Source organism: Streptomyces sp. AM25, from assembly GCF_058146165.1.
The window spans coordinates 1-54,091 of the sequence record NZ_JBKIWN010000140.1 but is presented as its reverse complement, the minus strand read 5'-3'; the positions used below and the strand labels follow the sequence as shown (position 1 = coordinate 54,091).

The 54,091-nt window shown below is 71.9% G+C and carries 55 protein-coding genes, 1 tRNA gene and 1 pseudogene (1 of these 57 cut by a window edge); 28 read left to right on the top strand and 29 right to left on the bottom strand.

Annotated elements, in window-relative coordinates; all coding sequences use genetic code 11:
• On the bottom strand, positions 1-649 hold the 5' portion of the coding sequence (locus tag ACLHRZ_RS41335) for a GntR family transcriptional regulator (RefSeq protein ID WP_490423779.1). Its footprint begins 110 nt before the window's first position; 649 of the gene's 759 nt are visible here — the first part of the coding sequence; its start codon is at positions 647-649; its stop codon lies beyond the left edge, outside the window.
• A 334-nt stretch (positions 650-983) separates the two neighbouring features.
• On the opposite strand from ACLHRZ_RS41335, the gene ACLHRZ_RS41330 reads away from it, so the two are divergent.
• The 6 genes from ACLHRZ_RS41330 to ACLHRZ_RS41305 are packed head-to-tail and all read left to right on the top strand — an operon-like array spanning position 984 to position 7,110.
• Positions 984-2,090 carry an ABC transporter substrate-binding protein gene (locus ACLHRZ_RS41330; protein ID WP_490423837.1) on the top strand — a complete coding sequence of 369 codons (1,107 nt, stop codon included), beginning with the start codon at positions 984-986 and terminating at the stop codon, positions 2,088-2,090.
• Positions 2,091-2,098: 8 nt separating this feature from the next.
• On the top strand, positions 2,099-3,010 hold the full coding sequence (locus ACLHRZ_RS41325) for an ABC transporter permease (RefSeq protein WP_490423778.1): 912 nt from the start codon (positions 2,099-2,101) through the stop codon (positions 3,008-3,010).
• Positions 2,998-3,855, top strand: a complete 858-nt coding sequence (locus tag ACLHRZ_RS41320; protein ID WP_490423777.1) for an ABC transporter permease — start codon at positions 2,998-3,000, stop codon at positions 3,853-3,855. Before ACLHRZ_RS41325 ends, ACLHRZ_RS41320 begins: the two co-directional genes overlap by 13 nt.
• Positions 3,855-4,958: an ABC transporter ATP-binding protein gene (locus tag ACLHRZ_RS41315; protein WP_490423776.1), complete on the top strand. Its 1,104-nt coding sequence runs from the start codon at positions 3,855-3,857 to the stop codon at positions 4,956-4,958. Before ACLHRZ_RS41320 ends, ACLHRZ_RS41315 begins: the two co-directional genes overlap by 1 nt.
• Before the next feature lie 29 nt (positions 4,959-4,987).
• The gene (locus tag ACLHRZ_RS41310; RefSeq protein WP_490423775.1) at positions 4,988-6,787 is read left to right on the top strand and encodes an HAD-IA family hydrolase; all 1,800 of its coding nucleotides are present in this window, start codon (positions 4,988-4,990) and stop codon (positions 6,785-6,787) included.
• Complete coding sequence (locus tag ACLHRZ_RS41305) at positions 6,787-7,110, top strand: DMT family transporter (RefSeq protein ID WP_490423774.1); 324 nt, start codon at positions 6,787-6,789, stop codon at positions 7,108-7,110. The genes ACLHRZ_RS41310 and ACLHRZ_RS41305 overlap by 1 nt, the downstream gene beginning before the upstream one ends.
• A gap of 32 nt (positions 7,111-7,142) precedes the next feature.
• Here ACLHRZ_RS41305 and ACLHRZ_RS41300 read toward each other — a convergent pair whose 3' ends face one another.
• Together ACLHRZ_RS41300 and ACLHRZ_RS41295 are read right to left on the bottom strand one after the other, a co-directional pair.
• Positions 7,143-7,478 (bottom strand): hypothetical protein, encoded by a 336-nt coding sequence (locus ACLHRZ_RS41300; RefSeq protein ID WP_490423773.1) that lies wholly within the window; start codon positions 7,476-7,478, stop codon positions 7,143-7,145.
• 71 nt (positions 7,479-7,549) lie between these two features.
• Positions 7,550-8,380, bottom strand: coding sequence for a peptidoglycan recognition protein family protein (locus ACLHRZ_RS41295; RefSeq protein WP_490423772.1), 831 nt, complete (start codon positions 8,378-8,380; stop codon positions 7,550-7,552).
• A gap of 258 nt (positions 8,381-8,638) precedes the next feature.
• Between ACLHRZ_RS41295 and ACLHRZ_RS41290 the strand changes: the two genes are divergently transcribed.
• Positions 8,639-10,237, top strand: coding sequence for an AMP-binding protein (locus ACLHRZ_RS41290; RefSeq protein ID WP_490423771.1), 1,599 nt, complete (start codon positions 8,639-8,641; stop codon positions 10,235-10,237).
• On the opposite strand, the gene ACLHRZ_RS41285 is transcribed toward ACLHRZ_RS41290, so the two are convergent.
• From ACLHRZ_RS41285 to ACLHRZ_RS41275, 3 genes are all read right to left on the bottom strand, one after another.
• Positions 10,234-11,523: a hypothetical protein gene (locus ACLHRZ_RS41285; protein WP_490423770.1), complete on the bottom strand. Its 1,290-nt coding sequence runs from the start codon at positions 11,521-11,523 to the stop codon at positions 10,234-10,236. The two genes, ACLHRZ_RS41290 and ACLHRZ_RS41285, sit on opposite strands and share 4 nt — an antisense overlap.
• Positions 11,520-12,656, bottom strand: coding sequence for a VIT1/CCC1 transporter family protein (locus ACLHRZ_RS41280; RefSeq protein ID WP_490423769.1), 1,137 nt, complete (start codon positions 12,654-12,656; stop codon positions 11,520-11,522). Before ACLHRZ_RS41280 ends, ACLHRZ_RS41285 begins: the two co-directional genes overlap by 4 nt.
• An 84-nt stretch (positions 12,657-12,740) precedes the next feature.
• A complete protein-coding gene (locus ACLHRZ_RS41275) occupies positions 12,741-13,655 on the bottom strand; it encodes a LysR family transcriptional regulator (protein WP_490423768.1) in 915 nt (304 codons plus the stop codon).
• A 61-nt stretch (positions 13,656-13,716) separates the two neighbouring features.
• Here ACLHRZ_RS41275 and ACLHRZ_RS41270 point away from each other — a divergent pair, with 61 nt between their 5' ends.
• Positions 13,717-14,067 (top strand): DoxX family protein, encoded by a 351-nt coding sequence (locus ACLHRZ_RS41270; RefSeq protein WP_490423767.1) that lies wholly within the window; start codon positions 13,717-13,719, stop codon positions 14,065-14,067.
• A gap of 62 nt (positions 14,068-14,129) precedes the next feature.
• On the opposite strand, the gene ACLHRZ_RS41265 is transcribed toward ACLHRZ_RS41270, so the two are convergent.
• From ACLHRZ_RS41265 to ACLHRZ_RS41255, 3 genes are all read right to left on the bottom strand, one after another.
• Positions 14,130-14,202: transfer RNA gene (locus ACLHRZ_RS41265), tRNA-Ala, on the bottom strand.
• An 82-nt stretch (positions 14,203-14,284) separates the two neighbouring features.
• Positions 14,285-15,121, bottom strand: coding sequence for a helix-turn-helix domain-containing protein (locus ACLHRZ_RS41260; protein WP_490423766.1), 837 nt, complete (start codon positions 15,119-15,121; stop codon positions 14,285-14,287).
• Positions 15,118-15,879: a helix-turn-helix domain-containing protein gene (locus ACLHRZ_RS41255; protein WP_490423765.1), complete on the bottom strand. Its 762-nt coding sequence runs from the start codon at positions 15,877-15,879 to the stop codon at positions 15,118-15,120. The genes ACLHRZ_RS41260 and ACLHRZ_RS41255 overlap by 4 nt, the downstream gene beginning before the upstream one ends.
• A gap of 481 nt (positions 15,880-16,360) precedes the next feature.
• Between ACLHRZ_RS41255 and ACLHRZ_RS41250 the strand changes: the two genes are divergently transcribed.
• Both ACLHRZ_RS41250 and ACLHRZ_RS41245 read left to right on the top strand, forming a co-directional pair.
• The gene (locus tag ACLHRZ_RS41250; protein ID WP_490423764.1) at positions 16,361-16,900 is read left to right on the top strand and encodes a hypothetical protein; all 540 of its coding nucleotides are present in this window, start codon (positions 16,361-16,363) and stop codon (positions 16,898-16,900) included.
• Between the two features lie 59 nt (positions 16,901-16,959).
• Positions 16,960-17,361, top strand: coding sequence for a VOC family protein (locus ACLHRZ_RS41245; RefSeq protein WP_490423836.1), 402 nt, complete (start codon positions 16,960-16,962; stop codon positions 17,359-17,361).
• Between the two features lie 109 nt (positions 17,362-17,470).
• Here ACLHRZ_RS41245 and ACLHRZ_RS41240 read toward each other — a convergent pair whose 3' ends face one another.
• Together ACLHRZ_RS41240 and ACLHRZ_RS41235 are read right to left on the bottom strand one after the other, a co-directional pair.
• The gene (locus ACLHRZ_RS41240) at positions 17,471-18,145 is read right to left on the bottom strand and encodes a response regulator transcription factor (RefSeq protein WP_490423763.1); all 675 of its coding nucleotides are present in this window, start codon (positions 18,143-18,145) and stop codon (positions 17,471-17,473) included.
• A complete protein-coding gene (locus tag ACLHRZ_RS41235) occupies positions 18,142-19,422 on the bottom strand; it encodes a sensor histidine kinase (protein ID WP_490423762.1) in 1,281 nt (426 codons plus the stop codon). The genes ACLHRZ_RS41240 and ACLHRZ_RS41235 overlap by 4 nt, the downstream gene beginning before the upstream one ends.
• 112 nt (positions 19,423-19,534) lie before the next feature.
• On the opposite strand from ACLHRZ_RS41235, the gene ACLHRZ_RS41230 reads away from it, so the two are divergent.
• Together ACLHRZ_RS41230 and ACLHRZ_RS41225 are read left to right on the top strand one after the other, a co-directional pair.
• Positions 19,535-20,434 (top strand): CPBP family intramembrane glutamic endopeptidase, encoded by a 900-nt coding sequence (locus ACLHRZ_RS41230; RefSeq protein ID WP_490423761.1) that lies wholly within the window; start codon positions 19,535-19,537, stop codon positions 20,432-20,434.
• Positions 20,435-20,535: 101 nt separating this feature from the next.
• Positions 20,536-21,285, top strand: coding sequence for an SDR family NAD(P)-dependent oxidoreductase (locus ACLHRZ_RS41225; RefSeq protein ID WP_490423760.1), 750 nt, complete (start codon positions 20,536-20,538; stop codon positions 21,283-21,285).
• Positions 21,286-21,308: 23 nt separating this feature from the next.
• Here ACLHRZ_RS41225 and ACLHRZ_RS41220 read toward each other — a convergent pair whose 3' ends face one another.
• Genes ACLHRZ_RS41220 through ACLHRZ_RS41210 form a run of 3 tightly spaced genes read right to left on the bottom strand, consistent with a single transcriptional unit; the run spans position 21,309 to position 22,247 of the window.
• Entirely contained in the window at positions 21,309-21,704 is a 396-nt protein-coding gene (locus ACLHRZ_RS41220) for a VOC family protein (protein WP_490423759.1), read from the bottom strand.
• A 21-nt stretch (positions 21,705-21,725) separates the two neighbouring features.
• Positions 21,726-21,938, bottom strand: coding sequence for a hypothetical protein (locus ACLHRZ_RS41215; RefSeq protein WP_490423758.1), 213 nt, complete (start codon positions 21,936-21,938; stop codon positions 21,726-21,728).
• A 51-nt stretch (positions 21,939-21,989) separates the two neighbouring features.
• Positions 21,990-22,247 carry a hypothetical protein gene (locus ACLHRZ_RS41210; RefSeq protein WP_490423757.1) on the bottom strand — a complete coding sequence of 86 codons (258 nt, stop codon included), beginning with the start codon at positions 22,245-22,247 and terminating at the stop codon, positions 21,990-21,992.
• 442 nt (positions 22,248-22,689) lie between these two features.
• Here ACLHRZ_RS41210 and ACLHRZ_RS41205 point away from each other — a divergent pair, with 442 nt between their 5' ends.
• Entirely contained in the window at positions 22,690-23,703 is a 1,014-nt protein-coding gene (locus tag ACLHRZ_RS41205) for an NAD(P)H-dependent flavin oxidoreductase (RefSeq protein ID WP_490423756.1), read from the top strand.
• 277 nt (positions 23,704-23,980) lie between these two features.
• On the opposite strand, the gene ACLHRZ_RS41200 is transcribed toward ACLHRZ_RS41205, so the two are convergent.
• A complete protein-coding gene (locus ACLHRZ_RS41200) occupies positions 23,981-24,772 on the bottom strand; it encodes an NAD(P)H-dependent oxidoreductase (RefSeq protein WP_490423755.1) in 792 nt (263 codons plus the stop codon).
• Positions 24,773-24,871: 99 nt separating this feature from the next.
• On the opposite strand from ACLHRZ_RS41200, the gene ACLHRZ_RS41195 reads away from it, so the two are divergent.
• Complete coding sequence (locus tag ACLHRZ_RS41195) at positions 24,872-25,774, top strand: helix-turn-helix transcriptional regulator (protein ID WP_490423754.1); 903 nt, start codon at positions 24,872-24,874, stop codon at positions 25,772-25,774.
• Positions 25,775-25,880: 106 nt separating this feature from the next.
• On the opposite strand, the gene ACLHRZ_RS41190 is transcribed toward ACLHRZ_RS41195, so the two are convergent.
• The 4 genes from ACLHRZ_RS41190 to ACLHRZ_RS41175 all read right to left on the bottom strand — a co-directional run bounded on the left by ACLHRZ_RS41190 (position 25,881) and on the right by ACLHRZ_RS41175 (position 29,074).
• Positions 25,881-26,213 (bottom strand): histone-like nucleoid-structuring protein Lsr2, encoded by a 333-nt coding sequence (locus ACLHRZ_RS41190; protein ID WP_490423753.1) that lies wholly within the window; start codon positions 26,211-26,213, stop codon positions 25,881-25,883.
• Positions 26,214-26,359: 146 nt separating this feature from the next.
• Complete coding sequence (locus ACLHRZ_RS41185) at positions 26,360-27,544, bottom strand: D-alanyl-D-alanine carboxypeptidase family protein (protein WP_490423752.1); 1,185 nt, start codon at positions 27,542-27,544, stop codon at positions 26,360-26,362.
• 448 nt (positions 27,545-27,992) lie between these two features.
• Entirely contained in the window at positions 27,993-28,385 is a 393-nt protein-coding gene (locus ACLHRZ_RS41180; protein WP_490423751.1) for a tautomerase family protein, read from the bottom strand.
• 131 nt (positions 28,386-28,516) lie between these two features.
• Positions 28,517-29,074 carry a TetR family transcriptional regulator gene (locus ACLHRZ_RS41175; protein WP_490423750.1) on the bottom strand — a complete coding sequence of 186 codons (558 nt, stop codon included), beginning with the start codon at positions 29,072-29,074 and terminating at the stop codon, positions 28,517-28,519.
• Between the two features lie 101 nt (positions 29,075-29,175).
• Between ACLHRZ_RS41175 and ACLHRZ_RS41170 the strand changes: the two are divergent.
• Both ACLHRZ_RS41170 and ACLHRZ_RS41165 read left to right on the top strand, forming a co-directional pair.
• A pseudogene (locus ACLHRZ_RS41170) lies at positions 29,176-29,755 on the top strand (DUF2867 domain-containing protein).
• Entirely contained in the window at positions 29,752-30,306 is a 555-nt protein-coding gene (locus ACLHRZ_RS41165; RefSeq protein WP_490423749.1) for a GNAT family N-acetyltransferase, read from the top strand. The pseudogene ACLHRZ_RS41170 and the gene ACLHRZ_RS41165 overlap by 4 nt, the downstream one beginning before the upstream one ends.
• On the opposite strand, the gene ACLHRZ_RS41160 is transcribed toward ACLHRZ_RS41165, so the two are convergent.
• Positions 30,275-31,153 carry an alpha/beta fold hydrolase gene (locus tag ACLHRZ_RS41160; protein WP_490423748.1) on the bottom strand — a complete coding sequence of 293 codons (879 nt, stop codon included), beginning with the start codon at positions 31,151-31,153 and terminating at the stop codon, positions 30,275-30,277. The genes ACLHRZ_RS41165 and ACLHRZ_RS41160 overlap by 32 nt on opposite strands.
• 204 nt (positions 31,154-31,357) lie before the next feature.
• Between ACLHRZ_RS41160 and ACLHRZ_RS41155 the strand changes: the two genes are divergently transcribed.
• Genes ACLHRZ_RS41155 through ACLHRZ_RS41135 form a run of 5 tightly spaced genes read left to right on the top strand, consistent with a single transcriptional unit; the run spans position 31,358 to position 35,441 of the window.
• Complete coding sequence (locus ACLHRZ_RS41155; RefSeq protein ID WP_490423747.1) at positions 31,358-32,335, top strand: metal ABC transporter solute-binding protein, Zn/Mn family; 978 nt, start codon at positions 31,358-31,360, stop codon at positions 32,333-32,335.
• Between the two features lie 8 nt (positions 32,336-32,343).
• Positions 32,344-33,210: a metal ABC transporter ATP-binding protein gene (locus tag ACLHRZ_RS41150; protein WP_490423746.1), complete on the top strand. Its 867-nt coding sequence runs from the start codon at positions 32,344-32,346 to the stop codon at positions 33,208-33,210.
• A complete protein-coding gene (locus tag ACLHRZ_RS41145; protein WP_490423745.1) occupies positions 33,200-34,114 on the top strand; it encodes a metal ABC transporter permease in 915 nt (304 codons plus the stop codon). The genes ACLHRZ_RS41150 and ACLHRZ_RS41145 overlap by 11 nt, the downstream gene beginning before the upstream one ends.
• Positions 34,111-34,992: a metal ABC transporter permease gene (locus ACLHRZ_RS41140; protein WP_490423744.1), complete on the top strand. Its 882-nt coding sequence runs from the start codon at positions 34,111-34,113 to the stop codon at positions 34,990-34,992. Before ACLHRZ_RS41145 ends, ACLHRZ_RS41140 begins: the two co-directional genes overlap by 4 nt.
• A gap of 14 nt (positions 34,993-35,006) precedes the next feature.
• The gene (locus ACLHRZ_RS41135) at positions 35,007-35,441 is read left to right on the top strand and encodes a Fur family transcriptional regulator (protein WP_490423743.1); all 435 of its coding nucleotides are present in this window, start codon (positions 35,007-35,009) and stop codon (positions 35,439-35,441) included.
• A 28-nt stretch (positions 35,442-35,469) separates the two neighbouring features.
• Here ACLHRZ_RS41135 and ACLHRZ_RS41130 read toward each other — a convergent pair whose 3' ends face one another.
• The 3 genes from ACLHRZ_RS41130 to ACLHRZ_RS41120 form a co-directional block, all read right to left on the bottom strand.
• The gene (locus ACLHRZ_RS41130) at positions 35,470-35,769 is read right to left on the bottom strand and encodes a hypothetical protein (protein ID WP_490423742.1); all 300 of its coding nucleotides are present in this window, start codon (positions 35,767-35,769) and stop codon (positions 35,470-35,472) included.
• Between the two features lie 224 nt (positions 35,770-35,993).
• Positions 35,994-37,319: a tetratricopeptide repeat protein gene (locus tag ACLHRZ_RS41125; RefSeq protein ID WP_490423741.1), complete on the bottom strand. Its 1,326-nt coding sequence runs from the start codon at positions 37,317-37,319 to the stop codon at positions 35,994-35,996.
• A gap of 86 nt (positions 37,320-37,405) precedes the next feature.
• Positions 37,406-38,320, bottom strand: coding sequence for a helix-turn-helix domain-containing protein (locus ACLHRZ_RS41120; protein ID WP_490423740.1), 915 nt, complete (start codon positions 38,318-38,320; stop codon positions 37,406-37,408).
• 219 nt (positions 38,321-38,539) lie between these two features.
• On the opposite strand from ACLHRZ_RS41120, the gene ACLHRZ_RS41115 reads away from it, so the two are divergent.
• Positions 38,540-42,664, top strand: a complete 4,125-nt coding sequence (locus ACLHRZ_RS41115; RefSeq protein WP_490423739.1) for an RICIN domain-containing protein — start codon at positions 38,540-38,542, stop codon at positions 42,662-42,664.
• Between the two features lie 83 nt (positions 42,665-42,747).
• Here the strand turns inward: ACLHRZ_RS41115 and ACLHRZ_RS41110 are convergent, their stop codons facing one another.
• Positions 42,748-43,662: a LysR family transcriptional regulator gene (locus ACLHRZ_RS41110; RefSeq protein WP_490423738.1), complete on the bottom strand. Its 915-nt coding sequence runs from the start codon at positions 43,660-43,662 to the stop codon at positions 42,748-42,750.
• 108 nt (positions 43,663-43,770) lie between these two features.
• Between ACLHRZ_RS41110 and tdh the strand changes: the two genes are divergently transcribed.
• From tdh to ACLHRZ_RS41095, 3 genes are all read left to right on the top strand, one after another.
• Positions 43,771-44,811 (top strand): L-threonine 3-dehydrogenase, encoded by a 1,041-nt coding sequence (gene tdh / locus ACLHRZ_RS41105; RefSeq protein ID WP_490423737.1) that lies wholly within the window; start codon positions 43,771-43,773, stop codon positions 44,809-44,811.
• A 41-nt stretch (positions 44,812-44,852) separates the two neighbouring features.
• Positions 44,853-46,040, top strand: coding sequence for a glycine C-acetyltransferase (locus tag ACLHRZ_RS41100; RefSeq protein ID WP_490423736.1), 1,188 nt, complete (start codon positions 44,853-44,855; stop codon positions 46,038-46,040).
• Between the two features lie 87 nt (positions 46,041-46,127).
• Complete coding sequence (locus tag ACLHRZ_RS41095; protein ID WP_490423735.1) at positions 46,128-46,544, top strand: PPOX class F420-dependent oxidoreductase; 417 nt, start codon at positions 46,128-46,130, stop codon at positions 46,542-46,544.
• Here the strand turns inward: ACLHRZ_RS41095 and ACLHRZ_RS41090 are convergent.
• Both ACLHRZ_RS41090 and ACLHRZ_RS41085 read right to left on the bottom strand, forming a co-directional pair.
• Complete coding sequence (locus tag ACLHRZ_RS41090) at positions 46,523-46,834, bottom strand: DUF3759 domain-containing protein (RefSeq protein WP_490423734.1); 312 nt, start codon at positions 46,832-46,834, stop codon at positions 46,523-46,525. The genes ACLHRZ_RS41095 and ACLHRZ_RS41090 overlap by 22 nt on opposite strands.
• A gap of 119 nt (positions 46,835-46,953) precedes the next feature.
• Positions 46,954-47,943: a PI-PLC domain-containing protein gene (locus ACLHRZ_RS41085; protein ID WP_490423733.1), complete on the bottom strand. Its 990-nt coding sequence runs from the start codon at positions 47,941-47,943 to the stop codon at positions 46,954-46,956.
• Between the two features lie 277 nt (positions 47,944-48,220).
• Between ACLHRZ_RS41085 and ACLHRZ_RS41080 the strand changes: the two genes are divergently transcribed.
• From ACLHRZ_RS41080 to ACLHRZ_RS41070, 3 genes are read left to right on the top strand one after another with little or no spacing between them, the layout of a single operon-like run.
• Positions 48,221-49,714, top strand: a complete 1,494-nt coding sequence (locus ACLHRZ_RS41080) for an alpha/beta hydrolase (protein WP_490423732.1) — start codon at positions 48,221-48,223, stop codon at positions 49,712-49,714.
• A 53-nt stretch (positions 49,715-49,767) separates the two neighbouring features.
• Positions 49,768-50,343, top strand: a complete 576-nt coding sequence (locus tag ACLHRZ_RS41075) for a GNAT family N-acetyltransferase (RefSeq protein WP_490423731.1) — start codon at positions 49,768-49,770, stop codon at positions 50,341-50,343.
• Positions 50,344-50,646, top strand: coding sequence for a hypothetical protein (locus tag ACLHRZ_RS41070; RefSeq protein WP_490423730.1), 303 nt, complete (start codon positions 50,344-50,346; stop codon positions 50,644-50,646).
• 18 nt (positions 50,647-50,664) lie between these two features.
• On the opposite strand, the gene ACLHRZ_RS41065 is transcribed toward ACLHRZ_RS41070, so the two are convergent.
• From ACLHRZ_RS41065 to ACLHRZ_RS41055, 3 genes are all read right to left on the bottom strand, one after another.
• Positions 50,665-52,110 carry an alkaline phosphatase family protein gene (locus ACLHRZ_RS41065; protein WP_490423729.1) on the bottom strand — a complete coding sequence of 482 codons (1,446 nt, stop codon included), beginning with the start codon at positions 52,108-52,110 and terminating at the stop codon, positions 50,665-50,667.
• A gap of 170 nt (positions 52,111-52,280) precedes the next feature.
• Entirely contained in the window at positions 52,281-53,009 is a 729-nt protein-coding gene (locus ACLHRZ_RS41060) for an SDR family NAD(P)-dependent oxidoreductase (protein WP_490423728.1), read from the bottom strand.
• 45 nt (positions 53,010-53,054) lie between these two features.
• Positions 53,055-54,026 (bottom strand): zinc-binding dehydrogenase, encoded by a 972-nt coding sequence (locus ACLHRZ_RS41055; RefSeq protein WP_490423727.1) that lies wholly within the window; start codon positions 54,024-54,026, stop codon positions 53,055-53,057.
• Between the last annotated feature and the right edge of the window lie 65 nt (positions 54,027-54,091).

Sequence of the window (54,091 nt, the reverse complement as noted above, 5' to 3'; positions counted from 1 at the left end):
ATTCGACGGGGCGGCCGGTGTTGGTGGTGGTGACGCGCCGGACGCGCAGCAGGGGGCTGCCGCGGCGGACACCGAGGTGTGCGGCGTCGGCGGTGCCGGCGGCCACGGCGTCGATGAGGTGCTCCCCGTAGCTGAAGACGAGGCCGGTGGTCTCGTAGAGCCGCTGGGTGACGGACTCGCAGCCGGGGTCGAGGCGTTCGACGTCCGGGGCGATCCAGTCGGCGTAGACGGTGCGTTCGAGGAGGACGCGTTCGCCGTCGAGGCTGCGGACGCGCAGGACGTGCAGGACGCCGGCGCCCTCCGCGAGATGCAGGCGGTCGGCGTCCTCCGCGGTGGCGGGCCGGCGCGTGCTGGAGAGCACGAGGCCGGTCGCGGTGTGGCCCATGGAGCGTGCCCACTGGGCGAAGCTGCGCAGTTCGGTGAAGCTCTGGCTGCGCCGGCCGGCCAGGACGACGCGGCGGGCCCCCTGCCGGGAGCCGATCATGCCCTCGGAGGTGAGGGTGGCGACCGCCTGCCGGACGGTGCCGCGCGAGACCCCGTAGCGGGCTGCGAGCTCGGATTCCGAGGGCAGGCGCGCCCCGACGGGGTACTCCTCGGCGTCGATGGCGCGCCGGAGCCCGTCGGCGATCTCCTCGTACCGTGCCCTCACGGTTCCCCTCCGTTCATCGGCGCTGCGCGTGTGCGCAGCTTCCTGTGGTGCGGCTCAGCCTAGCCGGGTCCGGTGCAAACCGGCCGTCCGGATTTCCGATCAGTCGGTTCCGTGCCACATCCCTGGTCAGCGTGGTGCTGATAGCCGCCTTCCGGGGTGACAGGGTTGGTCTCCCGTTCACTTTCCGGTCACGGACGCCGTGCCTACTGAGGCCAACTTGTCCAGACAAGTTTTCAGACAAGTTCTCAAGGTTCTTCGAGGAGACACTGTGATCACGATCCGGAACAGAGCGGCCGCCAAGGCGTTCCCCAAGGCGGTCGCCGTCACCTGCGGCCTGTCCACCGCCGCGCTCGTGCTGAGCGCATGCGGTGCGGCACCCTCCGGACAGTCGGCCGACGGCAAGAGCGCGGCGACCGCCGCCTCGGCCAAGGACCTCGGCGGGATGGACGCCCTCGTGGCGGCGGCCAAGAAGGAGGGCACGCTCAACGCGATCGCCCTGCCGCGCGACTGGGCCAACTACGGTGCCATTCTCGACGGGTTCACCGCCAAGTACGGCATCAAGGTGAACGTCGACAACCCGACCGGCTCCAGCCAGGACGAGATCAGCGCCATCACCTCCCGCAAGGGCCAGGACCGGGCCCCGGACGTGGTGGACCTCGGCCAGTCGTTCGCCCTCAGCGCCGCCCAGCAGGGTCTGCTGGCCCCGTACCGGGTCGCCTCCTTCGACGGCATCCCGCAGGCCGAGAAGGACCCCCAGGCCCGCTGGTACAACGACTACGGCGGCTACATCTCCATCGGCTGCGACGCCAAGCGCGTGAAGGAGTGCCCGAAGACCTTCGCCGACCTCCGCAAGCCCGAGTACCGGGGCCAGGTCGCCCTCAACGGCAACCCCACCAAGGCCGGAGCCGCCTTCGCGGCCGTCTACGCCGCCGCCCTCGCCGGCGGGGGGTCCTTCGACAACATCAAGCCGGGCGTGGACTACTTCGCCGAGCTGAAGCAGAACGGCAACTTCACGCCCGTGGAGGCCACTCCGGCCACCATCGAGAAGGGCGAGACGCCGATCACCGTCGACTGGGACTACCTCAACTCCGGCTACGCCGAGCAGTTCAAGGACAAGGGCGTGGACTGGCAGGTCTCCGTCCCCGAGGACGGCAAGTTCTCCCTGTACTACTCGCAGGCGATCAACAAGGACGCCCCGCACCCGGCCGCGGCCCGGCTGTGGCAGGAGTACCTCTACAGCGCCGAGGGACAGAACCTCTACCTCAAGGGTTACGCCCGCCCCGCGCTGATGGACGCCATGACCAAGGACGGCACCCTGGACAAGGCCGCCGCGGCCAAGCTGCCGCCGGTCAGCGGCACCCCGACGTTCCCGAGCGAGGCCCAGCAGGCCACGGCCAAGCAGACGCTCGGCCAGACCTGGGGCACGGCAGTCTCCGGGTGACGACCTCCATGACCTCCGCCGTCCTCTCCTCAGAGGCCGAATCCCCCGCACCCGCCCGAGTCCCCGCTCCTGTACGGCGCAAGCGCTCCCGCGCCTGGCTCGCCGCAGTGCCGCTGCTGGTCTTCGCGGCCGTGGGCTTCGGGGCCCCGGCCCTGGCCATGCTCACCGGGGCGTTCACCGTCAAGAACCCGGCCACCGGGGCCGAGTCCTTCTCCACCGCCAACCTCACCGCCTCCCTGCAGGGCTCCTACCTCACCGCGCTGCTCGGCAGCGTCAAACTGTCCGCCGTCTCGGCCGGGCTCGCCACCGTCCTCGGACTGCTGCTCGCCCAGGCCGTGGTGGCCTTCGGCAACCGGACGCTGCGCGAGGCGGTGCTCACCGGCTCCGGCGTGCTCGCCAACTTCGGCGGGGTGCCGCTCGCGTTCGCCTTCGTCGCCACCCTGGGCAACTCGGGTGTGCTCACCCGCCACCTGGGCCTGGAGCAAGCGGGCTGGAGCCTCTACAGCTTCTGGGGCCTGACCCTCACCTACCTGTACTTCCTCATCCCCCTCATGGTGCTCACCATCACCCCGGCCCTGGAGGGCCTGCGCGTCCAGTGGCGGGAGGCCGCCCAGAACAACGGCGCCACCCGGCTCCAGTACTGGCGGCACGTCGCCCTCCCGGTGCTCGCGCCCTCCCTGCTCGGCGGCTTCGTCCTGCTCTTCGGCAGCGCCTTCGCCGCCTACGCCACCGCCGCGGCCATGGTGGGCAGTTCGATCCCGCTGATCACCCTGCAGATCGCCGACGCCATCTCCGGCAACGTCCTGGTCGGCCAGGAGAACGTCGCCCTCGCCCTCAGCCTCGACATGGTCGCGGTCGCCGCCCTGGTGATGGCCGTGCACCTCCCCCTGCAACGACGGAGCGCCCGATGGACCGACTGACGGCACGCCCCGCCACCGGCCCGCGGCCCCGCCGCGGCACCACGACGCTCGCCCTGGCGGGGCTGTACTTCCTGCTCCCGCTGGTGGCCTCGCTCATCTTCACCGTCGACGTCCCCGGCCGGGGCCTGACCGCCGACGCCTACCGGCAGCTCCTCGGCGCCGACGGCTTCCTCTCCAGCCTGCTGCTCTCGCTCGGGCTGGCCGCCGCGACGGTGGCGCTGGTCCTCCTGCTGACCGTGCCGGCGGCCGTCGCCGTCCGGCTCGGGGCGCCGCGGCTGCGCCCGGTGCTGGAGATCGTGTGCTCGCTGCCGCTCGTGGTGCCGCCCATCGCCCTGGTCGCCGGGGTCGGGACGGTGCTGCGCTGGGGCCCGGAGCACCTGGCCGACACCCCGTTCTTCCAGACCTTCGCCGCCCTGCAGAACCCCTCCTTCCCCGTCGTGCTCGTCATCGTCTACACGGTGATGTCGCTGCCCTTCGTGCACCGGGCGCTCGATGCGGGGCTGCGCGCCGTCGACGTCCGCACCCTCGTCGAGGCGGCCCGCAGCTGCGGTGCCGGGTGGCTGCGCGCGGTCGTGAGCGTGGTCCTGCCCAATCTGCGCGGTGCCCTGCTCAACGCCTCGTTCCTCACCCTCGCCCTGGTGCTCGGCGAGTTCACCGTGGCCAGGATCCTGGGATTCCAGCCGTTCGCGGTCTGGATTGTCAACGTCAGCGGTTCGCAGGCCCAGCTGTCCGTGGCCGTGTCCGTCCTCAGCCTGCTGATCACCTGGGTGCTGCTGCTCGTGCTGGCGTTCCTCGGCGGGCGCCGCACCTCCTCCCGTACCACCGACCGGAAGCGTTCCGCCTGATGCCCTCGAAGACCCTTGCGGCCCCCGTCACCGCGCCCGTCACCACTCCCGCCGACGGCACGTCCGCGGCCTCCGTCGAACTCCGCGGCCTGCGCCGCGCGTTCGGCTCGACCATCGCTCTCGACGGGCTCGACCTGACCGCCCGGCCCGGTGAACTCCTGGCCCTGCTCGGCCCGTCCGGCTGCGGCAAGACCACCGCGCTGCGCATGCTGGCCGGCTTCGAGCACCCCGACTCCGGGCAGATCCTGGTGGACGGCCAGGACATCACCGCGGTCCCGGCCCATCGCCGCGACGCCGGCATGGTCTTCCAGTCCTACAGCCTCTTCCCCCACCTGAACGCCCTGGACAACGTGGCGTTCGGGATGCGGATGCGCAAGGTGCCCGCCGCGGAGCGGCGTTCCCGCGCCGCCGGGCTGCTGGAGCTGGTGGGCCTGCCCGACAAGGGCGCCCGCTTCCCGCACCAGCTCTCCGGCGGCCAGCAGCAGCGCATCGCCCTGGCCCGCGCCCTCGCCCTGCGCCCGCGGGTGCTGCTGCTGGACGAGCCGCTGTCCGCCCTGGACGCCAAGGTCCGCGACACGCTGCGCGAGGAGATCCGGCGCGTCCAGCAGGAGTTGGGCATCACCACCGTGTTCGTCACGCACGACCAGGAGGAGGCCCTGTCCATGGCGGACCGGGTCGCGGTGATGCGCGGCGGCCGCATGGAGCAGTGCGCGACCCCGGCCGAGCTGTACGGGCGCCCGGCCACCGCCTTCGTCGCCGAGTTCGTGGGCACGATGAGCCGCATCCCCGCCCGCACCGTCGACGCCCGCACCGTCGAGGTGCTCGGCCGCCGGCTGCCGGTGGACGGCGAGGCGCCCGCCGGCCCCGAGGTGGACGTACTGGTCCGCCCCGAGGCGGTCCAGGTGAGCGCCGACGCCGAGGGCGACGCCCGCATCACCGCCACCGCCTTCCTCGGCGCCAACACCCGGCTGACCGTGCAACTGCCCGACGGCACTACGGTCAAGGCCGACGTACCCACGCACGACGCCGCCACGCTCACCCCGGGCGCAGCGGTCGCCGTGGCCCTGCCCGACCGGCCGGTGCTCGCCGCCGCCCGCGCATGACCCCGACCTCCCCCGACGGAAGAGAGCCCGTGTCCCACCGCCCCGCCGACGCCCGCCCCCTGCAGGCCGTCCTGTTCGACATGGACGGCACCCTCGTGGACACCGAGGAGTTGTGGTGGCAGGCCGTCCAACACGTCGCGTCCACCCTGGAGTACGAGCTCACGGACGCCGACCTGCCCGACGTGCTGGGCCGCCCCGTGGAGCACACCGCAGCCCATCTGCAGCGCATCACCGGTGCCTCCGCGGCGGCGCTCCGTGCCGACCTGCACCGGGAGTTCGCGGCCCGGGTCGAGTCCAGCGTCGTGCCGCGGCCCGGCGCGCTCGAACTGCTCGACGCGCTGCACGCCGAGGGCATCCGCACCGCCCTGGTCTCCGCCTCCCCACGCACCGTGGTGGACACCGTGCTGCGCAGCCTGGGGCCCGAGCGGTTCGCGGTCTCCGTCACCGCCGACGACACCCCGCGCACCAAGCCCGCCCCCGACCCGTACCTCGCGGCGGCCCGCGCCCTGGGCGTGCCGCCCTCCGCCTGCGCCGCCGTGGAGGACACCCCGACCGGTGTGGCCTCGGCCGAGGCCGCCGGCTGCCCGGTGCTCGCCGTCCCCTCCCTCGCCCCCATAGCCGCGGCTCCCGGGCGCACCGTGCTCGACAGCCTGGAGCGGGCCGATGTCGCGCTGCTGGAGGCCATGGTGACCGGAGGGTCGTTCCTCGTCCCGGCGTTCACCACCCGCAACGGCCGGGCCGGCGAGCCGTTCCGCGCCACCGTCGCCGGGCTGTTCCGCGGCGCCGGCACGGAGTTCGCCAAGGCCGCGGGCCCGGAGTGGGTGCGGGTCGGCGCCGACGGCACCCTCACCGGCACGCCGGCGGAAGCGGGCGCGTACGAGGTCGTCGTCACGGCCGGCGGCGGGGCGAGCGTCACCGTGCGCATCCCCGTGGTCGGGGCGGGCGACCGTCTGGTGAGCCGGCTCAGGGCGATGAGCTGGAACCTGTGGCTCGGCGGCACGCCCGTCACCGGCCACCGCGCGAAGCAGCTCACGGTCCTGCTCGACGCCGACGTGGACGTCGTGGCCCTCCAGGAAACGGGCGGGGCCTCCGCGAAGGAGCTGGCCGAGGCCCTCGGCTGGGACCACCACCAGGCCGGTCACAACCTCGGCGTCATCAGCCGCTACCCGGTCACCGCCCGCTTCGGCGACCCGGCCCCGTCCGGCTACGGCGCCGCCGGCGTCACCGTCCGCCTGGACGACCGGGCCGACGCCGTGCAGGACGTCACCGTGTGGAGCACGCACCTCAACTACACGCCCTACGGCCCCTACGACGCCTGCTTCGGCCGCCGGCCGGTGCCGGTCCTGCTCGAACGCGAGGAGGCCTCCGGCCGGGTGGCCGAGATGACGGAGGTGCTGCGGGCCATGGCCGACGGCCTCGCCGGGAGCGACACCACGCCCGTGCTGCTCATGGGCGACTTCAACACGCCCTCGCACCTGGACTGGACGCAGAACGCCGCTCCCCTGCACGGCGGTTGCGGCCCCGTCCCGTGGCCGGTCACCCGGGCCGCCGAGGCGGCCGGGCTGCGCGACTCCTACCGCGTCGCCCGCCCCGACCCGGTGCGCGACCCGGGCACCACGTGGTCCCCGCTGCACCCCCGGCACGAGGACGGCAGCGGGCGGCCCGAGCCCCAGGACCGCATCGACTACGTGCTGTTCGCCGGAAGCGGCCTCGCCGTCGAGGACTCCGTCACCCTCGTCACCGGTGCCCCGCGTCCCTGCCCGGACGTCGCGGACAACGTGTGGCCGTCGGACCACGCCGCGGTGATCACGACCTTCACGGTCCGCTGATGGTGTGGTGGCTGCTCGCGGGCGCGATCGGCGCCGAGGTCACCGCCACCGTGGCGCTGCGCGCCTCGCACGGCTTCAGCAGACTCCTCCCGTCCGCCGTCGTGGTCGTCGGCTACGTCGCCGCGTTCTGCCTGCTCTCCCGGGTGCTGAACCGGGGCCTGGCCCTGGGGGTGGCGTACGGCATCTGGTCGGCGATCGGCGTGACGCTGGTGTCGGTCATCGGCGCGGTGTGCTTCGGCGACCGGCTGACGTGGACGCAGATCGGCGGCATCGTGCTGGTGGTGGCGGGGGTGCTGGCGCTGGAACTGGGGCGGGCGGACTGACAGGGCGGTGCGGCACCCGGGATCGTCCGCCGTCATCGCCGAAAGCGACGCATCGTCCGCCCGAGCCTGCGCCGAAGACGGCCGACGGCCGGGCGGCGGCGGGCCGGCCCGTCCGCCCGGCCCGGGCCCACAGCATGTCGGCCGCCCCACGGCGGGGCGTCGGGCGAGACGACGGGCGCCTGGCGTTCGGCTTGCGCCCGCACCTCGTAGTGGGCGTCGTAGGCGGTGATCCGCATGCCCTCCTCGTAGGAGGCGAGCGCCGCACGGACGGCCGAACCGGCGACGCCACGGCGTCGGGCCAGGACCGCGAGCCAGGTGAAGAAGCCCATCACCGCGGCGAGACAGCCGACGAACACCAAGTAGGGCACGACGTCACCTCTGTTCCATGGCCCACTGCTTCGTCACCGCTCAGCTCCCGGACCCACCGCCATGGTTCCCGTCACCGGGTGGGGTCCAGCGGCCCCGTCGCAGGCCCGTGATCCTTCTCCCGGGTGCCCCGCACGGACGGCATGTCCTCCGTCACATGGTTGGCGGAGCCGTCCCCGACCGGGAGCCCCATGGCCGTGGCGACGTTCGCGCGCAGCTCGGGGAGCTTCTTGTAGAGGGCGTTGCCCGGGCACTCGGTGACGAGGGGGGTGCCGGGCTGGTTGAGGTCGCGGTGCCCGACGATCGCGGTCATCGGGGAGAGGCCGTACCGGTCGCACAGCCAGGCGCACGTGGCGACGAGCGTCCGCCACTGCGCGGCGGGCGGGAGTTCGGTGATGTAGGTGCCCTCGTTCTCTATCCCGATGCTCGCGGTGTTCCAGTTGGCCACCTGCGCGCCGATGACGTGCTCTCCGCGCCGGATCGACCGGGCGGACCGGTATCTGCCCTCCATGAGGAATCCGCCGCGGCTGATGGTCAGTTGCTGACCTGTGTCGTTCCACCCGTTGTTGTGCATGTGGTCGTACTGGCAGTCCCTGGACAGCTGGAATGCGTGCTCCAGCGAGTAGTCCGTGGAGTTCGGATAGTCCATGTGGTGCACCACGATCAATGCCGGTGCGAAGGGTTCCACTTTCACGCCGCCGGGGTCGGTGGGCGGAACGGCCTTCCATTCCTCCCGGGTGTGGAGCCTGGGACGGTGCACCGGGCAGCCGTCCGCCCTTCCCGTACGCGCCTGGGCCTCCTGGGCGAAGAGGGCGTTCCCGGCCGTCACGGCGACTCCGCCGGCCAGTGCCCCGCTCAGCAGGCCGCGGCGTCCTATCCGGGGTCTCCTGGACCGTCCGTTCACGGCTCACGTCCTTCCCGTCCCTTTTCCAAGGTCACCAGGGGTCACCAGGGACGCTCGACAGCCACCCACGCCGACTGTAACGCCGGTGCCACGGGGTCCGGGAGCCCCGGGATGCCACCCGATCGATCGCCCACCGGAGTGACCATGCCGGGGGAATCCGAAAGTCGGACGGTCTTCCCGGGCGCCGTATGAGACACGTTGTCGGTTGCAGGAACGTGTGAATGAACGGTGAATTCGGTTCGGCGAAAAGGATGGTTCATGGGCGCCACGGGCGACGCGAGAGAGCGCAGTTATGCCGCCTGGCTGGTGGACGAGGAATTCCCCCGTCACGGGAACCGGGAGGCCGTCGTGCACGGCGGCCACCGGATGACCTATGCGGAGTTGGGCGAGACGGTGCGGCGCATGGCCACGGTGCTCCGGTCGCTCGGTCTGGGGCCGGGGAAGACGGTGGCGCTGGCCAGCGGCAACCGGGCCGAGGCGGTGTGCGTGCCCTTCGCCGCGCATCTGGCCGGGGCCCGGTACCTGCCGATGCCCGCGGACCGGGGGCCGGCCGAGTACGCCAGCATCGCGGCGAACGTCCCCGCCGACGTGCTGATCGTGGACGACCGGATCTCGCCGCCGTGCGCGGAGGCGGTGACGGCCGCGTTCACCGGGGCGCAGCTGTGGTCGCTGGGGCCCGAGGGGCCCGCGAAGGACCTGATGGCCGTCGTCCGACAGGCGCGCCCGCCCGCGGACCCGGAGTGGGCGGAGGCCGGGCAGGTGGAGACGGTGCTGTGCACCGGAGGCACCACCGGACTCACCAAGTGCGTGCTGCACCGGCACCGGCTGTACCGGACGATCCTGGAGCATCCGTTCCTGTCCGAGCCGGTGCGGATGCTGGTGACCAGTCAGATCGCCCACGTCGGGGGCCTGTACGCGCTCACCAGCCTGGCCCGGGGCAGCACGGTCCTGCTGCTGGACCGCTTCACGCCGGAGGCCGTGACCGCGGCGCTGGCGAGCGAGCGGATCACGGCGATGATGCTGATGCCTCCGACGCTCTACCGGCTGCTCGACCACCCCGCGCTGGCCGGCGTGGACTGCTCGGGCCTGCGCCGGATCATGTACGGGGCCAGTCCGATCACCCCGGACCGGGCCCGGCAGGCCCTCGACCGGTTCGGCCCGGTGCTGTGGCAGCTCTACGGCATGACCGAGGCGTTCGGCATCACCGCGCTGGACGCGCCCGACCACACCGTGGACGACGGCAGGCTGCTGCGCTCGGCCGGGCGCCCGTTCCCCGACATGGAGGCGGGCATCCGGGACGAGCAGGGCCTGCCCCTGCCGCCGGGGCAGGTCGGCGAGGTCTGCACGCGGGGGCCGCGGGTCATGGAGTGCTACGTCAACCAGCCGGAGGCCACCGCCGCCGCGTTCCACCCGGACGGCTGGCTGCGCACCGGGGACCTGGGATACCGGGACGAGGAGGGCTACTTCTACCTCCTGGACCGCCGCAACGACGTGATCATCACCGGGGAGTCGGGCTCCGCCATCTACTCGCCGCTGGTGGAGAACGCGCTCGCCACCCACCCGGCGGTGCGGGCCGCCGCTGTGATCCCGGTCCCCCACCCGCTCTACGGCCAGGCCGTGCACGCCGTCGTCGCCACCGGCCCCGGGGCCAGCCCTCCCGACGAGGAGGAGCTGCGCAAGCGCGTGCTGGACGAGCTGGAGCGTCCCGTCTACCTCCCCGCGAGCTTCGAGTTCGTCGACGCGCTGCCCCTGACCCCCATCGGCAAGGTCGACAAGACCGCCCTGCGTGCGCCGCATTGGGCAGGTCATCCCAGCCTGCTGCACGGGGCGACGGCGGCGGAGCCCGGCAGAACCTAGCCACGGCCGAAGGCGACGGTGGCCCGGGTGGCGGTGTCGGTGCTGTAGCCGATGACGCCGCCGCCCGTGGCCGGCTGCGCGCGGACGGCGTTGCCCCCGTACCCGTGCGGGGTGACGAACAGCCCCCACACCGGCGTCCAGTCCTCGGTCGCCCCCGTTGCGGGGTCGACCACGGGCTCGACGGAGGGGACGACCCTCCGCTGTACGACGTACCCGCGTCCGGCGTGCCGGTGCAGGGCATCGGCCCAGTCCCGTTCCGGGCAGGCCCACCCGGCGACGACTCCCGTACCCGCGCGTCCCCAGCAGGGTTTGAGGGCGAGGTGTTCGCGCTCGGCCACGCACCGGTCGACCAGCGAGGGGGTCAGCAGTCTGGTCCACGGCAGGATCCGGTCCGTCAGCCGGCGCTCCTGCGCGGACAGGACGGCGTCGCAGCGAGGATCGGACAGCAGCGCGAGAGCGCCCTTGTTGGAGAAGAGGGTGCCGTCCATTCCGGTCCACAGGGTCGCGTTGCCCGCCCGCTCGGCGCGCAGGATCGCGTCGACGCCTTCCTCGCAGCCGGCCGTCTCGTCGGGGGCGAAGTAGCGCAGCACCATGTCGACCCGGATCCCGCCGACGAACAGTTTTCCCCCGTTGTCCCGCACGTCGCCCAACTCGCCGAGGAGCACGTCCAGTCCGTGCTCCCGCAGCACCTCGACGGTGGGGGCCAGCGGCTGCCGGTAGCGGGCGAGGGCGCCGGGGGCGCACACCAGCGCCACCACCGGGGACGGGCGCGGTGCCACGGCCCGCAGCGTCGCGGCGAGGTGTTCCCCGGTGCGTACGTGGCGCAGCGCGTGTTCCCCGGCGAAGCGGGCGAAGTCCTCATTGGCCAGCAGCGTGCGCGGCAGTTCGCCGAGCTCGAATCCGCCGACTCCCCCGGCGATGTTGAACTCCAGCAAGGAGAAGCCGTGTTCGCCGCGGTAGAGGTCGGCCCTCCCGAACCGGGCCCGCGGCTGCTGCGGTGTCCAGCGCCGCAGCAGGGGGGCGAGGCCCGGTGCGCCGCCCACGGCGGCGCAGTACGCGTCGAGGTCGCCGTCGAAGAGGCGGTCGGGCAGCGAGGCCAGGATGTCGAAGAGGGACAACAGGTCGTCGGCCGCCGCCTGCAGGGCGGATTCGTCGACGAACAGCGGCCGGGCCAGCAGCCGTGCGTCCCGCAGGGACACCGGCAACTCGGCCTCGGCCACGGCGTTCCGCAGTCCGCTGCGGTCCGTGCGGCACAGCTCCAGGTAGCGGGCGGTCGTCCCGTTCACGAGACGGACGTGCCGATCAGCCGGCCGACGACGAAGGTGACGGCCGCCGCTAGTGCGCCGACGAGGACCTGCCGGGCCGCCGAGCGCCAGGCCGAGCGGCCGTTGAGCAGCCCGATGCCCGCCCCGACGACGGCGAGCGCGACGAGGAACAGGCACACCGCGGCGACGAGGGCCGCCGCCCCGCCGGTGACGAGGAACGGGAGGATGACGACCAGCGCGCCCAGCGCGAAGGTGAGCATGCTCGACCCGGCGGCCGACCAGGGCGATCCCAAGGCGTCGGGGTCGAGGCCGAGTTCCTCCCTGGCCAGGGTGTCCAGGGCGACGTCCCGGTCGGCCATGATGGTGTCCGCGACCTTCCCCGCCTCCTGCTTGCTCAATCCCTTCGCGCGGTAGAGCAGCACCAGTTCCTCGCGCTCGGACTCGGGGTCCTCCTCCAGTTCCTGGCTCTCCAGGCCGATCTCCCGCTCGTACATCTCCCGTTGCCCGGACATCGAGACGTACTCGCCCGCCGCCATCGAGAAGGAACCGGCCAGCAGCCCCGCCACGCCGGCCAGCACGATGGCGGTGCGGGAGGAGCCGGACCCGGCGAAGCCCATGACCAGGGCGGTGTTGGAGACCAGGCCGTCGCTGACGCCGAAGACGGCGGCCCGCAGCGCGCCCGAGCGGTCGCCCCGGTGCCAGGTCTCGCGGCGGGCGATGCCCTCCCTGGCGCTGGGGCGGCTCTCGCTGAGGTGGGAGAGCGTACGGGCGTGACCCCGTTCCTCCCCCGCCATGCCGGGTGCGGCGTCCGGTTCGGCGTCGTAGGTGCCGGCGTCGGCCTTCTCCGACCGTTCCACCAGGGGCAGGACGGCCGCCACGGACCAGTGGTCCGCGATCCGGCCCAGCAGGCGGGTGCGCAGCGGCACGGCGCCGGGCGGGGGCACCTCCGCTCCGGCGGCCCGCAGCCTGCTCTCCCAGTGCGCGGCGTGCCGCCGCTCGACGCCGGCGAGCTCCCGCAGGACCTCGCGCCGTTCACCGGTCTCGGCCTGTGCCAGGCGCTCGTAGAGCGCGGCCGCTTCGCGCTCGCTCTGCAGCAGTTCCCGCCAGCGCCGGAGCCGGGACTCGTCGGGCTGGTCACTGGTCGGATCCGGCATCATCGCTCCTCGGCGTCGGCTCCCGTTTCCGAACGGTAACGGGACGCGGCCCGCAAAGATCGCATTGGCCGCGTGCCCCGTCGGTCAGGGGGTGATCCCGTCGCCGGGCGCCGGCCTGTTGTCCAGGCAGCACCGGACGAAGTCCCGGACGGCGGGGTCGGTGTCGCCGGCGGGTGCCCAGGCGACGGCGACCCGGCTGGGGCCGACGCCGCTGACGGGCCGGTAGGTGATGCCGGGGCGGGCGTGGAAGCGGGCGGCGGATGCGGGGGCGAGAGCGATGCCGTAGCCGTTGGCGATGGCGCTGAGCCAGGCGTCGGGCTGGTCGGTGACGGCGCCGATGCGGACCGGGTGGCCGTCGCGTTCGTCGGCGGCGAGCCAGTGGTCGCGCCAGCCGCCCGTTTCGGGCGGGGCCGCCACGAAGGGCTCGTGCCACAGGTCGTGGAAGGGGATGCACTCGCGTACGGCGAGCGGGTGCGCTGCGGGGAGCGCGACCCAGCGGGGTTCGGTGAACAGCACTTCCACGCGCAGGGCGTCCTGGCCGGGGAAGGGGAGCCGCAGCAGGGCGGCGTCGACGTCCGCGGCGGCGAGGCCGGCGGTCGGGTCCGACCATGCGGCCTGGTGCATGTCGACGCGCCAGCCCGGCCGGTGCCGGGCGAAGGCGGCGATGATGTGCGGGGTGGCCTCGTTGGCGGCGCTGGCCAGGAATCCGACCCGCAGCACACGGGCCGCCCGCGCGGCGGCGCCGCGGGTCCCGCGCAGCGCGCGGTCCCAGCCGGCCAGCAGCGCGGGCGCCTGCTCCGCCAGGGCTCGGCCCGGTGCGGTGAGCACCATGCCGCTCGGGGACCGGGTGAAGAGCCGTACGCCGAGCAGGGTCTCCAGCCGCCGGATCTGTTTGGTCAGCGCGGGCTGGGACACGTACAGGCGCTCCGCGGCGCGGGTGACGGTCCCTTCCTCGGCGACGGCGATGAAGTAGCGCAACAGCCGGGTGTCGACGTCCATGCCGCCAGGTTATGAACACCGGTATTGGACGCCCGGACGGGGGTGCGGCGAGGCTGTGGCCATGCTCATCGCCTACACGGTTGTCACCGTCCTCACGATCGTGGCCACTGCGGGAATCGCCGCTGCCGACTTCGCCGGGGCCGGGTTCGTTCTCGCCAATGCGGCCGCCGTCCGCGTTCCGTCGTCCGCGCTCCCGCTGCTGGGCGCGGCGAAGGCCGCCGGGGCGGCCGGTCTCGCGCTGGGGCTGCTGGGGGCCGGGGCCGTCGGTGTTGCCGCCGCGGCCGGTCTGGTCCTGTTCTTCGCCGGCGCCGTCGCCGCCCATGTCCGCGCCCGGGTGTTCCACAACATGGCGTTTCCCGGGGCCTATTTGGCGCTGGCCGCGGCATCGCTCGCTCTCGGCCTGGCACGATGAACCCCATGGCATGAGAAAACGATCGAGAGGCCACCGTTCCCGGCGGCCTCTCGATCTCCGTGTGGAGCTAAGGAGAATTGAACTCCTGACCTCCTGCATGCCATGCAGGCGCTCTACCAACTGAGCTATAGCCCCTTGTTCTGTTGTCCGCCGGACTCCCCCGGCGACACGCACACATTACACGGAGATTCATGCTGCCTGCCAATCCGGCCAGGGGTCAGGAACCGGGCACTGTGAAGCAGTCGGGTGCGCCTCCCGCGGCAGGCATCAGGCATGCCCGTGCCGTGCGGGGGTCGTTCGTGGCCGTCATCGCCGTCGAGAGGTAGACCTCCGTGTCGCGCTGGCTCGCCGCCGTGACCTGCTTGGCCTCGGTGCCCGGCAGGGACAGCTCCGCCCGGTCGCCGAGGCGCAGTTTCACGGCCCGCACCCACACGGCCCCGCACCGGGCGGAGTACCGGATGTCGAGCCGCTGGCCGCCGGCCGCGCGGCGGGACGTGAGCGTGTCCACCAAGTTCTGCGCCCCGCAGCCCATCTCGTTGGGATCCCGCCCGTCGCACTCCGCCCCCGTGCAACCGGGCGCGTAGGACTGCGCGTACGAGGGGCTCACCCCGACCTTGCCCGCCGCCCGGCTGCCGGTCCCGTTCCCTCCGGCCGTGAGGAACAGCTGCACGACGGCGACGGCCGCCACCACGGCTGCGGCACCGGACAGGGCGGCCGTCCTGCGGGAGCGGCGCCGCCCCCTTCCGGCCGGGACCGGAACCGGCTCCTTCGCGGCCGGGGCCGCGGGCCCGGCCGCCCGGCCGCTCCACCCCTGCTCCACGAGCTCCCACAGGGCCAGGAGCCGGCCGGCCGGCTCGTCCGCCAGCCGGCACAGGGCCTCGACCGCGTGCCTCGGCGGCAGCTTCTTGCCGTTGAGGTATCGCTCCCAGGACGACTTGCTGTACGGGGTGAGTTCCGCGAGCGCGGCGAGGCTCAGCCCCGTACGGCTGCGCAACTCCCGCAGGCCCTCGGCCAGTCGCGCACCCTCCTCCGGAAGCGGGCGGTCACCGCTCATCGGCGCAGTTCCTTCCAGGTGTCCGGCCCCACGATGCCGTCCACCACGAGGTCGTGGTCCTTCTGGAAGTGCTCGGCGGCGCTCTTGGAGCGTTCGCCGTAGTCGCCGTCGGCGGTGCCGGGATCGTAGCCGTGGTACTTCAGCAGGCACTGCGCCTCGACGATCTCCCAGCCCGTGCTGTTGATCTCCATCAGTGCGGTGCGCGTCGCGCTGTACCCGGCGCGCAACTCGCCGTCCTGGCGCTTGACGTTGCAGGGGTGGGCCCGTTTGGGCATGTAGACGAACGTCGACGGGCTGGCGCCCGTCCGCGGCGTCCCGGCCTGCGCGTCGTCCTGCCAGGGGCGGCTGAGCAGCAGGGCGACGGCCAGCGCCACGGCCGGTACGGCCACGGCTGCGGCAAGCACCCAACGCCGCCGGGGCACACGGCGGCCGGCCGTCCCCGGCTCCGCCGCCGCGCCGGGCGTCCCGTCCGCTGTCCCGTCCGGTGTCCCGTCCGACCAGGCCTCCGCCGCGAGTTCGTGCAGCACCAGCAGCCGGGCCGGGTCGACGGCGCACACGCGCGCCAGTTCCTCGACCGCGTCGCGCGACGGGAACTGTTTGCCGTTGAGGTAACGCTCCCAGGAGGAGCGGCTGTACGAGGTCTTGGCCGCCAGTGCGGCGAGACTCAGCCCGCTCCGGTCCTTCAGTCTGCGGAGCGCCACGACGAGTTGGCGTACGCGATCGTCCAGTGAGCCGGGCAGTTCTTTCCAACGCCGCATGTTCCACCCCATACGCGTCGCGGTCCCCCGAGACCGGCGGGCCTCTCCCTGCCGCACATGATGACGATGCACACACGCCGGTTCCCGCAGGTGCCCGATGGCATCCTCGACTTCCGGCCACCTCGCCGCCGCCGTCGCCGTCCCACCACGACCTCACCGGCTGCGGCGTCTCCGCAGGCAGGGCCGTGGGACGTCCCACGATGGCCCAATTCCCCGGGGTGGCCTGGCGCGTGAGGATGTGGCGCATCACAGTCGTACCCGGAAGCCGGGCGGTACGGTCCACCCCGCACCGCCCGGCTCCGCACGGGGGGAAATGCACGGCGGTCCGCCTTCCACGGGGGAGGAGGGTGGGCCGCCGTCGTGCGCCGGGGACGAGGGGCGTCTCCCTCTGGGAGGTGAGGCGGCGGCCCGCGCCTCCTTCCACGGCCCGACGAGGACCGGCCCCCGAGAGCGACGCCGCGGGGTGCGCCGCACCGGAACGATGCAGGACGTGACCACTACGCACCCGCTCCCCGTCCTGCCGTCCCCTGCACGCTGGGCAGTTCGGGCCGCCCACGTCGTCCCGCTCCTCACCCTCCCCTCCGGCATCTGGCGCCTGCTGCCGGCGGCCGGCCACCACGCGGGGTACACCGGCGCCGGCTACGCGGCGCTGGGGGCCACCGGCCGGGGTGCGGCCTACGTGGTCGCCCTGAGCCTGGCCGGCGAGGCGCTCGCCCTGCTCACGCTCGGCCTGGTCAGACCCTGGGGCGAGGTCCTCCCCCACTGGATCCCGCTGCTGGGCGGCCGCCGGGTCCCCTGGCCGGCAGCCGTCGTACCGGCCGGACTGGGCGCTGTCGCACTGACGGTGCTGTGGACTCCGTTCGCCCTGTGGTGGGTGCTCCCGCACGACGACATGACCCCGGCCGGCGGTGTCGTCGCGGGCCTCCTCTACCTGCCCCTGGTCGCCTGGGGGCCGTTGCTCGCAGCGGTGACGGTCTCCGCGTACCGGCGCCGGCGCCCCGCCGGGGACGGATGTCGGTGACCCGTGCGAGACTCGGCTCCGACTCCGACATCGAGGCTCCACAGGAAGGCGACCGCCACATGAACCACCTCGGTCTGGTGACCGTTGTCGTGCGCGACTACGACGAGGCCATCGCCTTCTACCGGGATGCGCTCGGCTTCGACCTCGTGGAGGACACCCGCATGGACGACGCCGAGCGGTGGGTGGTCGTCGCCCCGCCGGGAGCGCGGGAGACCGGGCTGCTCCTGGCCGAGGCCTCGACCGACGAGCAGCGGGCCCGTGTCGGGGACCAGACCGGGGGCCGGGTGGGCTGGATCCTGAACACCGACGCGTTCGACCGCGACTACGCGCGCATGCAAGTGGCCGGGGTCGTGTTCGAGGAGGCGCCCCGGCACGAGCCGTACGGCACGGTCGCGGTCTTCCGGGACCTGTACGGAAACCGCTGGGACCTGATCCAGCCGAAGCGCGCCGGCCTGCGCTGAGCGCTCCGCGGGAAGTGCAGTGTGTCAACTGCGGGCTCGTCGTGGCTGTTCGCGCAGTTCCCCGCGCCCCTTCGGGGCGCGATCGCGCACTGCACTTCGCCAAGCCCGATCAGAGGGTGTCCAGCACCACCGGCCCGGCTCCGGGGACCACGAAGCCGTATTCGTAGGCGAGGATCACGGCCTGGGTGCGGTTGCGGGCACCGAGTTTGGCCAGGAGATTGCTGACGTGCGTCTTGACGGTCTCCAGGCTGACCACGAGTCGGCCGGCGATGCCGGGGTTGGACAGGCCCGTCGCCATGAGCCGGAGGATCTCCAGTTCGCGGCCGGTGAGCGCGGGTGCCCCCCGTGGCGGCCGGGGAGGCGTCGGCCGGGCCGCCACGAGCCGGCGGACGGCGTCCGGGAACAGGACGGAGTCCGTCGTGGCCACCAACTGCACGGCGTGGGCGATCTGTTCGATCGCCGCCCGCTTCAGGACGAAGCCGCTCGCCCCGGCGCGCAGCGCGTCGTAGACGTGGTCGTCGTTCTCGAAGGTGGTGATCACCACGACCTTCGGCGGGTCGGGCAGTGCGGACTGCAGGCGCCGGGTGGCCTCGATCCCGTCGGCCCCGGGCATCCGCACGTCCATCAGCACGACGTCCGGGCGCAGCCGTTCCGCCAGGGCCACGGCTTCCACGCCGTCGGCGGCCCCACCGATCACTTCGAGGCCCGGCCGGGCCCCGAGCAGGGTCTGCAGCCCGGTGCGGGTGATCTCTTCGTCGTCGGCGACGAGTACGGTCACGGTCATGGGCGGGACCCCAGCGGGATGCGGGCGCACAGCCGCCAGCAGGTGCCTCCGCGGCCGGCGTCGCCGCCCGGCACGGGCCCCGCGGAGAACTCGCCCCGCAGCAGCGCCACCCGCTCGGCCGCACCGGCCAGGCCCGAGCCCCGCCTGCGGCCCCCGAGTCCCGTACGCGCCGTACGAGATGCCACGGCGCCGTGCCCGGTGAGCGGATTGGTGATTTCCAGTTCGAGCCGGTCGCGCGTGACCGCGACCCGCAGCCCGACCGGTGCCCGGGAGGCGTGCCGCAGCGCGTTGGTCAGCCCTTCCTGGACGATGCGGTAGGCCTCGCGGGAGACGGTCGCCGGGACGTGCGTCAGGTCCCCGGTGACGTCGGCGCGCAGCTCCGTGCCGGCCCCGCGGACCCGGTCCAGCAGGGCGGGAAGGTCGGCGAGGGAGAGGGGCGGGGCGGTCGGTGCCCGGCCGTCCCGGAGGAGGCCGAGGACGTGGTCGAGGTCGTCCAGCGCCGCGCGCGACACCTCCTCCAGGCTGACGAGCGCACGGCGCGCCCGCGCCGGGTCGCTGGTCATCAACTCCCGCGCCACGGCCGCCTGGGTGGTCGAAGATGTGAGGGTGTGGCCGATGGAGTCGTGCAACTCCTGGGCGAGCCGGTTGCGCTGGGCCAGCATCCGCATCTGTTCCTCGAGTACGGCAAGCCGTTCGGCGGGCCGGTGACCGAGCAGCGACGGCGCGAGCCGGCGCAGGAGCGCGGTCGCCGCCCTGCCCACGAGGCAGGCCAGGACGAGGAGGACGGCGGCGGCCGGGACGGTCCACGAGCCCCGCACTCCACCCGCCACGTCGACGTCCGCGAGAACCGTGATCCGGTCGCCGCCGCGCAGCCATACGGCGGGCAGGGCGAAGGCCGTCATCAGCAGGGGCGCCGCGACGGCGGTCGCAGCACCACCGGTCACGGCGTGCAGCAGCAGCCACGCGGACGTACGGAACCTGTTCGGCCACCCGGGGCCGGTGCCGGACGCGTCGGGGGCGGGGGCCGGAAGGTCCGTACCGAGCAGGCAGTTGGCCGGCGTCACGGAGAGCCGGCGCGCGACGCGGGGCAGGCCGAGGGCCGCCGTGAGCACGGCGAGGGCGGCCGGGAAGACGGCCGGCCGCCAGGCCTGCGGAACCGCTGCGGCCGCCAGTACCGCCACGGGCGACGGCAGCAGCACGACGGCCGCGCCGAGCAACAGGTGCAGCGGGCCCCGCCAGGCGCTCGCGGACAGCAGCGGACGTATCAGAACATGCACGGCCGGAAGTATCCCAAGCAAGATCGCCCTGCCGCCTCCCCCGTGCGAGCCAGATCCGGATTCCCTCGCGGCCGCGATGTGCGGGGCACGTCGCCGACGTGAGGCTGGCGGCATGCTCGGGACGAAGACGGAAAAGAGAAATCAGCAGCAAGCGGCCCTGACGGCCGATGCTTTGAAGGCGGGCTCGAGGGCCAAGGGGACGGTCTGCTTCCTGGCCATGGCCTTCGGCGGAAGCTGGACCTACATCCTCACCGCGCACTTCGGGTGCAGACTGTCGATGATCGACCCGCTGGCCCAACTGCCGTTCGGCATCATGCCGGCGCTGGCCGCGTTCGTGGTGCGCCGCTGGATCACGAGGGAGGGCTTCGCCGGCGCGGGCCTGGCTCTGCGCCTGAGGAGCGCCTGGCCGTACTACGCGGCCGCCTGGCTGGGCCCGCTGGTCATCGCGGCGGCCTCGTGCGGACTGGCGGCGGTGCTGGGACTGTGGCACCCGGACCTCTCCGCGCTCGGCGAACTCGCGGGCGGCATGCCCGTCTGGGCCTTCGTCGTGGTCCTCATGCTCGTGGTCCCGCTCCTGACGCCGGTCTACGCGGGCGAGGAATTCGGCTGGACCGGCTGCCTCAGACAGCGGCTGTTCCCGGGGCGCCCGGCCCTGGCGACCGCCGTCACCGGCCTCGTCTGGGCGTCGTGGCACTTTCCGCTGGCCCTCACCGACTACATCTCCTTCCCCCGTCCCCTGACCGGCCTGGCGGTGTGGACGGGGAGCTTCCTGCTCCAGGAGGTCCTGCTCGCGTGGCTGTTCACGCGAAGCCGCAGCATCTGGGTCGTGAGCCTGGCCCACGGCGGGAACAACATGGTCCTCTTCCTGATCACGGGCACCCTCCTGGGCTCCGAGGGCGGAACGGGAAGCGGCGGCGGGCTCGATGTGACCGGAGTGGCGCTGGTGACGGCCGTCCCCCTGGCCGTCGCCTGTGCGTGCGTGATGTTTCCGCTGCGGCGCGGGGGCCGCTGACCAGCGGAGTGCAGGACACGGCGGTGTACGTGATCCTGGAGGCGGGCAGCCAGGTCTGCAGCCCGTCGGGGGCAGGCCGGGACCGGACGCGAGGGGGACTCATGACGGACGTGGTGTTGGTGACCGGCGGGGCGAGCGGCATCGGTGCGGCGGTGGCCAGGCGGTTCGCCCGGGGCGGTGCCCGCGTGGTGATCGCGGACCTGGACGACGCGGCGGGTGCGGCCGTCGCCGAGGAGACCGGCGGGGCCTTCGTGCGCACCGACGTCACCCGCGAAGCGGACAACCGGGCCGCCGTCGAGTTCGCGGTGGCGGAGTTCGGCGGCCTGGACGTCGTCCACCTCAACGCCGGGGCCGGCGGCGGGGGCGGGGTGGGTGCGGACTTCGATCCGGAGCGCTATCGGCGCGTTCTGGCCGTCGTCGTCGACGGCGCGATGTTCGGCATGAACGCGGCGTTGCCGGTGCTTGCCGCGGCGGGCGGGGGTGCGGTCGTGGTGACGTCCAGCCTCGCCGGCGTGGCGCCGTCCCCGATGGACCCGGTCTACTCGGCGGCCAAACACGCCGTGATCGGCCTGGTCCGCTCGCTGGCGCCTGCCTGGGCCGGGTCCGGCGTCACGATCAACGCGGTGTGCCCGGGGTTCGTCGACACCCCGATGATCGCGCCGGTGCGCGACAAGGTCCTGGAGTTCGGCCTGGCCATCGCCGATCCGGCGGAGGTCGCCGAAGCGGTGGCGTCGATCGTGGCGGGCGGCGGGACCGGGGAGGCGTGGCTGGTGCAGGCCGGACAGCCGCCGGTGGCGGCGGAGTTCCTGCGGGTCGAACTCGGCCGCGCGGACCCGGGGGCGGGTGGCTGAGCCCGCCCCCGCAGCGGAACGCCTCAGAAGGAGTTGCGCGGTTCCAGGAACTCGAGCCGGTTGCCGACCTTGTCGAAGGTGTGGAAGCGGTCGAAGCCCGGGGTGCCCTCGTCCCAGGTGACAGGGTGGCCCTTGTCCTCCAGGCGGCGGGCGAGGTCACCCAGGCAGTGCACCAGGATGGCCGGGTGTGCCTTGCGGAACGGGCGGAAGTCGGTCTCCACGATCAGGCGGACCTCCAGTTCGCCGCCGCGGAACCAGCACCCGCCCAGGCTGCCCAGTTCGATGGGCTTCTCCAGCTCGCTCATCCCGAGCAGGTCGCCCCAGAACACCCGGCTCAGGCCCTCACCGCCCGGCGGGATGGACAGTTGGATGTGGTGCACGCCGCTGAGGGTGAAGTCGCTGATGGTCTCGACTGTCATGATGCTTCTCCGTTCCCGCGGTCACCGATCCGCGTGCCGGTGAGTGCGCGGAGGCCTGGGGGTGGTGTGCCCGACTGCCGTGCGGGCGTGGGCGGGAGCGCCAAGAACCTGCAGAACCGGGTTGTGGACGGCGCCGGTTGCGACGCGCGTGACGGCCTTGCGGAGAATGGCACGCACGGCCGGGGCGATGTGCGGCTGCGCGTGGCGGATGTGGAAGACGGTCAGTGCGGACATGAAGGTCACCTCCGTGAGGCGGCATGCCCGGTGCAGGGCATGCGTGGTCGGTCAGACGCGGGACAGGGCGGCCGCATCGGCAATGTGGTGCGTCGCGGTCAGCGGCAGGTCGGTGAACCGGGCCAGCCAGCGGGCGTCGTGGCCCTGGCGGGCGAGCAGGTAGGCGAGGTGCACGTACGGGTCGTAGACCGCGCGCCCGGTTCCTGCCGCCGCGTGCTCGTCCGGGTCGTCGAGCAGGTAGAGGCGCTCGGCGCCGTCGTTCAGGGTCAGGGTCACGCAAGGGCCGGTGGGGCGGTTGAGAAGGCGCACGGCGGTGAGCCCTCCTTGTCGGTGGGTTCGGTGATGGGTCCTGGCCCCCGGGCGGCGGGAGAGGATAGGTGGCAACCGCCGCCCAGGGGTGTCATGGGGAGTCCGTCCGCAGGCACCGGAGCGCGCGGCAACGCCCTCTCTGCGGGCGCGGCGCAACGGGGCGCGCAGGAAAGGAAGTTACCGGGTACCGGAGGCCGGCAAGGACGTACGGATACGGGGCCGACTGTGGCCCGGACTACTGCAACTGCTGCCATCCATGTCTCTCGCCTCCTCCCGGCCGGGGCGCGCACAGGCGCCGGAACACACACGGCGTAGCCGTCAAAAGGCCTCACCGAACGAGGGCCTCACGTGTTCGAGCCTAGCGGTACCGCACCGCGCAAGCCCCATCGCTTGACTCATCCTTGATGCCCCGGAAACAACCTGGTCCCGTCACACTGACGGCATGTCGTTCTCCACCGCGTTCACCGGTCTCCTGTCCGTCCGGCACCCGGTCGTGCTGGCACCCATGGGCGGGATCGCGGGCGGCGCCCTGGCCGCTGCCGTCTCCGACGCCGGCGGGCTCGGGCTGGTCGGCGGCGGGCGGGGCGAGCCGGAGTGGCTCGAGCGTGAACTGGCCCTGGTCGCGGGGCGGACGGCGAAGCCTTGGGGGGTGGGATTCCTGACCTGGGCCGTCGACCACGGCGTCGTCGACCGGGCGCTGGCCCACGGTCCGGCGGCCGTGATGCTCTCCTTCGGGGACCCTGCTCCGTACACCGACCAGGTGCACGCCGCGGGAGCCCTGTTGATCGTGCAGGTCACCGATCTCGACGAGGCCCGTCGTGCCGTCGATGCGGGCGCCGATGCGATCGTCGCGCAGGGCACCGAGGCCGGCGGGCACGGAGGCGTGCGGGGGCGGGGGACGTTGCCGTTCGTTCCGGCGGTGGTCGATCTCGCCGGGCACGTCCCGGTGCTCGGCGCGGGCGGGATCGGCGACGGGCGCGGGATGGCGGCGTGCCTGGCGCTCGGGGCGCAGGGCGTCCTCGTCGGGACCCGGTTCCAGGCCGCCGTCGAAGCGCTGGTCGCTCCCGGCGTCCGCGCGGCGCTCGCCGGGGCCCGTGCCGAGGACACCGAGCGCAACCGCGTCCTGGACATCGCCCGCGGCGCGGGCTGGCCCGGCCGCTACTCGGCCCGGACCCTGCGCAACGGGTGCCTGGAGCAGTGGCGCGGGCGCGAGGACGAACTGCGGGACGAGCTGCGCGCGGACGCCGCGGCCCGGCGGGCCTACCGCGACGCCGCGGCTCGCGGTGACCTGGACGTCGCCCCGGTGTGGGCCGGCGAGGCCGTCGATCTCGTCGCGGACGTGCGACCGGCGGCCGAGCTCGTCGCCGCGCTGGTCGCCGAGGCGGAGGAGGCACTCGACCGCATGCAGGCGGCCCGGCGGCCGGCGGCCGGGATCCCCTCTTGCCCCGGCCAGTGATGATCATTACGATCCCTCGGGTGACTGCCGGGTCGGCCATGGGCCATGCACGAGTAGGGCACCCGGCCTCGGCTTGAGCGCGAGGCGGGCCAGAGCCCCGCCCTTCCTCTTCGTGTCTTCATCTCCCCCTTGTGCGCGACGGCCACAACATGGAGATCATGACGCGGCCCTACGTCCGTGACCGCACCGCCGCCTGACGATGCGGTGGAAGGGCGCGGCCCGTCCGTACCGCCCCGGCGGGTGCAGGTACGGAACGGCCGCGCCCTGTGCGGGTGCTTCAGCCGGCGGGACGGACGTGGAGGTCCAGTCCGCCCGTCCCCGGCGCCTCCGTTCCCGGGAGCAGCCGCATGTCGTGGTCGTAGTCGCCGCCGACGAGCGACCGGAACGCGACGGGCTCGTCCGTGAAGAGCCCGTCGAGCCGTCGGGCGTACGCCTGCGTCGCCGCCACGAACCGCTCGTCCGGCAGCTGGTTCGAGCCGAACACCGCGAACGGTTCGAGCGGTGCCATGCCGGTGAACCAGAACAGGCCGTGCTGCACCGGGTGGAGGACGTCCTCCAGCCGCCCGTGGATGCCCCGGTCGGAGAAGGCCGTCTCCCGGGCACCGGCGGTCACCGACACCATCGCCCGCCGCCCTGCCAGCGCGCCCTCGCTGTAGGGCGGGGGGACCTCCGGACCGTAGCCGAATCCGGCGGTGAACACCCGGTCGATCCAGCCCTTCAGGATCGCGGGCACCGAGAACCACCACAGCGGGAACTGCAGGATCACCGCGTCCGACCAGCGCACCTTCTCCTGCTCGGCCGCGATGTCCGGCGACAGCCGCCCGTCCAGCGTGGCGTCCTGGGATGCGGCCATGACCGCCAGGCGCCGGTCCGGGGCGTGGCCGGGGAAGTCGTCGGCGTCCACCGCGGACTTCCACTTCATCGCGTAGAGGTCGGACACCTGCACCTCGTGCCCCGCCGCCCGCAGGTGTTCGACCGCGAAGGCGGTCAGGGCGGCGTTGAGCGAGCGGGGTTCCGGGTGGGCGCTGACGACGAGGATCTTCTTCTGCTGGGGTGCTGCTTCGTTCATGCCGCTCACCCTCCCCCGGGCGCGGCCGGGCAGCCAGCATCCTGTTCAACCAGCGGATCCGTGATCCTGGTACTGCGAGGGCCCCTCATACTTGAGCGCATGAGGGGCGCAGACGACCGCATCACGACCAGTGGCGGAGACAGTGGCAGGCACGACCGCGTCGACGGGATCGGTGACGACCGGCGGGCGCTCGGCAGCTTTCTGCGCGCCCGCCGGGGGCGCGTCGCGCCGGAGCACGTCGGCATCGACGGCGGCCGTCGGCGGCGGGTGCGCGGGCTGCGCCGCGAGGAGCTGTCGCAGCTCGCCGGGATCAGCGTGGACTACTACGTGCGCCTCGAACAGGGCCGGGCCACGCAGCCCTCCCCCGAGGTGCTCGACGCGCTCGCCACGGCGCTCGGCCTCGACGCGGCGGAGCGGCACCACCTCGCCACCCTGGCCGGGAACAGGAGATGCCCCGCGCCCACGGCCCGGGTCAGCCCCCTGCTGCAGCGGATGCTGGACGGCATGGACGGCCTCCCGGCCTTCGCGACGAACCACCGCCTCGACGTGGTCGCCTGGAACGGCCTCGGTTCCGAACTGCTGGGAGGCCTGGCCGATCCGGCCCGCCGCGACCGCAACCAGGCCAGGTTCCTCTTCCTCGACCCGGCCTCCCGGGCCGTCCACCCCGAGTGGGAGACGCGGGCCGCGGAGGCCGCGGGCATGCTGCGGGTCTCGACGGGGTGCTATCCCGGCGACGTGGAGCTGACCGGGCTCGTGATCGAACTGTCCGCGCACAGCGCCGAGTTCCGGCGGATCTGGGCCAGTGGTGAGGTCGTGACGTGCGCGGCGGGGCACAAGCGACTGCAGCATCCGGCGGCCGGGCTGCTGACCCTGGACTACGAGACGCTGCACGTGCCGGCCGCGCCCGGCGAGACGGGTCTGGTCGTGCACGTGTTCAGCGCCGAGGACGGCAGTCCGGAGGCCGCCGCCCTCGCCCGGCTGGCCACGGGACTGCGGGCTTGAAGCCATGACGCCTTGACGTCACGGCTCCTTGAGCCCCTGACGCCGTGAAGTCTTGCGGCCATTGCCCGGGTGCCCGGGCCGCGGGCCGGGGGCCACGGCCGGTGACTCACACGTTGGCCTTGCCGTAGGCCTCGCGGATCTCGGCGGGCACCCGGCCCCGGTCGTTCAGGCTGTAGCCGTTCTCCTTGGCCCACGCGCGAACTTTCGCCGTGTCGGGGCTGCCGACCGCGGTGGTGCGGGGCTTTCCCCGCCCGCCGGGCCGGCCGCCGGTCTTGCGGCCGGCCCTCATGAACTCGGCGAGGGATTCCCGCAGTTTCTGGGCATTCGCCTCGCTCAGGTCGATCTCGTAACTCTTGCCGTCCATCGCGAACGTCACCGTTTCGTGCGCCTCGCCGCCGTCGAGGTCGTCGATCAGCAGAACCTGCACCTTTTGTGCCATGGATGAACTCCCGGAAACTGTGGACTCGTTGAGGGTTCCCGGCATTGCCGCCCGGAGCGGAAGCCGTGTCTCCTCCGGCCAGCACGGTACCCATGGAAGAACCACATCATCCGTCCGGCGGCGCGCGATCATCCTTCCGGTGCGATTCAGCCCAGGCGGGTCAGCCTGGCGCCCGTCCCCGGCTCCTCGAGGTCCCGTTGGAGCTCGACGGGGACTTCGACCGCGCTGCCGGTGCCGTCGCCGATGCTCAGCACTCCGACCTTCTTTCCGGCGCGGGCCGTGTGCGGAATCGTCGTGCCGCCGTCGCCGAGTTTCAGTTTCACGGTGAGGCCGGTCCAGCCGACGGCGGACACGGGTTCGGACGTGACGACCGGTGTCCGGCCGCCGAGGCCGTCGTCGACGTGGCCCACGACGGTTCCCTTGTCCATCACGGCCCGCTCCTGCAGGGCCTTCTGGGCCGCGACCATCGCCGTCCTGCTGACGGCGTTGACGGTGTCGATGACCGGCGACCTGTGCTGGCCCAGGATGGCGCCCACCACGGTCACCGTCCTTTCGCCGGTCCTCCTGGTGGCGGCGAACAGCAGATTGCCGCCGGCCTTGGTGGTCGACCCGGTCTTGATACCGATCGCATTGTCGAAGGGCACGAGTCCGTTGAAATTCCGCCAGGTCTTGCCCGAGGGATCCTTCCACTGCGGAAGCCTGGTGATGTCCGTCAACGCCTTGATTTTCACGAGCTCGTTGCCCAGCTTCACCTGGTCCTCGGCGGTGCTGACCGTGGTCTCCTTCAGCCCGGAGGGGTCGGTGTAGGTGGTGCGGTCCATTCCGAGCTTCTTGGCCGCGGCGTTCATCTTGCCGACGAATTCCTCCTCGGACGTGGAGTCCCAGCGTGCCAGCAGGCGGGCGATGTTGTTCGCCGACGGAATCATGAGAGCCGACAGGGCATCCTTCAGCGAGAGCCTGTCGTTCTCCTTCACCGTGTTCAGCGTCGACTCCCCGGCGGCGTCATAGCCGCCCTCTTTCTGGGCCGTCGCGTCGACGGTGACGGACGGGCCGTCCGCGCCGGGCTGCAGCGGGTGTTCCCGGAGGATGACGTATGCGGTCATGGCCTTGGCCACGGAGCCGATCGGCACGGGATTCTGCTCGCCGAACCGGTCCATGGTCCCCAGGCCGGCGACGGACATCCAGCCCTGCCCCTCCGCGGGCCAGGGCAGCGAGGGTCTGCCGCCCTCGAAGGTGTACGTCGCATCCGCGGAGAGCGACAGGGTCGGGGTGGGCAGGGGACGCAAGACCTGTACCGCCAATGCCACGAGGAGGAGCAGAAGTGCCGACACCGCCCAGACCTTCGGCCGCATTCCGGCCGGCCGGAATGCGGCCGGCGGAGGCGGCGGCGCATTCGCCGGTTCGGCCAGAAGGGTGGGCGGTTCATGAGGCGGCGCACCGGCCTCGGACGCACGTCCCTGACGCCCAGTCGATTCGGGGGTGGTCACCGCTCTGCCTCCGTACCCGCTCCAAAGGTGTGCAAGACGCCGTTCCTCCCTGAGATCACCGGTATTCGGAAGGACAAAACGCCGCGACAGGCCCAGCGGTTCCATCAATTGCGGAGCAATTTCCCGTCGGGGGAATTACTGCCGGAGCCGTTGTCGACCACCTTCGATCTTGTCACGGAACGCTCACATCACCGGCAATGACTCGTCATTTTGACCGGTCAGGCTAATGGGCGGCAGCGGCGAATACACCCTCTTGAATTGTCGTGCACCTGATCGCGGCTGGCGGGCGGGCCTATTCGGAGGAAGCGGCGTACTGGGCCACTCCGTTGCCGAACGACCAGTCGATCGTCTCGTTCTCGGCCAGGGTGACGAGCACGTTCCGCGGTTCGGTGCCCGCGTACTCCTGGGCGAGCTCGGCGATGCGCCGGTACAGCGCCTGCTTCTGCGCGGGCGTCCGGCCCGAACGCATGGTGATCGCGACGAACACGACGCCCTCGTCACGGTGGATGCCCAGGTAATCCTCGTAGCGCATCGTGCTGTTGACCCCGTCGTGCCCGACCAGGACCTGGAACAGGTCGTCGGCCGGGATGCCGATCGTCTCCACCAGGGCGTCGTGCACGGCGCGGCCGAGCGCCTCCAGGCGGTCGCGGTCGGCTCCGAGTGCGTCAATGCGGACAAACGGCATGCCAGTACTCCTCTTTTCCGTACGCGGGGACGGCGGGCGCGCCGCTCTCCCGTGCTCACGACCATGATCGTACATACTAGTAGGTACAGCAGGGCGCACGGTGACGCACCGTCAGCGTCACTGCCGGGCACCTACGCCAGGAGCCGTCTCCTGGTCAGCTCCATCACCTCGGCGCGGCTGCGCGTGCCGTGGTCGGCGGCGATGAAGTGGCTGCCGATGCGCAGCGAGGCGGCGAGCATGCAGCGGACCTCGACCTCGCCCTCGTCGGGGCAGAAGGAGGAGAACAGCGAACGCAGGTACTCCATGCGCCGGTTGTCGACGCGCCGGAGCCGCCGGGCGACGGCTTCGTCCCGCCGGGCCCAGTCACGGACCGCAAGGTCGGCGGCGACTCCCGTCACCGGCCCGTCGCCGGATGCGGCGATGGCGAACAGCCGCTCCAGCTTGGCCCTGGCGTCTCCCCCGCCCTCTTCGACGCGTTCGATCACCGCGTCGGCGACCTCGTGCTCCCACGTGTCCAGCATCTCGGTGAGCAGGGCTCCCCGGTTGCCGAAGTACCCGTAGAAGCCTCCCTTGCTGACGCCCAGTGACTGCGCCAGCACCTCGATCCGGACGGCTTCCGGACCGCCTGCGGCCAGCGCGCGCAGTCCCTCTTCGATCCACTTGCCCCGCGGCGTGCGGGTCACGCCCATGGTGTGCGCCTCCTCACGCTGCCCCTGCCTGTCTATACGGTGCCGTACAGACGGGCCTAGTCTGCATGTGTACGTCATCGTATGGATGAAGGGGCCTGCTCATGAGAATCCCCGTCACCGCGCACACCTCCCGCCCCTGGCTGATCCACGAGATCGCCGGCGACTTCCGGGTCGAGGACGTGTGGGCACTGCCGACACCCGGCGGTCCGGACGAACTCGAGCGGCTGGTGCATCAGATCGCGAGCAGCGACGAGAGGGACGGCGCCTCCCGTCTCTCGCGCCTTCTCTTCGCGGCCCGTTGGAAGCTCGGGGCGCTGCTCGGCTGGGACGAACCCGGGGCCGGTGTCGGCACCCGGGTGCCGACCCTGCGGGACCGCCTGTCGGCGGAGCTGCGCGAAGGCCCCCGTGGGCCCGACTTCCCCCCCGTTCACTTCGGTCTTCCTGCGGCACGACGAGTGGGCGGCCGAAATGGCCAACCGGACCGTGCATGCGGTGATGCACATCGGCTGGGTTGCCGACGGAGCCGGCGGCTACCGTGGCCAGATGGCCGTCCTGGTGAAGCCGAACGGGTGGTCCGGCGCCGCCTACATGGCAGCCATCAAGCCGTTCCGGTATCTGATCGTCTACCCCTCGCTCATGCGGACGTTCGAGCGCAGCTGGCGGCGGGCGTCCGCGTCATGACGTATCTCGTGCGCCGGATGGCCGCCGGGGAGTGGCGGGAGCTTCGCCGGATCAGACTCGAGGCGCTGCTGGACTCCCCCATGGCCTTCAGCTCGTCCCATGCCGACGCCACCGCGTTCCCCGACGCAGCCTGGCAGGGGCAGGCGGAGCGCGAGGCCGGCTCGGAGACGTGCGCGACGTTCGTCGCCTGTGATGCGGCCGGGACGTGGGTGGGGATGGCAAGTGCCGCTCCTCTGGCCGAAGTTCCCGGCCATGTGCACGTCCATGCGGTCTACGTCTCCCCGGCGCATCGCGGACACGCCGGGCCCGCCGGCCGTCTCATGGACGCGGCCATCCGCTTCGCGCGGGACAGCACCGATGCGCCGTGGCTGACGTTGGGCGTCCACGAGAGCAACGGACGCGCGCTGGCCTTCTACCGGAAGCTGGGGTTCGAGGAGACCGGCAAGGTCGTCCCGCACCCCCTGGATCCGGCCGAGAGCCTCCGCATCATGGGCTACGGGCGGTTCCGCTCCCCCGGCGTCACGCGCCGGCCGGCGCCACGGCACGGCTGATCGCCTTCGCGAAGCGGTCCGGGGCTTCCACGGGTACGAAGTGGCCGACGCCGTCGACGTGTTCGAGGGTGACGTCGTGGAAGAAGTCCCCGAGCCGGTCCGACCAGGCCCGCCGGAACAGCGGGTCGTGTTCCGGCCACAGGACGGTCGTCGGGACGGCGATGCGGTCCGCGCGGGCAGGGGGCGTCTCGTCCACGGACAGGGCCACGGACCCGGCGCCCGCCCGGTACCAGGCGATGGAGGCCGTGAACGCGCCGGGAGCCCCGTAGGCGGCGACGAGACGGTCCAGGGCGCCCTCGTCGGGGGTGTACGCCGGGCCGGACCAGTGGGACCAGAAGTGGTGCAGGTAGTCGCGCAGCGCCTCCGGCCTGCCGTCGAGGAGTTGCCCTGCCAGGGCGAGCCGGTGGAACGGCTGGTACCAGAACTCCCGCTGTGCCTGCGGGTCGAGGATACGGTCCCCGATGCCGGGCAGTGGCGGTGAGACCACCAGGGCGCGCACGTACTCCGGGTGCGAGCGCGCCAGTGCCTGCGCGATGCGGCTGCCGATGTCGTATCCGGCCAGGACGGGCCGCGCCAGGCCGAGTTCGTCGACGAGTCCGGCCACGCTGCGGGCCTGGGCCGCGGCGTCGTACAGGTCCGGGCGGTCGGCGGCGTGCTTGTCGGAGTCGCCGAACCCCCGGAGGTCCGGGACGACGACGTCGCACGTCCCTGCCAGCAGCGGGACGACCTCGCGGTAGTCGGTCCGGTCACCCGGCCAGCCGTGCAGCAGGACGACGGCATCGCGGGAGCCCGGCCCCCGTCGGTCGTAGGCGAGACGGAAACCGTCCACCGGTGCGCTGCGGGGCATCCGTGCCTCCTGTGTCTCGTGCGGCCCGTGCCCGGCCCAACCTACGGCTGCGGCGCGGACGGTTGCACTCCCCCCAAGAGATGGCAATGATTTCCATCTGCGATTGATATGAAAATCGTTTCCATTTACCGTGAGGAGGGTCGCACCCCTGCCGTGCGACCCCTGCACACCCCGCGCGCCCAGTGCCGCCCGAAGGAGCCCCCCATGCCCTCCGTCCGCACCTCCCGCCCTTCCCGGCCGACCACCCGTACCGCACTCGCCGCCGCTCTGACGGTACTGACGGCGGCGGCCGCCACCGCCTGCTCGACCTCCTCCCCGGCGAAGACCAGCAGCAACGCCTCCGACGACGGTGCGGGCAAGGGCAAGGCACTCCAGGTGGTGGCCGCGGAGAACTTCTGGGGCAGCATCGCCGGCCAGCTCGGCGGCAGCCACGTCCACGTCACCAGCATCATCACCAATCCCGACACCGACCCGCACGACTACGAGCCGACCTCCGCCGACGGCCGGACCGTGGCCGGCGCCCAGTATGCGATCGTGAACGGCATCGGCTACGACGCCTGGGCCGGCAAACTGCTCGCCGCCAACCCGGCAGGCGGACGCACCGAGTTGACGGTCGGCGACCTGGTCGGCGTCAAGCCCGGCGGCAACCCGCACCGCTGGTACTCCCCGGACGACGTCCACAAGGTCATCGAGCGGATCACCGCCGACTACAAGAAGGCCGACCCCGCCGACGCCGCCTACTTCGACCGGCGCAAGACCGACTTCGAGACCAAGGACCTGGCCCCGTACAGCTCTCTCATAACCGGGATCAAGAGCAAGTACCACGGCACGCCCATCGGCGCCTCGGAGTCCATCGTCACCCCCCTCGCCGAGGGACTGGGCCTGAAGATGCTCACCCCCGAGACGTTCCTCGACGCCATGAGCGAAGGCACCGACCCCACGGCCGCGGACAAGGCCGCCATCGACGACCAGATCAAGAACAAGCGGATCAAGGTCTACGTCTACAACAGCCAGAACTCCACCCCGGACGTGCAGGCCCAGGTCAAGGAGGCCAAGGACGCGGGCATCCCCGTCACCACGGTCACCGAGACCCTCTCCCCCGCCAACGCCACGTTCCAGCAGTGGCAGACCGCCCAGCTCCAGGGCATCGAAGACGCCCTGGCCAAGGGCACCGGCAGGTGAGCAGGACCGTGAGCCGGACAGTGATGACGACCGGCGGGGCCCGCGTGCCCGCCCCGCGCGCGGGTGACGAGCCCGTGCTCACGCTGCGCGACGTCGCGGTGCGCGCAGGCGGGCGCACCCTGTGGTCCGGGGTGAACCTCCGTGTCGAAGCAGGCGAGTTCACCGCGGTCCTCGGCCCCAACGGGGCCGGCAAGTCCACCCTCGTCAAGGTGCTGCTCGGCGCGCAGTCGGCCGCAGCCGGCGACGTACGGGTCCTCGGGGCGCGCCCCGGCGAGGCCAACGAGCGCATCGGCTACCTGCCGCAGCGCCGCTCCTTCGACGCCTCGATGCGCATCCGCGGCATCGACGTGGTCCGCATGGGTCTGGACGGCGACCGCTGGGGCGTGCCGCTGCCCCTTCCCGGTGCCCGTCGCCGGGCCGCCCGTGAGCGCGTCGCCGAAGTCGTCGACCTGGTGGGGGCGGGAGCCTACGCGCGCCGGCCCATCGGGCAGTGCTCCGGCGGCGAGCAGCAGCGGCTGCTGATCGCCCAGGCGCTCGTCCGCCGCCCCCGGCTCCTGTTGCTGGACGAGCCGCTGGACAGCCTGGACCTCTCCCACCAGGGCGGGATCGCCGCGCTGATCGGGCGCATCTGCCACCGGGAGGGCGTGGCCGTGCTCATGGTGGCCCACGACGTGAACCCGATACTGCCCCACCTCGACAAGGTCGTGTACCTGGCCGCGGGCCGGTCCGCCTCCGGCAGCCCGCGCGACGTGATCACCTCCCGCACCCTGACGGAGCTCTACGGGACGCCGGTCGAGGTGCTGCGCACCTCCGGCGGACGGCTGGTCGTGGTCGGCCGGCCGGAGACGGCGGGAGGGAGCCACGATGACGGCTGACCTCGCCTCCCCGCCCTGGTCGTGGAACCCGGTCGACGACCTCCGGCTGATGTGGTCCTACCCCTTCATGGTCAACGCCTTCCGTGCAGGGGCGGTCGTGTCCGTGGTCTCCGCGGTCGTCGGCTGGTTCGTGACCCTGCGGCGGCAGACCTTCGCCGCGCACACCGTCTCCGCCGTCGCCTTCCCCGGTGCCGCCGGGGCCGTCCTCCTCGGATTCGGCGCGGTCTACGGCTACTTCGCCCTCTGCATCGCCGCCGCCCTGGTCATCGCCGCCCTCCGGGGCGGCGCCGGCCGCGAGGAGTCCGCGCTGACCGGAACCGTGCAGGCCTTCCTGCTCGCCTGCGGGTTCCTCTTCATCGCGCTCTACAAGGGACTGCTGGAAGGGCCTCAGACGATCCTGTTCGGCACCTTCCTGGGCATCACCACGACCCAGGTGACCGTGCTGTCCGGCGTGGGCCTGGCCGTTCTCGCGGCGCTGGCGCTGATCGGCAGGCCGCTGCTGTTCGCCTCCGTCGATCCGCAGGTCGCCGCCGCCCGTGGCGTTCCGGTGCGGGCGCTGTCGGTCTGCTTCCTCGTCCTGCTCGGTGCGGCGACCGCGGAGGCCGGCCAGATCACCGGAACCCTGCTGGTCTTCGCGCTGATGGTGGTCCCCGCCGCCACCGCCCAGGCGGTCACCGCCCGGCCGGCCGCAAGTCTCGTCCTGGCCGTGCTGTTCTCCTTCGCGGCCACCTGGCTGGGGCTGACCGCCGCCTACTACTCGCCCTATCCTCTGGGCTTCTTCGTGACGTCGTTCGCCTTCGCCGGGTACGTCCTCGTCCTGGGCCTGCGCGCACTGCGGGACAGGCCGGGCAGGCGGGCCCGGTACGGGGGTACGGCCCTGTCCGTCAAGGAGGTTGCCGGGTGACCGTCCTGTCAGCGGCCGGCCCGCTGTCGCAGCCGTTCTTCCAACACGCCCTGCTCGCCGGGACGTTGATCGCAGCCGGGTGCGGGCTGGTCGGCTACTTCCTCGTCCTGCGGGCCCAGGTCTTCACCGCCGATGCCCTCAGCCACGTCGCGTTCACCGGCGCCATGGCCGCCCTCGCGCTCGGCGGCGACCTGCACCTCGGGCTGTTCGCCACGACGATCGCCGTCGCCCTGCTCTTCGGCACGCTCGGCCGCAGGGCCCGCCCGGACGACGTCGTCATAGGAAGCGTCTTCTCCTGGGCCCTGGGGCTGGGTGCCTTCTTCGTGACCCTGTACACCACCTCCCGCAGCACGGCCAACGGAACAGCTGGAGTCAGCGTCCTGTTCGGGTCGATCTTCGGCATCTCCGCCGGCCAGGCGACCACGGCCGCGGTACTGGCGGTCGTGGTGTGTGCCGTGATGCTGGCGATGGCACGTCCGCTGCTGTTCGCCACGGTCGACGAGGCCGTGGCCGCGGCCCGCGGTGTTCCGGTGCGGCTGCTCGGCCTCGGCTTCCTCGCCGTGGCCGGGGCCGCGGCCGCCGAGGCCACTCAGGCGGTGGGCTCCCTGCTGCTGCTCGGCCTGCTGGCCGCCCCCGCCGGGGCCGCGATCCGCCTGACGGACCGTCCGTACCGGGCACTTGCCCTCTCCGCGGGCCTGGCGGTGGCCGAGACGTGGGCGGGGCTCTTCGCCTCGTACACGGTGCCGAGGATGCCGCCGAGCTTCGCCGTCATGGCCGCCGCCACGGCCGTGTATGCCGCCACCTTCCTGATACGGCGGCCGGGACGCCGCACCGGCGCCCGTCCCCCTGCCCACACCGCAGCCCCCATGGGGGCCTGAGCGAAGGCATTCCGATGGACGGCAACAGACCGCACCGCTCTTCCCCACCGGACGTGGCACTGATCGGACGGTCGACGCAGCAGCGTGCCGTCGTGCTCGGCGCCCTCCTTGTGGCGGAAGGTTTCATCAGTGCCCAGGCCCTGCACAAACGCCTGGTGGCCGGCGGTTCGCCCGTCGGCCTCTCCACGGTCTACCGCACGTTGAGCGCGCTGGCCGGGGCCAGCCGCGCGGACGTCGTCCGCGACGTCAACGGTAAGCGGCTCTTCCGCCACCGTGCCGGCCCCGACCACCGCCACTACCTGATCTGCACCGAGTGCGGCGTCAGCGTGCCCGTCGCCGCGGAGTCGGTGGAGAAGTGGGCAGAGAGGATCGCGCGCTCCTCGGGGTTCGCCGACGTCCGGCACACCGTCGAACTCGCCGGAGTCTGCCCGGACTGCCGGGCCCCGTGAGCGGCGCGGGCGGGATCAGCGGACGGGATCAGTGGTCGTCCCAGTGCCCCTCGTGCAGCGCGTGCCGGTGCCCGTCGTGGACGTAGTCCACGTGGTCGCCGTGCGGCACGGTGACGTGACCGCAGCCGGGCTCGTGCCGGTGGCCGTGGTCCTGGTGGACGGTGTGGGCCGCGGGCTCGCACTCGTCGGTGTGGTCCTCGTGGGCACGGTGCAGGTGGCCGTCGTGCACGTAGTCGGTGTGGTCGTCGTGCGGCACGGCGACATGGCCGCAGCCATTCCCGTGCTGGTGGGTGTGGTTCTCGTGAGATGTGTGAGCGCTGGTCAACATGACGAAACCTTCTTCCTCCCCCGCATGATCGATTGCGTTCCGACGGGAGAGTCTGCACGCGCATTGTTAAGCGCGCCCGGCAGTCACGGAAGTTCGCGGAAGTCGGCTGGATTCACTCCATCCTCCGGAAGCCGCCTCGGGCGTGGCGCGTGGTTCCAGTGTGAACCCGGGAGCACGGGTGCGGCCACGCGGGGCCGAGGTGCGTGGCCGCACCCGCGCTCAGGTCACAGGAACCGGGAGCCGGGCACCGGGCCGCTGGACGGGACCTGCGTGCGGTCGCCCTGGAGCCAGTGGGCGGCCGCAGCGCGGACGAAGGCGGCGAAGGCCTCGTCGTCGTCCCCGGGGGCTTCGTCGTCCCCGTCGGGCAGGACGGCGTCGGCCCCCACGATGTCGGTCGCGATCTCCTCGGCCGGGCGGGAGTCCTCCGGCTTCCGCTCCGGTGCGCCGCCCTCCCCCATGCGCAGGCGCGAACCCCACGGTGGCACCACGCTCTGGACCAGGAGCGCGGCACTGTCCGGGGTCATCGGCGGGGTGTCCGTCCAGCAGGAGGCGTGCTCGTGCAGCACCTGCCCGGGCGTGCGCTCCCGCAGGGCGATCAGCGACTCGGCGTCGACCTCGGACAGGTCGTAGGCGACCACGACGGTATCGGTGCGCGCAGGCTCGAACGGCACGGCGGGCAGGCCCAGCAACTCGGCCGCGGCCAGGCCCAGGATGCGGCTGGAGCGGTCGGGCAGGAGCGAGACCGTGGCGGGGTGCAGGTCCGCGGCGGACAGCGCGGTGCGCAGGCGCAGCAGCCCCTCGCGGCACTGTTCCGGCGAGTCCTGGAGCCAGGCCCAGCGGCCGTTCATCCCCGAGCCGAATCCGTACGGGGACAGGGTGCCCAGCACCGTTCCGGCGATGACGAACTGCCAGCCGCGCAGGTCCTGTTCGCCGAGCAGGGGTGTCGGGACGGGTGCGGCGGCGGTGCGCAGCGCCTCGGCGCGCCGGACGATGCGCTGCAGGCGCTGGTGCGCGGGGTGCCAGCGCTCGTCGTCGGGTGCGGACAGCAGGCCCGTCTGCTGCCGGGCCAGGTCGAGGCGGCCGGCCATCGCCGCGTTCCAGGCGAGCAGGTAGCGGTCGGGCCAGTCGGCGAGCGACTCCCGGCGGGTTTCGAGGACGGAGGCGGCCAGGTCGTGGCGGCCGGTCTCCTCGTACGCGGCGACCAACTCGCGCAGTGCGGCGGCCGATTCGGGAACGAGTTCCAGTGCGTGCCGCAGGGCGGGCACGGCGGCGGTCGGCAGGCCGCGTTCGATGCAGGCGTACCCGTACTCGTAGAGGGCCTGCGGCTGTTCTGGGTCGGCGGCGGCGCGGCCGGCCGCCTGCTCCAGGTCCTCGAACCCGGTTGCGGCCGCGGCCCGGGACAGCAGTCCGGCCAGTTCACCGATCGGCAGCTCCTCCTCCCGGCCGCGGACCAGACGCAGTGCACCGGGGACGTCGCCGGCGGCGATCAGCTCCAGGGCCTCGGCCGTTTCCGGGGTCTGCGGCGGGTTCTTCTTCTTGCGTGCGAACATGCGGGCCATGTTCTGCTGTGCAACCGTGCAGATGCAAATGCCTTTTCCTGGGCCGGTTTCCCTGAGCCGGTTTCCCTGAAGCCGGTTCAGGCGGCGTCCTGGTCTGCAAGCTGTCCGTCCAGGGCAGTGTGGAGCCAGTCGTGGGCGGCGCCGGGCGTCGGTTCCCCCGACGGGTCGGGGAGTTCGGCCTTGAGCTGCCAGTACCGGTCGATGCGGGGTTCCGTGGCGAGCATGGCGCTGAGCCGGCGGCGGAAGTCGGGGGTGTCGCGTGCGCCGCAGGCGCGGGCGTGGGCGTGGGCGTCGACGAAGGCGTCGAGTGCCCCGCCCTCGCGGGGTGTTCGGCGGGCCCGCACGTCCGGCGTTGCCAGCGCGAACGCCTCGATGAGGCCCTCGTAGAGCACGGCCGGCCGGTAGTCGCCGTCGCGCCGGTGCACTTCGGGCTGGTGACGGTCGTTGCCGGCGCACGGTCCGGAGACGAGGGCGTGCATGCGGGCGAAGGCCAGCACGTGGGCCGGTGCCGGATCCGCAGGAGGGTCCGGGACGGCGCGTTCGAGGATGGCGGAGGCCACCCGGGCCGGGAGCCGTGCAGGCAGCCAGCGCCGCCAGAAGCGCGCCATGGGCGCCGTGTCGGGCGGGGTGGTCATCGCACCGACCAGGAGCAGCCGTTCGGGGCGCTCCTCGGGGGTGCAGTCCCGCAGGAGCTGCAGCGCGGCCTCCCGCCAGCGCAGGGCGGCCAGCCGGGAGCCGAGCTCGCGCAACTGCCCGGCGATGGCGTCCTCCAAGGCGTCCTCGCTGTCGAGGACGCGGCCCACGTCGGGGACGGGCAGGTCGAGCGTGCGCAGGGAACGGATCATGCGGAGCCGGTCGAGCGCCTCGGGCCCGTAGCGGCGGTGCCCGCCGGCGCTGCGGCCCGCTTCGGGCAGCAGGCCGCGGTCGGAGTAGAAGCGGACCGTCTTGACGGTGACGCCCGCGCGCTCGGCGAGCTCTCCGATGCTCCACATGCCGTCAGGGGACACGGGGTTGGGCCTCTCTCGGCGGGAGACCTCAGTCTACGGTCACGCCGTCACGCTGATCGAACGCCCTTGAACAACACGCTCGTTGAATTTCATACCACTGCTTCTTTGTTAAAGTCTTGGTCAAGAGTTTAGTACCGGGCGTTGCCGACTGGCCCATGCGACCGGTGACGAGAGAGACAGATGAGAGCAGTTTCCAAAAGATCGATGCGAGTGCCGCTGGTCGGTGCACTCGTTGCAGCCGCCCTCCTGGGAGGCATCGCCCCCGCGGCACTGGCCGCACCACCCCCCGCGCCCGTGCCCGCAGCCGCACTCTCCGGGACGGCGCTCGCTCCCGCCCGGCCGGGAGCGGGCCAGACGACCATTGCAGGCTATGAGGTCATCACCATCAAGGGGTTCACGGACGAGCTCCGGGTGGTCCGCATCCCGATTCCCGGCTCGAAGGTGCCGTCGAGCATTGCCGTTGCCGTGGACAGGCACAGCATCGAGGGGCACACGATGCCCTTCGAGCGGGAGGCCGACGGGGCGAAGAAGGCCGAGGCATTCGTCAAGCGGGTCGAGAAGAACCTCGAAAAGCTCGCGTCCGGCCGCAAAGGAAGGGACCTCCTGGAGGGGATCAGCCGCATGCGTCCGCTGGACGTGGCGAGCGACCCGGCCCGTGCGGCAACAGGACACGCAGACATCAACACCACGTTCTTCCGAGGATTCCCCGAGGACCGGAGAACGTGGCCGGCCGAGGTGAGGAGGGAATTCGAGAGCCGCCCTCTCAAGGAACAGCGCGAGACCATCGACTCGTTCCTCGTGGACAGCCCCAGTGCGATCCCCTTCGACGCGCAGCGCAGGAGCAACGGGAACGGCTCCGAAAGCATGATCGCGATGCCGGACGAGTCCGTCGCCCTCTTCGGCCACCAGCCGGACGGAGGGCGGTTCGTGGTGGACGAGCCTCTCACGGTCGGGCATGAACTGATCCACGCCGCCCACAACCTGCAGGGAGCGGATGCCACTTTGCCGGGCAACGGGGAAGTCCCGGTGGAGGTGACCTACAAGGACCCCCGCGGAAAGGCGAGGACCGGAACCGCCTATACCGACGCCGAAGAGATCGGGACGCTGGGCGGGAAGGACCGTAAGAAGTACCTCACGAGCGTTACGGCCGACTCGGGCAAGCGCCGGTTCGGGTACGAGCACTTGGACAGGTCGTGGCAACACGTCAAGAAGGCGGTGAAGGAGGCCTCCGGAAAGGCGTTGAAGATGCTGAAGGAGGTGAAGGAAGGCCGCCGCAAGACGCTCGACATCACGGAAACCGATCTGGCCAAGGAACGCGGCGTGCCGGCGCGGGAACACTACGCGCTCCCTGAGGAGTTCTGGGAGGACTGGCCCCATCGGTCGGAGGAGTTGGTCAGAGTACCGCCGGGCCTGACCGTCACCGACAAGGACCTCAAGGATCCGGACCGTCTTCTGGAACGGATCGAGCAGGCGGAGAAAGCGGAGAGGACCGTCCTGCAGTCCTGTTCCCTGGGCAGGCGCTCGGTGGCGTGCCGCCCGAGCGGCCGGCCCGAGAACGTGTCGGAGGAGACGAAGCGCCGGATCGAAGAGGCCGCCCGGCTCCAGGAAGAACAGCCGGACGCACCGGTCTCGTCGCCCTGGGAGGAGGACGCTGCCGGGGACCGGGAGCAGATGCGCAACGAGGCGGTTTCCGAGGCGAAGAAGCTGCCGGGCCGGGCGCGGGAGCAGGCCGAGAAACTGTGTGCCAAGTCCGGTCAGGCGTCGTGTCTGGAGATCGTGGACTGGAAGGAGGTGCACGAGCAGGCGCGGACCGATGCCGAACGGTTGACGGAGTTGAAGCTGGCCGGGGTCGAGGACCTGTCGGAGGTCCGGCTGGTGAAGGACCTCAAGGCGATGACGGAGGACCTGTCCGCGTTCTACGTGCCGTACGACAAGACGCGTGCCACGTTGGGCGGTGAGCGGTTCAACTGGGGGTACGTCGCCCAGGCCGGCGGTGCCGTGATGTGGCTGGCCGGGGTCGTGGGGGCGTTCTCGGGCGAGTCGACCGACCTGGACAAGGCCGCGGCGGTCACCGCGCTCCTTCCGGTGGTGGGCAGTCTTCTCCAGGTAGGGGTGGACGTCCAGGGCAAGGACTTCGCCGGGGCCGGGGTCGACGGGTTCGCGCTGCTGGTGGAGGGCCTGGATCTGACGGGTGTCGAGTCGGTCGCGGCCTTCGGCGGTCCGGCGTTCGCCGTGGCCCTGGCCTACCATCTGACCAAGATGTGGACGGACCACATCGGCGCCGCCTACGACGAGATGAAGGCCCTTCCCGCGGAGCGGGACAAGCAGTGGAAGAAGCTGCTCAACCAGTATCTGCAGGACGACAAGCAGGGGTGGCTGGCCAAGAAGGGCGGCACGGAGGCGGTTGCGGCCGGGATCGGGCTCGTACAGGCACTGGAGATGCAGCGTGCCGCGGTCAAGGGCCTGGCCCATGCGGCGAGCACGGCATCCGATGCGGGCACGGTGAACACCGCCGAGACCGACAGCCGGAACTGGTCGGACGCGCAGCAGTTCAAGGACGCCGACGCCAAGGTCGACGACCTCACCGGCAACACCCCCGAGCTGGTGCGCTCGGCGCTGGCCAAGGCCTTGAAGAAGGGCTTCGACGCCGCGTGGAGCGAGAAGACCGGACAGGGCTTCAACCAGCAGTTCATCGACAAGGCGAACAGCTTCACCACCAGCACGTGGTGCGCACCGGACATCGGCAATCACGGCGGCGGCGGGCGCTACCCCAAGTGCCTTGAGGACATGCGAGGAGAGCAGCGTGACGTCGTCGAGAAGCTGAAGTCCCAGGCCCCGGCGGGGATGTCGGTGGCCGAGATCGAGGATGTTCTCGAGGCGCTGGGGATGTCGGACCCGGGCTTTCTGCAGCCGGTCAACACCCCGCACCACCTGCAGTTGGCCGCCGGTGACGCCGGACGGTACCTGTCCGTGGCAGCCGACGGTGGCGCGGTCGAGCATCGTGCGTCGCTGGACCGTCCGGATCTGCAGACCTTCGTGTTCCATCCCACCGGCCGGATCAGCACCCTGGACGAGGCGTTCTGCCTGGTCGCCGGTGACTCCGAGGGCGCCGCGGTGAGCACGGCCGCATGCGAGAACCTGCAGAGGCAGCGGTGGCGGCCGGACGGGGACGGGCGCCTGGTCAACGTCGCCACCGGACTGCTGCTGGGCACGGAACCGTCAGGGCGTGCAGTGATGGCCGCCGACAACGACCAGGCGGCCGCGCACGCACGGTGGAAGGCCGTGGCTCCGAAGCGGGATGCCCGGCCGCAGAAGGACTCCCCCGCGCTGGCCGGTCTGCTGGCTGCCAAGGGGGCGTCGGGCAGGGTCGACGCGGTCATGCCCGCGCCGGGGCTGGACCGGGAGTACTGGGTCTTCTCCGGCAGCCAGTACCAGCGCCTCCGCCTGGACGACCCCGACGGCACGGCAGTGGCCGCGACCGTCACCGGCAACGGCAAGCCCGCCGCGGTCACGGAGCAGTGGTCCTCGCTCGCGGTGCTGCTCGGGGAGTCGAAGGCCGGCCGGGTGGACGCGGCCATGCCGGTCCCCGGCTCCGACCGCCGCTTCTACGTGTTCTCCGGCGACAAGTACACCCGCATCCGTCTCGACAACGACCTCAAGGACGACAACGAGAACTACGGTTCCCGGGGCCTCGGGGAATGGTCCTCGCTGACGGACCTGTTCGAGAAATCCGGGGTCACGCAGGTGGACGCCATCCGTCCTGTGTCCGGCAACTCCGGCGAGTACCAGGTGTTTTCCGGGGCGTGGTTCACCACCATCCGCGTCGACGGCGACGACAACCACCACGACACCCAGGTCGTGGCCCCCAGACGGATCGCCGACGGCTGGCCCGTGTTCGCCCTCGACACCGGCACCGACCGGATCCAGGCCCTGCTGCCGGTTCCGGGGACCGATGCGGACTACTACGTGTTCGCCAACGGCAACTACACCCGGATCAACGGCCAGGGACTGCGCCTGCCCTCCCCCGTCAACGTCACCGCAGAGGTGCACAAGCCCTTTTCCGGCTTCGGGGACGGATACATCTCCTGGGGCGACGCTCCCGTCCCTGCGGGAGCACAGGTGGTGATCCGGGGCACCGGCTATCAGGAGCGCGGCTTCCCGTACGCGAAGCGCCGAAGCGACCGCATCGGAGTGCCCTTCACCCTCACCGGCATGACCACGGACTACGCGGTCTTCTACCGCTACACCCACCCGGACGGGGTCGTCGAGGAATCACCCCAGGTCACGGTCCGCATGTGGTGCAGCACGTTCGAATGCGGAGTCAATTGACACTGCCTCTCCGATGAATGGATGAATGAAGGTCCCGTCCGATCCGATGGATCGGGCGGGACCTTCGCCGTGAGTACGACGTACTAGGCCGTCAACGCGGCTGCCCGGTCGCGCAGTTCGGCGAGGGCGATCCGCAGCAGCGGGTGTCCTTCGCTGCCGCGGCGGACGGCCGTGAAGACGCGGCGCGTCGGTCCCGGTCCGTGCAGGGGGCGGACGGCGGGGGTGAGGGCGGGGCGGATGCCGTGCAGGGCCGAGCGCGGGACGAGTGCGACGCCGGCGCCGACGGCGACCAGGGCGCAGACGGCGGAGAAGTCGTCGGAGAGGCATTCCACGCTGGGCTGGAAGCGGGCCTCCTCGCAGGCGCGCAGGACGGCTTCGTGGACGGGGTTGCCCGGCCAGGGGGTGATCCAGGGGTCGTCGCGCAGGTCCGTGAGGTCGACTTCGGGCTTGCCGGCCAGCCGGTGGCCGGGCGGGAGCACGGCGTCGAAGGGTTCCTCGTACAGCGGCGCGTACAGCAGCTGCCGGCCACCCGGGGCGAGGGAGTCGCGGTGCTCGACGGCCACGGCGATGTCGGCCTCGCCGTCGGCGAGCAGCCGGGCGGCGGCGTGGCCCTCGGCGTCCTTGACGCGGACCCGCACCTGGGGCGCCTGTCGGCCCAGGCCTGCCACGGCGGGGGCGACGACCTCGGTGATGGAGGTGGCGAAGGCGGCGATGGTCACCTCGCCCACCAGGCCCGTGGAGCACTTGGCCAGGTCGGCCTCGGCCCGTTCCAGCTGGGCGGAGATCTCGTCGGCGTGCCGGGCGAGGACGCTGCCGGCGGCGGTGAGGCGGACGGTGCGGCCCCGGCGTTCCAGCAGGGCGTGCCCGGTCTCCGCCTCGAGGGCGGCCAGCTGCTGGGAGACGGCCGAGGGCGAGAGGTAGAGGGCGTGGGCGGCCGCGGTGACGGTGCCGTGGTCGGCGAGGGCGCGCAGGACACGCAGGCGGCGGGGGTCGATCACCCGTTCACTATCGCATTCACCTGCAGCAATCATGAAGCCTGGCTTCACAAGTGGTGTGGAAAAATGTTGATGGACTTCACAGCGGTTCACGCAGCACAGTGATGTTCCATGAGGGCATTGGTGAAGACCCAGGCCGGGCCGGGTCTCGAACTGACCGAGGTACCGACCCCGCAGGCCGGTCCCGGGCAGGTTCTGATCAAGGTGCTGCGCACCGGCATCTGCGGTACCGATCTGCACATCGACAGCTGGGACGAATGGGCGGCCCGTGTGGTCCGCGCCCCCCTCGTCGTCGGCCACGAGTTCGCCGGCGAGGTCGTGGAGACCGGTCCCGGCGTGAACGCGGTCGGCGTCGGCGACATCGTCAGCGGCGAGGGCCACCTCGTGTGCGGCACCTGCCGCAACTGCATGGCCGGCCGCCGTCACCTGTGCATCCGCACGGTCGGCCTCGGCGTGCACACCGACGGCGCGTTCGCCGAGTACGTGGTGCTGCCCGAGTCGAACGTCTGGGTCCACCGGCACGAGATCGACATCGACGTCGCGGCGATCTTCGACCCGTTCGGCAACGCCGTGCACACCGCGCTGTCCTTCCCCGTGCTCAACGAGGACGTCCTCATCACCGGCGCCGGTCCCATCGGCATGATGGCCGCGGCCGTCGCCGAGCACGCGGGTGCCCGCTCCACCGTGATCACCGACGTCAGCCCCTACCGGCTCGCCCTGGCGCAGAAGATGGGCGCCACGGTCGCCCTCGACGTCAGCAGCCGGCGCATCGCGGACGTCATGCCGGAGCTCGGCATGACCGAGGGCTTCGACATCGGCATGGAGATGTCCGGCCGCGCCGACGCCCTGCAGGACATGATCGCCACCATGTCGCCCGGCGGCCGCATCGCCGCCCTCGGGCTGCCCGCGGGCGACGTGACCATCGACATGGCCACGGTCGTCACCCGCATGCTGACCCTGCGCGGCATCTACGGGCGCGAGATGTTCGAGACCTGGTACGCGATGTCCGTCCTGCTGCGCAGCGGCCTCGACATCTCCCCGGTGATAACCCACCGCTTCGGGTTCGAGCAGCACACCGAGGCGTTCGCGACGGCCCGCTCCGGCCAGTGCGGGAAGGTCGTCATCGACTGGACCCGGCCGACCGCCCCCTGACGCCGCTCACCCCTGACGCACGACCACACGAGGAGTCCCCCATGTTCGACGGCATGCGCGAGCACCTGCGCAAGGAGCTGCAGGACATCCGCGACGCGGGCCTGTACAAGTCCGAGCGCGTGATCACCAGCCCGCAGTCCTCGGCCATCAGCGTCGGCGACGGCGAGGTCCTGAACTTCTGCGCCAACAACTACCTGGACCTCGCCGACCACCCCGAGGTCATCGCGGCCGCCAAGCAGGCGCTGGACGACTGGGGCTTCGGCATGGCCTCCGTCCGGTTCATCTGCGGCACCCAGGCCCCGCACAAGGAGCTCGAGGAGAAGATCTCCCGGTTCCTCGGCATGGAGGACACGATCCTCTACAGCTCGTGCTTCGACGCCAACGGCGGCGTCTTCGAGACGCTGCTGTCCGCCGAGGACGCGGTGATCTCCGACGAGCTCAACCACGCGAGCATCATCGACGGCATCCGCCTGTCGAAGGCGGCCCGCTTCCGCTACCGCAACCGCGACATGGCCGACCTGGAGCGCTGCCTGAAGGAGGCCTCCGGTGCGCGCCACAAGCTGATCGTCACCGACGGCGTCTTCTCCATGGACGGCTACATCGCCCCCTTGGACGCGATCTGCGACCTGGCCGAGCGCTACGGCGCCCTGGTCATGGTCGACGACTCGCACGCCGTCGGCTTCGTCGGCGAAGAGGGCCGGGGCACCCCGGAGCTGTTCGGGGTGACCGAGCGGGTCGACATCATCACCGGCACCCTCGGCAAGGCCCTCGGCGGCGCCAGCGGCGGCTACGTCGCCGCGCGCGCCGAGATCGTGGAGCTGCTGCGGCAGCGCTCGCGCCCGTACCTGTTCTCCAACTCCCTCGCCCCGTCGATCGTCGGCGCCTCGCTGCGCGTGCTCGACCTGCTGGCCGAGTCCGGCGACCGGCGTATCCGGCTGCGGGAGAACACCGCGCTGTTCCGCAAGGAGATGACGGAGGCCGGCTTCGAGGTGCTGCCCGGCGAGCACCCGATCACGCCCGTGATGGTCGGTGACGCCGCGCTGGCCGCCCGGATGGCCGCGGACCTGCTGGAGAAGGGCATCTACGTGATCGCCTTCTCCTACCCCGTGGTGCCCAAGGGCAAGGCCCGCATCCGCGTCCAGCTGTCCGCCGCGCACTCCCGCGAGGACGTCCTGCGCACGGTCGCGGCCTTCCGTGAGGTCCGCGACGCCATCGGCGCCACGGCCTGACCTGCTCCGCCCCGCCCGTCCCGGTCCCGTCCGGGGCGGGCGGTCCCGGGGGTTGGACAGCCGCCCCCACCCGGGCAGGATGGCCTCATGGCAGAGCCGAGCAGTCCTGACCTGGCACCGTTCGTCAAGCAGCGCGTCGTCCTGCTGACGACCTACAAGCGCGACGGCACGCCCGTCGGCACCCCGGTCAACATCGCCGTCGACGGCGACCACGCCTACATCCGCACCTTCGGCACGGCGTGGAAGGCCAAACGCATGCGCAACAACCCCGAGGTGGAGATCCGCCCGTCCACGATGCGCGGCATGCCGACCGGGCCGCCCGTGGCGGCGCGGGCCCGCCTCGTCGAGCAGGGCAGCGAGGAGAACCGGCACGCCGCGAAGTGCCTCGCCCGCAAGCACCCGTTCGTCCACGGGGTGCTGGTGCCGCTGACGCACCGTTTGAAGAGGGACCGGACGCTGCACTACGAGCTGCGGTTCACGGCCTACTCGAACTCCTCCGAGTAGGCCGTCTCCGCTCGCTCCTGCGCCTGGAGCTTCACCCGCGCCGTGTCGAGGTGGTCCAGCCCCTTCGTCTGCACCATCCGGTCGACGAACGCACCTGCCAGCGCGGCGAGGACCTCCCTGGCGGCGGCACGGTCGGCCGGCCTGCCGTTGCGCGCCACATGCAGGTCGTAGGCCTTCATCGCCGCGTACGCGGCCGCTGCCGCCAGCAGTTCGTGGCTGAGCCTGGCCCGGTGCGGGGCGTTGACGACCGTGTCGTAGGCATCCTGGGAGTCTTCGGGGTACCAGTCCACGGGTCAGGGTTGCCCCCGGGCGTGCACGGCATCACACCGGGTGGCGCAAACGGGTTACGGCTCGCTTTCGGGAGGAAGAGCCGTCGGCCGGGATCCCGGCCGACGGTACGGGGCCGTCCCTACCTGAACAGGCGGTCACCGCTGGTGGCCATGCGATGGGTGGAGCCGTGGTGGTTCACCCAGTCACGGACGAGCTTGATGGCGTTGGCGCACTTCCAGTTGTCGTCGTACTCGCGCACTCCGGTGAAGGCCCCGTAGCCCGCGATGATGCCGTCCACACGCGCATCGCCCAGCAGTTTGTCGACGTACCACGGGTCGTTGTAGGTGGTCGTCCAGGACAGCGTGGCCGCGAGGTGTCCGGCGGCGCGGTCCTTGGCGCCTTTTTTCAGTTCGGCACACGTGTTGTAGCTCGCTTCCGTGCAGTTGCCGAACCCCTTGCCGATGTCGCTGTCGCCGTAGTCCATCGCCCGGTGACCGGCCGGGAGCCCGGAACCGAATCGGCTGTAGGCGCCTTGGATTTGATCACGGGACCCGGTCGTCGTGATGCCCTCCAGGCGGCCGAGCTTGCCCTGCAGGCTCTTCCAGCCCCTGCCGCCGACGTCCGGGGGGTTGCCGCCGTGGTACTCGTAGAAGCCGTAGAGCACCTGGATCCCGGCGGCCGTCAGCCGCTGTGCCTTGTCGCGCAGTCCGGCGACGCTGCACCCGCGGTTCGGCGCTTCTCCGCAGTAGTTCGGGTCCTTGACGTCCAGCCAGACCAGCCCCAGCCGGCGCCCCGCTCCGGCGTGGGAGACGATGCGGTCGATCATGCTGTCGAAGCTGGGGCCCCGCCGGGAGTCACCGGCCGAGGAGCAATCGTGATAGGCGCGCCATTCGTTCGGATTCCACCAGGCACAGACGTCGATCTCGATGCCGTTGGCGCCGTGTTTGATGGCGGCGTCCACGCCGTCGAGGGTGTCGACCCGGTGCGCGATGGCGTAGATCGCCTGACGGTGATCGGCTGCTGCCGCCGGGGTCGTACCGATCGCGGTGGCACCGATGATCCCGCACAGTGCCGCCAACAGCGCCAGTACCGCTCGCGGGCCGGTGCCACGTCGAAGGTGAGTGGTCAAGAAAGGTACTCCTTCATGCTCATGTCGGTGTCCTGATCGCTCGGACCACCCGAGCCTGCGGGGTGAGGCGTCCCGGACGCCACGGGATCCGGGCACTGCGGGACACGGAAATGCGAAAGCGGGCTCTGATCAGGGGAGATGCAGGCCGCCTGGAATGCCGGAAGGGAACGCTCCGGACCACAGTTTGAATCTCCCCCAGGGGGAACTCCTACCGTGCCCGGGAGCGCGGACGGCCCGGCGGGCCGGTCGTGCGGACCGAGCGGACGAGGAGAGGCCCATGACGGCATTCGTGCTGGTGTCGGAGATCTGCACCGGCGGCTGGATCTGGCGGGAAACGGCCGCCCGGCTGCGGGAGTCGGGGGCCGATGTGCATCCGGCCACGCTCACGGGCATGGGCGACCGCCGTCATCTGGCCCGTCCCGAAACGGACTTGGAGACGCACATCGAGGATGTGGTGCAGCTGATCGACCACACGGAGGCGCCGGATCTGGTGCTGGTCGGTCACGGCTACGGCATCCACCCGGTGCTGGGTGCCGCCGAGCGGCGCCCGGAGCGGGTCGCCCGGATCGTGTACCTGGACGCGGGGATGCCGCAGGACGGCGTACCGGCCGTCCACCTCGTGCCCGACCAGGCGATCCGCGACGCGCTGCCGGCCCGGCCGGCCGGGGACGACCGGCCGGTGCCGCCGCCGTCGCACGATGCCTGGCAGCGGTGGGGCAGCATCGCGGACGTGCCCGAGGCCGCGCTGGCGCGCCTGACCCGCCTGGCCGCACCGCAGCCGGTGCGCACGCTCACCCAGCCGCTCCGGCTGTCGGGGACCGCCGCCGGGCTGCCGACGACCGGGGTCCTGTGCACCGCCAACGGGGCGAGCATCGCCATGGTCGAGACGCAGGTGAGGCTCGGGGGCCCGAAGTTCCGCGCGCTCCTCGACCGCCGGGTGGGCTTCCTCGAACTCGGCACCGGACACTGGCCGATGCTGTCGGCCCCCGGTGAACTGACCGGCGTGCTCCTGCGGGCCGCCGCAGGAGAGGGAGAGCGGCTGGCCGCGACGACGCCCGGACACCTCAGGCCCTTCCTCATGGACGTACCCGAACGGCCCCGGGAGCGCACAGGCCGCGTCGATCTCCATCTGCCGGATGCGGAACACCCCCGTCCCGCCGTGGTGTTCGTCCACGGCGGCCCGGTTCCCGCGCACGTGCAGCCGACGCCGCGCGACTGGCCGGCCTACGTCGGCTACGCCCGGTACGCGGCGCAGCTGGGGGCGGTCGGCGCCGTGGTGGACCACCGGCTGCACGACATCACCGACTACGGGCGTGCCGCCGAGGACGTCGCCGCAGCGGTCGATCTCGTACGGGCCGACCCGCGTGTCGACGCGGACCGCGTCGCGCTGTGGTTCTTCTCCGGCGGCGCCCTGCTGTCGGCGGAGTGGCTCGCCGCTCCCCCGCCGTGGCTGCGGTGCGTGGCGGTGACGTATCCCCTGCTCGTTCCGCCGTCGGGCTGGGGGCTCACGGACTCCCGCTTCCACCCCGCGGCCGAGGTGCACAACGCCGGACGACTTCCCCTCGTGCTGACCCGAGTGGGGCTGGAGAACGCGGAGTTCGCGGCGAAGGTGGAGGAGTTCCTGTCCGCCGCCGGGGACTGCGGGGCCGACGTCGAGGTGGTCGACGTGCCGGACGGGCACCACGGTTTCGAGATAGTCGACCACACCGAGCAGTCACGGCACGCGGTGGAGCATGCGATGCGCTCGGTGCTGGGGCACCTGAGGGGCTGAGGCCGGAGGAAATCCGTGTGCGCGCGGCCCCGGGCGGCCAGTACGTTGGCGCAATGGACTCCGTGCAGGTGAGGCTGATGCAGGAGAGCGATCTCCCTGCCGCAGAACGTGCCTCGGCAGTGACGTTCCTCGAAGCGGACCGGCTCGCCCGGCGGGTCGGCGAACCGGAGGCGGAGCCCCGTTCGGCATCGGGGTCGCAGCAATGGACCGACCGTATGCGGTACTTCCTGACCGTGGATCCGGGAGGCTGCCGGGTGGCCGTCGACGGGGGCGCGGTCGTCGGGTTCGCGGTCTCGCAGAATCGCGGCCGCCTCTGGTACCTGGCGACCTACGGCGTGCTGCCGGGCCGCCAGGGCAAGGGCATCGGCAAGCGGCTGATGGACGCCGTCCTGGCGCACGCGGAGGGCCGCCGGGGCCTGTTCTCCTCGACCGTCCACCCCGCGGCGACCCGCCGGTACCGGCTGGCGGGTTTCTCGCTGCTCCCGCAGATGCGCATGGTCGGCACGGTCGACCGCGCCACGCTGCCCGCGGTGACGGGGCTGCGGGACGGGCGGGCCGCCGACCTGGAGTGGATGGACCGGCTCGACGAGAACCTCCGGGGAGCCGGTCACGGCCCCGATCACCGCTAAATGCTCGGCACCTTGCGGCTGGTGGTCTCCCGGGCCGGGGACAGGCCCGGGTACGTCTACCTCGACGACCGGGGGTGCGCGCGGCTCCTGGCCGCCGCGCACCCGGACACCGCGCAGCAGTTGTTGTGGGAGGCACTGGCCTCGTCGCGGGGAGACACCCTCGTCAACTGCATCACCGCGGCCAACGAGTGGGCCGTCGACATCGGCCTGGCCGCCCGTCTCGACATCGGCCAGGAGGGATACCTCGCGGTCCGCGGGATGACGGATCCGGCACCGTACCTCGCCAGCGGGCACTTCCTCTGACGCGTGCCGCTCCCCTGCTCACCGGTGCCTGCGCGAGCCCCGTTCCTGGCGGGGCGGGGTCTGCCCGGTGGTGGGGAAGGCCGGCTTGGGGAGGGTGGCGACTTCCTGCTTGGCCTCCGCGAGCTGTTCGCGGGTGTTGGCGGGCAGGCGGGGCGGCTTGTGGGCGGGGGCGGTGAAGCCGAAGGCGGAGGTGAGGTCGCCGAAGGTGCGGCGGCGCCAGGCGCTGATGTTGGTCTCCCGGACTTCCCTGCCGTGGGCCGCCGTCCAGCTTTCCAGGAAGCGGAGGCACGAGGTGTGGTCGAAGGGCTCCTGGGCGACCCAGCCGCCCACGGTCCAGGGCGAGATGACGAGGCAGGGCACCCGGAAGCCGCCGCCGATCGGCCGGCCCGACACGAATTCGCCCTTGGTCCCCTCCAGGGGAACGGGCGGGGGGACGTGGTCGAAGAGGCCGTCGTTCTCGTCGTAGTTGAGGATGAAGACGGTCTTGTTCCAGATCTCCGGGTTGTCGGCGAGGACTTCGAGTTTCTGTGCGACGTAGTCGGCGCCCGCCGCCGGCAGGGAATCGGGGTGTTCCGATGCGGCGGTGGAGGGGATGAGCCAGGAGACGGCGGGGAGGCGGTTGTTGCGGACGTCCTCCTCGAAGGCGTCCTCGGGCAGTCTGCGCATGCCGCGTTCGTACAGCGGGTCGCCGGGTTTTGCGTCCCGGAACTGCTTGAAGCCGTTGAACACGTTGTAGGAGCCGTTGTCCTGGCCCTGGTAGACCTGCCAGCTGATGCCCGCGTCCTGCAGGCGTTCGGCGTAGGTGGTCCACTGGTAGAAGGTGGGCGGGTAGTCGTTCGTGATGACGGGGCCGCCGCGGGTTCCGCCGGGGTCGATCGTGCCGGACACCCAGTGCAGGCGGTTGGGCCAGGTGGGTCCGAGGACCGAGCAGAAGTAGTTGTCGCAGACGGTGAACGCCTCGGCCAGGGCGAACTGGAAGGGGATGTCCTCGCGCGTGTGATAGCCCATCACATAGGGCGCGTCCGCGCCGTCCGCGTGCCGGTGCGCGGGCATCCAGCGGTCCATCCGGCCGCCGTTCCACGCCTCGTGCTGCACGTCCCAGGCGTGGCTGGTGGAGGGGATGGACTGGGCGTTCGTCTTGTGCGTGTCGAGGCGGAAGGGCAGCAGGAACCCCTCGGGGTTCGCGCTGTCCGGCTGGTAGAAGACGTTGCGGCCGTTCGACAGCTTGAGCGCGTGGGGGTCGTCGAAGCCGCGTACGCCCTTGAGGGTGCCGAAGTAGTGGTCGAACGATCTGTTCTCCTGCATCAGCAGGACCACGTGTTTGACGTCCCTGAGCGAGCCGCCCTGGGCCGGGCCCGCCGCCACCGCCCGTTGCACGCTCCCCGGCAGTGCGGAGAACGATGTTCCGCCGAGAGCAGCAGCCGCTGCACCGGTCAGGAGTCTGCGCCGACTGATACCCGTCATCCGTCCTCCGCCACAGCCGCCTCCGCCTGCCGCGCGGGCGATCGCATCTGGGCGATCACCCGGCGGTGACGACGAGACTGCTGCATCAGCGGCGTCTCATGGGGTATCAGAGCGCAATAATCACCTTTCCGGACGAGTGGTTCGTCTCGTCTTGACGCCGGAAGGCCGGTTCAGATCTGGGCCCTGCCGCCGTCGACGAACAGTTCGATTCCGGTGATGAAGCTGGAGTCGTCGGACGCCAGGAAGAGCGCCGCTTTGGCGACCTCCTCCGGCTTCCCTGCGCGCCCCAGCGGAATGCTGGACAGCATCTGCGCGATGGACTCCTGCTGCTGCGCCGCGAGCATGGGCGTCTCGATGGGCCCGGGGCTGAGGACGTTGGAGCGGATGCGGCGGTCCTTGAGCTCCGCCGTCCACACCCGCACGAGATCGCGGACGGCCGCCTTGCTGGCACCGTAGGCCGAGTGCGTGGGCGTTCCCTTGCTGCCCGCGACGGAGCAGGTGAGGATGACGGAGGCGCCGTCGTTCAGAAGCGGCAAGGCCTTCTGCACCGTGAAGAGCGCCCCCTTCACATTGACGCCGAAGATCTTGTCGAAGTGTTCTTCGGTGACGTCTTCCAGAAGGGCGGGGCCGCCGACGCCGGCATTGGCGAAGACGACGTCGAGGCGCCCCTTCGCCTTCACGGCCTCGTACAGCCGGTCGAGATCGGTCAGTTCGGCAACGTCCCCGCGAACGCCGGTGGCATTGCCGCCGATTTCCTTCACGGCCTGGTCGAGTTCCTTCTGCCGGCGGCCCATGACGAAGACGTGGGCGCCCTCTTCGGCGAAGAGCTTCGCTGTGGCCAGCCCGATTCCCGACGTACCGCCGGTGACGACCGCGGTCTTCCCTTGCAGCTTTCCCATGCGTCTGCTCCCGATGGTCGCGAACGAACACTCGACGGGAAACTATCAAGGCCGGACGAGCACCTTCAGGGCCGTGCGGTCGGCCATGGCGCGATAGCCGTCCGGCACGTCCTCCAGGCCGACCGTGCGGTCGAAGACGCGGCCGGGCTCGATCGCGCCGTCGAGGACGTCGGGCAGCAGTTCCTCGATGTACGCGCGGGCCGGTGCGACACCGCCGGTGACGGTGATGTTGCGGCCGAACATGGCGAACCCGAGGTTCCCCTTCTCGTACTGCGGTACGCCGACCCGGCTCACCACGCCGCCGTCGCGCACGACCCCGAGCGCCGTATCCAGGGCCGCTTCGGTGCCGACGCACTCCAGCACCGCCCGGGTGCCCTCGCCGCCGGTCAGCTCCCGTACCCGTGCGACGCCCTCCTCGCCGCGCTCGGGGACCACGTCGGTGGCGCCGAAGTCGCGGCCGAGGTCGGTGCGGGAGCGGTGACGGCCCATCAGCAGGATCCGTTCCGCGCCGAGCCGCCGGGCGGCCAGCACCGCCGACAGCCCGACCGCACCGTCACCGATCACCGTCACCGTCGTGTCCGGCCCGACTCCGGCCGTCACCGCGCAGTGGTGACCGGTGCAGAAGACGTCGGACAGGGTGAGCAGCGACGGCAGCAGCGGGGAGTCCTCGCCGACGGGGAGCGTCACCAGCGTCCCCTGGGCCAGGGGCACCCGCACGGCCTCGCCCTGGCCTCCGTCCACGCCGTTCTGCCCCCAGAAGCCGCCGCGCGGGCAGGACGTGTGCAGGCCTTCGGTGCAATACGCGCAGGTGTTGTCCGCGTAGGCGAAGGGCGCGACCACGACGTCCCCGGGTGCCGGCCCGGTCACGTCCGCTCCGGTGTCCTGTACGACGCCGAGGAACTCGTGGCCGATGCGGTCGCCGTCCTCCGTGGCCGGTCTCGCCCCGTAGGGCCACAGGTCGCTGCCGCAGATGCACGTGCGCAGGATGCGCACCACGGCGTCGGTGGGTTCTTGCACGCGGGGATCGGGCACGTCCTCCACGCGCACGTCCCCGCAGGGCGATTGCAAAGTTCGTTGATCGT

Coding starts and splice junctions, on each gene's coding strand:
- ACLHRZ_RS41325 (WP_490423778.1), top strand. CDS start 2,099: ATGACCTCCGCCGTCCTCTCCTCAGAGGCCGAATCCCCCGCACCCGCC.
- ACLHRZ_RS41320 (WP_490423777.1), top strand. CDS start 2,998: ATGGACCGACTGACGGCACGCCCCGCCACCGGCCCGCGGCCCCGCCGC.
- ACLHRZ_RS41315 (WP_490423776.1), top strand. CDS start 3,855: ATGCCCTCGAAGACCCTTGCGGCCCCCGTCACCGCGCCCGTCACCACT.
- ACLHRZ_RS41305 (WP_490423774.1), top strand. CDS start 6,787: ATGGTGTGGTGGCTGCTCGCGGGCGCGATCGGCGCCGAGGTCACCGCC.
- ACLHRZ_RS41290 (WP_490423771.1), top strand. CDS start 8,639: ATGGGCGCCACGGGCGACGCGAGAGAGCGCAGTTATGCCGCCTGGCTG.
- ACLHRZ_RS41280 (WP_490423769.1), bottom strand. CDS start 12,656: ATGCCGGATCCGACCAGTGACCAGCCCGACGAGTCCCGGCTCCGGCGC.
- ACLHRZ_RS41275 (WP_490423768.1), bottom strand. CDS start 13,655: ATGGACGTCGACACCCGGCTGTTGCGCTACTTCATCGCCGTCGCCGAG.
- ACLHRZ_RS41270 (WP_490423767.1), top strand. CDS start 13,717: ATGCTCATCGCCTACACGGTTGTCACCGTCCTCACGATCGTGGCCACT.
- ACLHRZ_RS41260 (WP_490423766.1), bottom strand. CDS start 15,121: ATGAGCGGTGACCGCCCGCTTCCGGAGGAGGGTGCGCGACTGGCCGAG.
- ACLHRZ_RS41255 (WP_490423765.1), bottom strand. CDS start 15,879: ATGCGGCGTTGGAAAGAACTGCCCGGCTCACTGGACGATCGCGTACGC.
- ACLHRZ_RS41250 (WP_490423764.1), top strand. CDS start 16,361: ATGCAGGACGTGACCACTACGCACCCGCTCCCCGTCCTGCCGTCCCCT.
- ACLHRZ_RS41245 (WP_490423836.1), top strand. CDS start 16,960: ATGAACCACCTCGGTCTGGTGACCGTTGTCGTGCGCGACTACGACGAG.
- ACLHRZ_RS41240 (WP_490423763.1), bottom strand. CDS start 18,145: ATGACCGTGACCGTACTCGTCGCCGACGACGAAGAGATCACCCGCACC.
- ACLHRZ_RS41230 (WP_490423761.1), top strand. CDS start 19,535: ATGCTCGGGACGAAGACGGAAAAGAGAAATCAGCAGCAAGCGGCCCTG.
- ACLHRZ_RS41225 (WP_490423760.1), top strand. CDS start 20,536: ATGACGGACGTGGTGTTGGTGACCGGCGGGGCGAGCGGCATCGGTGCG.
- ACLHRZ_RS41220 (WP_490423759.1), bottom strand. CDS start 21,704: ATGACAGTCGAGACCATCAGCGACTTCACCCTCAGCGGCGTGCACCAC.
- ACLHRZ_RS41215 (WP_490423758.1), bottom strand. CDS start 21,938: ATGTCCGCACTGACCGTCTTCCACATCCGCCACGCGCAGCCGCACATC.
- ACLHRZ_RS41205 (WP_490423756.1), top strand. CDS start 22,690: ATGTCGTTCTCCACCGCGTTCACCGGTCTCCTGTCCGTCCGGCACCCG.
- ACLHRZ_RS41200 (WP_490423755.1), bottom strand. CDS start 24,772: ATGAACGAAGCAGCACCCCAGCAGAAGAAGATCCTCGTCGTCAGCGCC.
- ACLHRZ_RS41195 (WP_490423754.1), top strand. CDS start 24,872: ATGAGGGGCGCAGACGACCGCATCACGACCAGTGGCGGAGACAGTGGC.
- ACLHRZ_RS41190 (WP_490423753.1), bottom strand. CDS start 26,213: ATGGCACAAAAGGTGCAGGTTCTGCTGATCGACGACCTCGACGGCGGC.
- ACLHRZ_RS41180 (WP_490423751.1), bottom strand. CDS start 28,385: ATGCCGTTTGTCCGCATTGACGCACTCGGAGCCGACCGCGACCGCCTG.
- ACLHRZ_RS41175 (WP_490423750.1), bottom strand. CDS start 29,074: ATGGGCGTGACCCGCACGCCGCGGGGCAAGTGGATCGAAGAGGGACTG.
- ACLHRZ_RS41165 (WP_490423749.1), top strand. CDS start 29,752: ATGACGTATCTCGTGCGCCGGATGGCCGCCGGGGAGTGGCGGGAGCTT.
- ACLHRZ_RS41160 (WP_490423748.1), bottom strand. CDS start 31,153: ATGCCCCGCAGCGCACCGGTGGACGGTTTCCGTCTCGCCTACGACCGA.
- ACLHRZ_RS41155 (WP_490423747.1), top strand. CDS start 31,358: ATGCCCTCCGTCCGCACCTCCCGCCCTTCCCGGCCGACCACCCGTACC.
- ACLHRZ_RS41145 (WP_490423745.1), top strand. CDS start 33,200: ATGACGGCTGACCTCGCCTCCCCGCCCTGGTCGTGGAACCCGGTCGAC.
- ACLHRZ_RS41135 (WP_490423743.1), top strand. CDS start 35,007: ATGGACGGCAACAGACCGCACCGCTCTTCCCCACCGGACGTGGCACTG.
- ACLHRZ_RS41130 (WP_490423742.1), bottom strand. CDS start 35,769: ATGTTGACCAGCGCTCACACATCTCACGAGAACCACACCCACCAGCAC.
- ACLHRZ_RS41125 (WP_490423741.1), bottom strand. CDS start 37,319: ATGTTCGCACGCAAGAAGAAGAACCCGCCGCAGACCCCGGAAACGGCC.
- ACLHRZ_RS41120 (WP_490423740.1), bottom strand. CDS start 38,320: ATGTGGAGCATCGGAGAGCTCGCCGAGCGCGCGGGCGTCACCGTCAAG.
- ACLHRZ_RS41115 (WP_490423739.1), top strand. CDS start 38,540: ATGCGAGTGCCGCTGGTCGGTGCACTCGTTGCAGCCGCCCTCCTGGGA.
- tdh (WP_490423737.1), top strand. CDS start 43,771: ATGAGGGCATTGGTGAAGACCCAGGCCGGGCCGGGTCTCGAACTGACC.
- ACLHRZ_RS41100 (WP_490423736.1), top strand. CDS start 44,853: ATGTTCGACGGCATGCGCGAGCACCTGCGCAAGGAGCTGCAGGACATC.
- ACLHRZ_RS41095 (WP_490423735.1), top strand. CDS start 46,128: ATGGCAGAGCCGAGCAGTCCTGACCTGGCACCGTTCGTCAAGCAGCGC.
- ACLHRZ_RS41080 (WP_490423732.1), top strand. CDS start 48,221: ATGACGGCATTCGTGCTGGTGTCGGAGATCTGCACCGGCGGCTGGATC.
- ACLHRZ_RS41075 (WP_490423731.1), top strand. CDS start 49,768: ATGGACTCCGTGCAGGTGAGGCTGATGCAGGAGAGCGATCTCCCTGCC.
- ACLHRZ_RS41070 (WP_490423730.1), top strand. CDS start 50,344: ATGCTCGGCACCTTGCGGCTGGTGGTCTCCCGGGCCGGGGACAGGCCC.
- ACLHRZ_RS41065 (WP_490423729.1), bottom strand. CDS start 52,110: ATGACGGGTATCAGTCGGCGCAGACTCCTGACCGGTGCAGCGGCTGCT.
- ACLHRZ_RS41060 (WP_490423728.1), bottom strand. CDS start 53,009: ATGGGAAAGCTGCAAGGGAAGACCGCGGTCGTCACCGGCGGTACGTCG.